Source organism: Pseudomonas corni (assembly GCF_057128765.1).
The window spans coordinates 1-57671 of sequence record NZ_JBSKHW010000002.1 but is presented as its reverse complement, the minus strand read 5'-3'; the positions used below and the strand labels follow the sequence as shown (position 1 = coordinate 57671).

Annotated in this window: 44 protein-coding genes (1 of these 44 running past the window's edge); 23 read left to right on the top strand and 21 right to left on the bottom strand. The window is 59.2% G+C overall.

From position 1 onward, the window contains the following. The 11 genes from ACWKV9_RS03870 to choX form a co-directional block, all read right to left on the bottom strand. Nucleotides 1-323 carry the beginning of a BaiN/RdsA family NAD(P)/FAD-dependent oxidoreductase gene (locus ACWKV9_RS03870; protein ID WP_483834780.1) on the bottom strand. It extends 856 nt beyond the left edge of the window, so 323 of the gene's 1179 nt are visible here — the first part of the coding sequence; its start codon is at nt 321-323; its stop codon lies beyond the left edge, outside the window. A 152-nt stretch (nt 324-475) separates the two neighbouring features. Further along, a complete protein-coding gene (gene dbpA / locus ACWKV9_RS03865; RefSeq protein ID WP_483834779.1) occupies nt 476-1855 on the bottom strand; it encodes an ATP-dependent RNA helicase DbpA in 1380 nt (459 codons plus the stop codon). Nucleotides 1856-2058: 203 nt separating this feature from the next. After that, nucleotides 2059-3501, bottom strand: coding sequence for a multidrug transporter subunit MdtD (gene mdtD, locus ACWKV9_RS03860; RefSeq protein ID WP_483834778.1), 1443 nt, complete (start codon nt 3499-3501; stop codon nt 2059-2061). Between the two features lie 134 nt (nt 3502-3635). After that, the gene (locus ACWKV9_RS03855) at nt 3636-4961 is read right to left on the bottom strand and encodes a TldD/PmbA family protein (RefSeq protein ID WP_483834777.1); all 1326 of its coding nucleotides are present in this window, start codon (nt 4959-4961) and stop codon (nt 3636-3638) included. Beyond that, nucleotides 4961-6403 (bottom strand): TldD/PmbA family protein, encoded by a 1443-nt coding sequence (locus ACWKV9_RS03850; RefSeq protein WP_483834776.1) that lies wholly within the window; start codon nt 6401-6403, stop codon nt 4961-4963. Before ACWKV9_RS03850 ends, ACWKV9_RS03855 begins: the two co-directional genes overlap by 1 nt. 247 nt (nt 6404-6650) lie before the next feature. Then, the gene (gene betA, locus ACWKV9_RS03845; protein WP_483834775.1) at nt 6651-8360 is read right to left on the bottom strand and encodes a choline dehydrogenase; all 1710 of its coding nucleotides are present in this window, start codon (nt 8358-8360) and stop codon (nt 6651-6653) included. 162 nt (nt 8361-8522) lie between these two features. Continuing rightward, the gene (gene betB, locus ACWKV9_RS03840; protein ID WP_483834774.1) at nt 8523-9995 is read right to left on the bottom strand and encodes a betaine-aldehyde dehydrogenase; all 1473 of its coding nucleotides are present in this window, start codon (nt 9993-9995) and stop codon (nt 8523-8525) included. Between the two features lie 80 nt (nt 9996-10075). After that, a complete protein-coding gene (betI, locus tag ACWKV9_RS03835; protein WP_483834773.1) occupies nt 10076-10669 on the bottom strand; it encodes a transcriptional regulator BetI in 594 nt (197 codons plus the stop codon). A gap of 269 nt (nt 10670-10938) precedes the next feature. Next, nucleotides 10939-12117 carry a choline ABC transporter ATP-binding protein gene (gene choV, locus ACWKV9_RS03830; protein ID WP_483834772.1) on the bottom strand — a complete coding sequence of 393 codons (1179 nt, stop codon included), beginning with the start codon at nt 12115-12117 and terminating at the stop codon, nt 10939-10941. Next, nucleotides 12114-12959 (bottom strand): choline ABC transporter permease subunit, encoded by an 846-nt coding sequence (gene choW / locus ACWKV9_RS03825; protein WP_483834771.1) that lies wholly within the window; start codon nt 12957-12959, stop codon nt 12114-12116. Before choW ends, choV begins: the two co-directional genes overlap by 4 nt. Nucleotides 12960-13027: 68 nt before the next feature. Next, nucleotides 13028-13975: a choline ABC transporter substrate-binding protein gene (choX, locus tag ACWKV9_RS03820; RefSeq protein ID WP_483834770.1), complete on the bottom strand. Its 948-nt coding sequence runs from the start codon at nt 13973-13975 to the stop codon at nt 13028-13030. 485 nt (nt 13976-14460) lie between these two features. Here choX and ACWKV9_RS03815 point away from each other — a divergent pair, with 485 nt between their 5' ends. After that, entirely contained in the window at nt 14461-15837 is a 1377-nt protein-coding gene (locus ACWKV9_RS03815; protein ID WP_483834769.1) for an L-serine ammonia-lyase, read from the top strand. A 522-nt stretch (nt 15838-16359) separates the two neighbouring features. Further along, entirely contained in the window at nt 16360-17463 is a 1104-nt protein-coding gene (gene gbdR / locus ACWKV9_RS03810; RefSeq protein WP_483834768.1) for a choline metabolism transcriptional regulator GbdR, read from the top strand. A 112-nt stretch (nt 17464-17575) separates the two neighbouring features. Here gbdR and ACWKV9_RS03805 read toward each other — a convergent pair whose 3' ends face one another. Further along, on the bottom strand, nt 17576-17839 hold the full coding sequence (locus tag ACWKV9_RS03805; protein ID WP_483834767.1) for a hypothetical protein: 264 nt from the start codon (nt 17837-17839) through the stop codon (nt 17576-17578). A gap of 196 nt (nt 17840-18035) precedes the next feature. Here ACWKV9_RS03805 and ACWKV9_RS03800 point away from each other — a divergent pair, with 196 nt between their 5' ends. Beyond that, nucleotides 18036-18878 (top strand): 23S rRNA (adenine(2030)-N(6))-methyltransferase RlmJ, encoded by an 843-nt coding sequence (locus tag ACWKV9_RS03800; RefSeq protein WP_483834766.1) that lies wholly within the window; start codon nt 18036-18038, stop codon nt 18876-18878. A gap of 204 nt (nt 18879-19082) precedes the next feature. Here the strand turns inward: ACWKV9_RS03800 and msrA are convergent, their stop codons facing one another. The 4 genes from msrA to aceE all read right to left on the bottom strand — a co-directional run bounded on the left by msrA (nt 19083) and on the right by aceE (nt 27495). Further along, complete coding sequence (gene msrA / locus ACWKV9_RS03795; protein ID WP_483834765.1) at nt 19083-19742, bottom strand: peptide-methionine (S)-S-oxide reductase MsrA; 660 nt, start codon at nt 19740-19742, stop codon at nt 19083-19085. Nucleotides 19743-19933: 191 nt separating this feature from the next. Continuing rightward, nucleotides 19934-22627, bottom strand: a complete 2694-nt coding sequence (locus ACWKV9_RS03790) for a putative bifunctional diguanylate cyclase/phosphodiesterase (RefSeq protein ID WP_483834764.1) — start codon at nt 22625-22627, stop codon at nt 19934-19936. A gap of 408 nt (nt 22628-23035) precedes the next feature. Further along, nucleotides 23036-24694 (bottom strand): dihydrolipoyllysine-residue acetyltransferase, encoded by a 1659-nt coding sequence (gene aceF / locus ACWKV9_RS03785; protein WP_483834763.1) that lies wholly within the window; start codon nt 24692-24694, stop codon nt 23036-23038. Nucleotides 24695-24849: 155 nt separating this feature from the next. Further along, nucleotides 24850-27495, bottom strand: a complete 2646-nt coding sequence (aceE, locus tag ACWKV9_RS03780) for a pyruvate dehydrogenase (acetyl-transferring), homodimeric type (protein WP_483834762.1) — start codon at nt 27493-27495, stop codon at nt 24850-24852. Nucleotides 27496-27877: 382 nt separating this feature from the next. Between aceE and glnE the strand changes: the two genes are divergently transcribed. From glnE to ACWKV9_RS03710, 14 genes are all read left to right on the top strand, one after another. Continuing rightward, entirely contained in the window at nt 27878-30826 is a 2949-nt protein-coding gene (gene glnE / locus ACWKV9_RS03775; protein WP_483834761.1) for a bifunctional [glutamate--ammonia ligase]-adenylyl-L-tyrosine phosphorylase/[glutamate--ammonia-ligase] adenylyltransferase, read from the top strand. 237 nt (nt 30827-31063) lie between these two features. Then, nucleotides 31064-32098 (top strand): lipopolysaccharide heptosyltransferase II, encoded by a 1035-nt coding sequence (gene waaF, locus ACWKV9_RS03770; RefSeq protein ID WP_483834760.1) that lies wholly within the window; start codon nt 31064-31066, stop codon nt 32096-32098. Between the two features lies 1 nt (nt 32099). Next, on the top strand, nt 32100-33164 hold the full coding sequence (gene waaC / locus ACWKV9_RS03765; RefSeq protein WP_483834759.1) for a lipopolysaccharide heptosyltransferase I: 1065 nt from the start codon (nt 32100-32102) through the stop codon (nt 33162-33164). Then, nucleotides 33164-34288 (top strand): glycosyltransferase family 4 protein, encoded by a 1125-nt coding sequence (locus ACWKV9_RS03760; protein WP_483834758.1) that lies wholly within the window; start codon nt 33164-33166, stop codon nt 34286-34288. The genes waaC and ACWKV9_RS03760 overlap by 1 nt, the downstream gene beginning before the upstream one ends. Further along, nucleotides 34285-35091, top strand: coding sequence for a lipopolysaccharide core heptose(I) kinase RfaP (gene rfaP, locus ACWKV9_RS03755; RefSeq protein ID WP_483834757.1), 807 nt, complete (start codon nt 34285-34287; stop codon nt 35089-35091). The genes ACWKV9_RS03760 and rfaP overlap by 4 nt, the downstream gene beginning before the upstream one ends. Further along, the gene (locus tag ACWKV9_RS03750; protein WP_483834756.1) at nt 35091-35825 is read left to right on the top strand and encodes a lipopolysaccharide kinase InaA family protein; all 735 of its coding nucleotides are present in this window, start codon (nt 35091-35093) and stop codon (nt 35823-35825) included. The genes rfaP and ACWKV9_RS03750 overlap by 1 nt, the downstream gene beginning before the upstream one ends. Continuing rightward, on the top strand, nt 35822-36577 hold the full coding sequence (locus ACWKV9_RS03745; protein ID WP_483834755.1) for a lipopolysaccharide kinase InaA family protein: 756 nt from the start codon (nt 35822-35824) through the stop codon (nt 36575-36577). The genes ACWKV9_RS03750 and ACWKV9_RS03745 overlap by 4 nt, the downstream gene beginning before the upstream one ends. 175 nt (nt 36578-36752) lie before the next feature. Then, nucleotides 36753-38204 carry a lipopolysaccharide kinase InaA family protein gene (locus ACWKV9_RS03740; RefSeq protein WP_483834754.1) on the top strand — a complete coding sequence of 484 codons (1452 nt, stop codon included), beginning with the start codon at nt 36753-36755 and terminating at the stop codon, nt 38202-38204. A gap of 386 nt (nt 38205-38590) precedes the next feature. Beyond that, nucleotides 38591-40348 carry a carbamoyltransferase family protein gene (locus tag ACWKV9_RS03735; protein WP_483834753.1) on the top strand — a complete coding sequence of 586 codons (1758 nt, stop codon included), beginning with the start codon at nt 38591-38593 and terminating at the stop codon, nt 40346-40348. Beyond that, nucleotides 40332-41462: a glycosyltransferase gene (locus tag ACWKV9_RS03730; protein ID WP_483834752.1), complete on the top strand. Its 1131-nt coding sequence runs from the start codon at nt 40332-40334 to the stop codon at nt 41460-41462. The genes ACWKV9_RS03735 and ACWKV9_RS03730 overlap by 17 nt, the downstream gene beginning before the upstream one ends. Beyond that, the gene (locus tag ACWKV9_RS03725) at nt 41462-42358 is read left to right on the top strand and encodes an antimicrobial resistance protein Mig-14 (RefSeq protein ID WP_483834751.1); all 897 of its coding nucleotides are present in this window, start codon (nt 41462-41464) and stop codon (nt 42356-42358) included. The genes ACWKV9_RS03730 and ACWKV9_RS03725 overlap by 1 nt, the downstream gene beginning before the upstream one ends. Continuing rightward, a complete protein-coding gene (locus tag ACWKV9_RS03720; RefSeq protein WP_483834750.1) occupies nt 42355-43764 on the top strand; it encodes a PIG-L deacetylase family protein in 1410 nt (469 codons plus the stop codon). The genes ACWKV9_RS03725 and ACWKV9_RS03720 overlap by 4 nt, the downstream gene beginning before the upstream one ends. Nucleotides 43765-43848: 84 nt before the next feature. Beyond that, entirely contained in the window at nt 43849-44805 is a 957-nt protein-coding gene (locus tag ACWKV9_RS03715) for a glycosyltransferase family protein (RefSeq protein ID WP_483834749.1), read from the top strand. Between the two features lie 186 nt (nt 44806-44991). Continuing rightward, entirely contained in the window at nt 44992-46095 is a 1104-nt protein-coding gene (locus ACWKV9_RS03710; protein WP_483834748.1) for a glycosyltransferase, read from the top strand. A 10-nt stretch (nt 46096-46105) separates the two neighbouring features. Here ACWKV9_RS03710 and ACWKV9_RS03705 read toward each other — a convergent pair whose 3' ends face one another. Further along, nucleotides 46106-46711 carry a BUD32 family EKC/KEOPS complex subunit gene (locus tag ACWKV9_RS03705; RefSeq protein WP_483835374.1) on the bottom strand — a complete coding sequence of 202 codons (606 nt, stop codon included), beginning with the start codon at nt 46709-46711 and terminating at the stop codon, nt 46106-46108. A 110-nt stretch (nt 46712-46821) separates the two neighbouring features. Between ACWKV9_RS03705 and ACWKV9_RS03700 the strand changes: the two genes are divergently transcribed. From ACWKV9_RS03700 to hldE, 3 genes are all read left to right on the top strand, one after another. After that, nucleotides 46822-48006, top strand: a complete 1185-nt coding sequence (locus ACWKV9_RS03700; RefSeq protein WP_483834747.1) for an O-antigen ligase family protein — start codon at nt 46822-46824, stop codon at nt 48004-48006. A gap of 8 nt (nt 48007-48014) precedes the next feature. Next, a complete protein-coding gene (gene msbA, locus ACWKV9_RS03695; RefSeq protein WP_483834746.1) occupies nt 48015-49823 on the top strand; it encodes a lipid A export permease/ATP-binding protein MsbA in 1809 nt (602 codons plus the stop codon). A 226-nt stretch (nt 49824-50049) separates the two neighbouring features. Then, nucleotides 50050-51471 (top strand): bifunctional D-glycero-beta-D-manno-heptose-7-phosphate kinase/D-glycero-beta-D-manno-heptose 1-phosphate adenylyltransferase HldE, encoded by a 1422-nt coding sequence (gene hldE, locus ACWKV9_RS03690; RefSeq protein ID WP_483834745.1) that lies wholly within the window; start codon nt 50050-50052, stop codon nt 51469-51471. A gap of 106 nt (nt 51472-51577) precedes the next feature. Here hldE and ACWKV9_RS03685 read toward each other — a convergent pair whose 3' ends face one another. The 4 genes from ACWKV9_RS03685 to ACWKV9_RS03670 are packed head-to-tail and all read right to left on the bottom strand — an operon-like array spanning nt 51578 to nt 54945. Next, on the bottom strand, nt 51578-52543 hold the full coding sequence (locus ACWKV9_RS03685) for a metal ABC transporter ATPase (RefSeq protein ID WP_483834744.1): 966 nt from the start codon (nt 52541-52543) through the stop codon (nt 51578-51580). 36 nt (nt 52544-52579) lie between these two features. Further along, entirely contained in the window at nt 52580-53389 is an 810-nt protein-coding gene (locus ACWKV9_RS03680; RefSeq protein WP_483834743.1) for an aldo/keto reductase, read from the bottom strand. Beyond that, complete coding sequence (locus ACWKV9_RS03675) at nt 53386-54561, bottom strand: NAD(P)/FAD-dependent oxidoreductase (protein WP_483834742.1); 1176 nt, start codon at nt 54559-54561, stop codon at nt 53386-53388. The genes ACWKV9_RS03680 and ACWKV9_RS03675 overlap by 4 nt, the downstream gene beginning before the upstream one ends. Before the next feature lie 51 nt (nt 54562-54612). Next, entirely contained in the window at nt 54613-54945 is a 333-nt protein-coding gene (locus tag ACWKV9_RS03670) for a DMT family transporter (RefSeq protein WP_483834741.1), read from the bottom strand. Nucleotides 54946-55049: 104 nt separating this feature from the next. On the opposite strand from ACWKV9_RS03670, the gene ACWKV9_RS03665 reads away from it, so the two are divergent. The 3 genes from ACWKV9_RS03665 to ACWKV9_RS03655 form a co-directional block, all read left to right on the top strand. Next, nucleotides 55050-55934, top strand: a complete 885-nt coding sequence (locus ACWKV9_RS03665) for a LysR family transcriptional regulator (protein WP_483834740.1) — start codon at nt 55050-55052, stop codon at nt 55932-55934. 14 nt (nt 55935-55948) lie between these two features. Continuing rightward, complete coding sequence (gene waaA, locus ACWKV9_RS03660; protein WP_483834739.1) at nt 55949-57223, top strand: lipid IV(A) 3-deoxy-D-manno-octulosonic acid transferase; 1275 nt, start codon at nt 55949-55951, stop codon at nt 57221-57223. 194 nt (nt 57224-57417) lie between these two features. Beyond that, on the top strand, nt 57418-57671 hold a 254-nt coding region (locus tag ACWKV9_RS03655; RefSeq protein WP_483834738.1), incomplete at its 3' end, for a hypothetical protein.

The window sequence follows — 57671 nt, the reverse complement described above, 5'->3', positions numbered from 1 at the left end:
CTGGACTTGTTGTCGCAGAACAGCTGTCCGAGCTTTTTCTCGTGGTATGGCACGCCGTGCTTGGCGACGAGCTCAATGAAATCCCACTGGGTGTAGCGCGCCAAGGCCGATTTACAGAAGTGCGGATTCTCGGAAAGGAAGTTACCGGGTTCGCTGTACATGTTGGTGAAGTTACAGCGCCCGCCGCCGGACATGAGGATCTTCTTGCCCGGCTTGTTCGCGTGATCGATCAACATCACCTTGCGCCCACGATTGGCGGCAGTGAAGGCGCACAACAAACCTGCGGCGCCAGCGCCGATGATCACAACGTCAGTAACGGGCAAAGCGGATTCCTCGGGGTGTAAACAAGCTAGGGGGCGGCGGTGAACCTGTAGGAGCGCGCTTGCCCGCGATTGCGGTGGTTCAGTAAGACATCTATGCCCTGACTCACCGCAATCGCGGGCAAGCGCGCTCCTACAAAGAGGCGTTGGAAACCTTACAAGATCCGCACGCGCAGCGACTTGCCTTTGATCTTGCCGTTGTTCAAGCGCTCCAGCGCCTGTTTGGCCATGCTGCGTTCGACGGCGACGTACGCCTGGAAATCAAAGATCGCGATCTTGCCAACCTGAGTCCCCGGAATGCCCGCTTCACCGGTCAATGCGCCGAGAATATCGCCCGGGCGCAATTTGTCCTTGCGGCCCGAACCGATGCACAACGTGGTCATCGGTGGCAGCAGCTTGCCGCCTTCACTGCGGGTCAGGTTGTCGTATTGCTGCCAGTTCAACGGCGCTTTTTGCAATTCTTCAACGGCGCGAGCACGCTGGCTTTCCGACGGGGCGACAAGGCTGACGGCGATGCCGGTCTCGCCCGCACGGCCGGTACGGCCAACGCGGTGGATGTGGATCTCCGAATCCCGCGCGAGCTCGACGTTGAGCACCATGTCCAGCCCATCGATATCCAGACCGCGAGCGGCGACGTCAGTCGCTACCAGCACCGAAGTACTGCGGTTGGCGAACATCGCCAGCACTTGATCGCGATCACGTTGTTCCAGATCGCCATGCAGACCGACCGCCGACATGCCCTTGGCGATCAGGTGATCGACCACTTCCTGAACCTGCTGCTTGGTGAAACAGAACGCGACACAGGACTGCGGACGGAAGTGATCCAGCACTTTCACCACTGCTTCGAGACGCTGTTCCGGGGAGATTTCGTAGAAGATCTGCTCAATCTGGCTGTCGGCGTGCAGCGCCTCGACCTTGACGGTCTGCGGGTCGCGCATGAACTTGGACGACAGCTGCTTGATGCCCACCGGGTAAGTGGCGGAGAACAGCAGGGTCTGACGGCGGGTCGGCGTCTGCTCGATGATGTCGGCGATGGAGTCGTAGAAACCCATGTCGAGCATGCGGTCGGCTTCGTCGAGGATCAGCGTGTTCAAACCGTCCAGCACCAGCGAACCCTTGCGCAGGTGCTGCTGGATGCGGCCCGGGGTGCCGACGATGATGTGTGCGCCGTGCTCCAGCGAGCCAATCTGCGGGCCGAACGACACGCCGCCGCACAGGGTCAGGACTTTGATGTTGTCTTCGGAACGCGCCAGACGGCGGATTTCCTTGGCGACCTGGTCAGCCAGTTCGCGCGTCGGGCAAAGCACCAGCGCCTGACAGCCGAAGAAGCGCGGATTGATGGGGTTGAGCAGGCCGATACCGAAGGCTGCGGTCTTACCGCTGCCGGTCTTGGCCTGAGCGATCAGGTCCATGCCCTTGAGAATCACCGGCAGGCTCTGCGCCTGAATCGGCGTCATCTGGGCATAACCGAGGGACTCCAGGTTAGCCAGCATGGCGGCGGAAAGGGGCAAGGTGTTGAACGCGGTGTTAGTCACAAGAGTGAGCCTGCAAAACAAAATGTCGCGCAGTGTATCAGGTCGCGACCCCTGCCTTGGGGGCGCTGGCGATAAATGGCAGTACTTGGGGACACAAACCCTGTAGGAGCGAATTTATTCGCGAGACGTCGGTACGGTCGATACAGATGCTTCGTCCGGCCCGGCCCCTCGCGAATGAATCCGCTCCTACAGGGGCGGATCGATCACGCCTCGATCTCGGGCTCCGGCTGCGGCTTGCGCGGCGGGTTCTCTGGCGTAATCCGGGGCGACAGCTGCAAGAAGATCGTCGCTGCCAGCATCGCCAGCACACCGACGCACAGGAACGTTAGCTGGAACGCGCCCAGCACGCTGCTGACTTCCCCAGTCGCCACGTCATCGGTAAATCCGCCCAGTAACGCAGCGGCGCAAGCCACGCCAAGGCTCAACGATAACTGCGCCACTACCGACAACAAACTGTTGCCGCTGGCCGCGTTGGCGTCGTCCAGATCAATCAGCGTGACGGCATTCATCGCGGAAAACTGTAGGGAATTGACGCCACCCAGCAACGCCAGATGAATCAACAGCACCCAGTAAGGCGTCTCGGCACTGATCAGCGCCATGCTCGCCAGCAAAATGCCCAGCAGCAGCGTGTTGCCCGTGAGCACGATCCGATAGCCCAGACGCTCGATGGCTTTGGTCGCCAGCGGCTTGGCGAACATGGCCGCCAATGCCAGCGGGATCATGCTCATCCCCGCGTGGGACGGCGAATAGCCCAGCGCGACTTGCAGCATCAGCGGCACCAGAAACGGCAGCGCACCGCTACCCAAACGGGCGAACAGATTGCCCATGATGCCCACGGCAAAGCTGCGGGTCTTGAACAGCGAAGCCGAGAACAACGGCGACTCCACATGACTGGCGCGCAACCAATACGCCGCCAGACACGCCATGCCGCCGAACAGAAGCATCACCACCCGCAGATGCGGCAAATGCAGCTCGCCCAAGCCCTCCAGTGCAATAGTGATCAGCACCATCGATGCGCCGAACAGCAGGAAACCGACCATGTCGAAGCGCGTGCGCCCGCCGCCCTGCAAATCCGGGATAAATTTGCGCACGGCAAAGCAGCCCAGAATCCCGACCGGGATATTGATCAGGAAGATCCAGTGCCAGCTCAGGTATTCCACCAGCCAGCCACCTACCGTCGGACCCATCAAGGGCCCGAGCAACGCAGGCATGGTGATGAAGCTTAGGGTCCGCACCAGCTCGGTTCTTGGGTAGGCGCGCAAGACGATCAGCCGTCCGACCGGCATCATCAGCGCGCCGCCCAGGCCCTGAATCACTCGCGCGCCCACCAGCATGCTCAGGGAATTCGCCAGCGCGCACAGCAGCGAGCCGAAGCTGAACAACAAAATAGCGCTGAAGAAGATGCGCTTGATGCCAAAGCGGTCAGAGATCCAGCCCGACGCCGGAATCAGCAGGGCGATGGTGAGCATGTAGGCGATGATCACCGACTGCATGCGCAGCGGGTCTTCGGATAACGAGCCGGCCATGGAGGGCAGGGCGGTGTTGAGAATCGTGCCGTCCAGGCTTTGCATGAAGAAAGCGATGGCAATGACCCAGGGCATCCAGCGCAGGGTTCTGGCGTCCAGCTGCGGGGTTGTGGTCGGCATGTGGGGCGTGGGTCCTGTGTTGTTATGGAGGACTATCGCTGTAGGAGCGCGCTTGCCCGCGATTGCGGTGTGTCATTCACATCTTCTGTGCCAGACAAATCGCTATCGCGGGCAAGCGCGCTCCTACAGTGTTCTTAGAGCGTAAGCGTCAGTTTGCTGATCAGCGCGCCCGGCAGCAGGTTCGAACTGGTGTCGCGCTGACTATAGGTACTCGTCGACAGAATCAGTTCCCTTTCCGTGGTCAGTGCTTCCAGTGCGCCGCCGAGCAGGCTGAACACGCTGTCGTCAAAACGCATGGTGCTGACCGGCGCGATGATCTTGCCGTCTTCGACCCAGAACGTCGCAAATCGCGTAAGACCCGTCATGCGTCCGGCGCTGCGGTCCGAGAAATTGAGGTACCACAAATTGCTGATGTACAGACCAGTACCCAGCGTTTTCAGCACGTCGTCCAGGCCAAGCGAGCCACCCTTCATGCTCAATGCACTGGGCGATTCACCCCAGCCCGCGCCGTTGGCCTTCAAACCGTATTCCGCCGCGCTGCGTGAACCGACCAGTTGGTCCCGAGCTGCGCCCTCAACCACCAACGACAGATCCGAACGTGGATACCCCTCGCCGGAAAATGCCGGGGACAACGAACCGCTGACCTGCTCATCCATGCTCACCAGCGGGCTCAGCGACAGGTCGCCGCTGTACAAACGTTGCAGCGGGCTGCTTTTGTCAGCCAGCGACTGAGCGGAAAACCCGCCCCAACCCAGCATGCCGATAATTTCTTCCACTGCCGCAGGGGCCAGATAAGCACGATATTGCCCCGGCGCCAGTGTTCGCGCCGGGTGTCCGAGAAACGCCAACTGCTCACGGGCCAGATTGAAGCGGCGTGCGAAACTTTCATCGCTCCAATTGTGCCCGGCGTAGTTGGCTTTGACTGCCTGACCGTTCTCGTGGAACAGGCTCCAGTCAAAATTGAAGCTGTTGGCTTGATGCCAGCCGAACGCGCCACTTGAGCTGGCAAAGCCACGATACAGCGGGCCCGCCGCGTAGATACCGACCAGGTCCAGTCCCTCGCCGAGTTGGGCGATCTGCTGTACCACATGGTCGCGATCGGGCAGCGGCTGGTCTTGCACATTGGTGCTCTGCCAGTCGTTTTCGTTGAGCAGCAGGTAAGGATCTTCCGGCAACAGCGTCAGGGTGTCGCGCAACTGATGCAGGGCGTCGGACAGCCGCTGACGATCCACATCGCCGTCGCCTGACAGGGTCAGGTTGAGGTTGGCGTGGCGGCCGTCGTCAATCAGTTTGAAATCCACGCTGGCCTGCTGCACATGACCGGCCTGGCGCACTTTGGCGTGATTGAAGCGGATGAAATCCGATTCCTCGGCGTTGTAGCTGAGGGTAAAACGTTCTTGATGGGTGATCGCGCCGTGCAGCGATTCGACCAGCGCCTTGAACTGAATGTGGTGAGACATCAGGCGTCACCTCCGAATACATCGACATTGGAGAACACGCAGGCGGGCGATGCATGCCCCACGCGTACCACCTGATTGGGTTCGCCCTTGCCGCAGTTCGGCGTGCCAAGGACCTTGAACGTGCTGGCGTCGCCGACGGCACTGAGGTTGCGCCAGAACTGCGCCGAGATCGCACGGTAGTTGGGGTTCTTCACCACACCCTTAAGTTCGCCGTTCTCGATCAGTTGACCCCACTCACAGCCAAACTGGAATTTGTTGCGCGCATCGTCGATGGACCACGAGCTGTTGGTGCTCATCAAAATGCCGTGCTCGATGCCGCCGATCAGCTGCGCCATCGACTTGTCGCCCGGCTCGATGTTGAGGTTGGCCATGCGGTCGATGGGCGCGCGATTCCAGCTGCACGCCCGACTGTTGGCGACGCCGTCCATCCCCGCACGAAATTGCGACAGCGCGCCGCCCAGGGGCCGGACCAGCACGCCGTCCTTGATCAGAAATTGCTTGGTCGCTTTGGTGCCGTCGTCGTCGTAGCCATAGCTTGCCAGCTGCTCGGGGATGTCCGGGTCGAAGGTCACGTTCAGCAGGTTCGAACCGTATTGCAGCGTGCCGAAGTCGCTCGCCTTGACGAAGCTGGTGCCGGCGTAATTGCGTTCATCGCCGAGGATGCGGTCCAGCTCCAGCGGGTGGCCGATGGATTCGTGGATTTGCAGAATCATCTGGTCAGGCGTCAGCAGCAGGTCGCGCGGACCGGAGGGCGTATTGGGCGCCATGATCAGTTGCAGCGCCTGATCGGCAATTTTTGTTGCGGCGCCCACAAGGCCGCAAGTGGCGATGACTTCAGCGCCGCCCTGTTGACCGAAGTTCTCACGGCCCAGGCTGCGGGACTGACTGTCGTGGCCGTCGAACGCGGTAACGCTCAGGTCCGGGAACACGTAGCGCTGGGCCTGACGAATCTCGGCGCCCGCGCTGTTGAGGTAGATCTGCTCGACGTTTTCCAGGCCCAGGCTGACTTGCCAATTCACCAGGCGATCGTCCTTGGGCACGGCGGCTGACTCAGCGCTAAGCAGGGCGTAGCAATCACTGAGCGACGGGAAAGCGCTGGACATGTTGGGCGATAGGTAGTCGGCGCGACTGCTGGAGACGCTCTGTTCGCTTAGATTGAGCAGCGCATGAGGCGCCAACAGCCGCGCCTGTGATTCGGCCTGCTCCAGCGCCGCTTGCAGGCCGCGTTGGGAAATGTCGTTGGTGGCTGCGTAGGTTTCGACGCCGTTGATGCGCACGGTCAGCATGGCGCCTTCGTCAGTGCTCAGATGCGGCGGCGCAGCGACGTTTTTGCGCACCGATAAGTGCTGGCTGGTTTGTTTGACGTAGCGCAGGGAGAAGAACTGGGCACTGCTCTGCAGCGCGGCAAACCGCTGCTTGAGTTGAGCGGAAAAATCGAACATGCAGAAAGGCTCCTTGGACGGCTTCAGGCTGAACAAGCACTCGAAGCAAAATGCGGGCCGTGGTGGCGGAGGGGTGGAGCGATAGCGCGGGCTCTAGATTAGGCCTGCGGGAGGGTAGCGGCAAGCGGGGGAATCTTGCGGGGTCGCCACAACTGTAGGAGCGCGCTTGCCCGCGATTGCAATCTGTCTGTACCTGATGAGGTGACTGACACGACGTTTTCGCGGGCAAGCGCGCTCCTACAGGGGGTTACGCTGAGCTGGCAGTGCGGCTCACTTCTCGAACGGGCTTGCTACGCGCCGGCTTGTCGCCCGCCACGAAGTAGTCCGCTGTGCTGCGCGGCAATGGCGCACGACCCCGGATCTTGTCGGCGATTTTCTCGGCGATCATGATCGTCGGCGCGTTAAGGTTGCCGGTAGTGATCAGCGGCATGATCGACGCATCCACTACGCGCAGACCCTGCATGCCGTGTACACGACCTTCGCCATCGACCACGGCCATTTCATCGGTGCCCATCTTGCAGGAGCAAGAAGGGTGATACGCGGTTTCGGCATGCTCGCGGACGAACTGATCCAGCTGCTCATCAGTCTGCACCTCGATGCCTGGGCTGATTTCCCGGCCACGGTACTTGTCCAGTGCCGGCTGCTGCATGATCTCGCGAGTCAGGCGGATGCCGTCGCGAAACTCCTGCCAATCTTGCTCGCTGGACATGTAGTTGAAAAGAATGCTTGGGTACTCGCGCGGGTTCTTCGATTTGACCTGCACACGACCACGGCTCGGAGAACGCATGGAGCCAACGTGCGCCTGGAAACCATGTTCCTGAACGCCCTTGCTGCCGTTGTAGTTAATCGCGACCGGCAGGAAGTGGTACTGAATGTTCGGCCACTCGAACTCTTCGCGCGAACGAATGAAACCACCGGCTTCGAACTGATTGCTGGCGCCGATGCCTTTGCCCAGGAACATCCATTCGGCGCCGATCTGCGGCTGGTTCCACCACAGCAGCGATGGATACAGCGAGACCGGCTCGGTGCATGCGTACTGCAGGTACATCTCCAGGTGATCCTGCAGGTTTTCACCCACACCCGGCAGATCATGAACCACCGGGATATCCAGTTTTTTCAGGACTTCGGCAGGACCCACGCCGGAGCGCTGCAGTATCTGCGGCGAGGCAATGGCGCCGCCGCACAGCAATACTTCTTTGCGCGCTGTGGCTTCGATGCGCGCATCACTGTCGCCGACCAGGTAAGCCACGCCGACGGCGCGCTTGCCGTCGAACACAATGCGGTCGGTCAGGGCGTGGGTGACGATAGTCAGCGTCGAGCGCTTCTTGGCGTCATCCAGATAACCGCGCGCCGTGCTGGCGCGACGACCGAACGGCGTGACGGTACGGTCCATCGGGCCGAAGCCTTCCTGCTGATAACCGTTGAGGTCATCGGTGCGCGGATAGCCGGCTTGCACGCCTGCTTCAACCATCGCGGCGAACAGCGGGTTGTTGCCGGCCTTGGGCGTGGTCACGCTGACCGGGCCGTCGCCGCCGTGGTAATCGTTGGCGCCGATGTCGCGTGTTTCCGCTTTGCGGAAGTACGGCAGGCAATCCAGATAGCTCCAGTCTTCGAGGCCCGGATTTTTCGCCCAGCCGTCGTAGTCCATCGCGTTGCCGCGGATGTAGCACATGCCGTTGATCAGCGACGAACCACCCAGGCCCTTGCCGCGACCGCATTCCATGCGGCGGTTGTTCATGTGTGGTTCTGGGTCGGTTTCATACGCCCAGTTGTAGCGACGGCCTTGCAGCGGGAACGCCAAGGCGGCGGGCATTTGCGTGCGGAAATCCGCGCGATAGTCCGGGCCGCCTGCTTCAAGCAACAGCACGGTGACGCCTGCGTCCTCGGTGAGACGGGCTGCCAATGTATTACCGGCCGAACCTGCGCCGATGATGATGTAGTCGAATTCTTGGGACATTAAATGTTCCCTCTTTGAAAGGTGATCGGGGTGATACGTAGAAGCGCGGACGAAACCTGTAGGAGCGCGCTTGCCCGCGATTGCGGTGTATCAGACGCCAACAGTGTTGGATGTGCCGACGTCATCGCGGGCAAGCGCGCTCCTAAAAAGAGAGGGCAGCCGTTAAAACACCGAAGCGTATTCACCCAACTCAACCTGCACGGATTTGATCCGGGTGTACTGCGCCAGCGAGCTGATGCCGTTTTCGCGACCAACGCCCGACTGCTTGTAGCCGCCGACCGGCATTTCTGCCGCCGATTCGCCCCAGGCATTGATCCAGCAAATGCCGGCTTCGAGCTGGTGAATCACCCGGTGGGCGCGGTTCAGGTCTTTGGTCACAACGCCCGCTGCCAGACCCATGTCGGTGTCGTTGGCGCGGCGGATCACCTCTTCTTCGCTGTCGTAGCTGAGGATGCTCATGACCGGGCCGAAGATTTCCTCTTTGACGATGGTCATCTCGTCGCTGCAATCGGTGAACACGGTCGGGGCCACGAACGCGCCTTTGCCGAACTCGCCATCGGTCAGGCGTTCACCACCGATCAACAGGCGGGCGCCTTCTTCCTTGCCCTTGGCGATGTAACCCAGCACGTTTTCCATGTGGGCGAAGCTCACCAGCGGGCCGAAGTTGGTGTTTTCGTCTTCCGGGTTGCCGGCGCGAATACGCTTCACACGCTCGACGATCTTGGCTTCGAAGGCTGCCTTCAAGGCGCGAGGAATGAACACGCGCGTGCCGTTGGTGCAGACCTGACCGGAGCTGTAGAAGTTGGCCATCATCGCGATGTCGGCGGCGCGATCCAGATCGGCGTCGTCGAAAATGATCAGCGGCGACTTGCCGCCCAGCTCCATCGTCACTTCTTTGAGTGAAGAACTCGACGCGCTGGCCATGACCTTCTTGCCGGTGCTGACGCCGCCGGTGAACGAGATCTTCTCGATGCGCGGGTGCTCGGTCAGCCAGCTGCCGACTTCGCTGCCAGCGCCGGTCAACACGTTGAACACGCCATCAGGCAAGCCGGCTTCGGTGTAGATTTCGGCCAGTTTCAGAGTTGTCAGCGACGTGACTTCACTCGGCTTGAAGATCATCGCGTTACCGGCAGCCAGTGCTGGCGCGGATTTCCACAGGGCGATCTGGATCGGGTAGTTCCACGCGCCGATGCCGACAGTGACGCCCAGCGGTTCGCGGCGGGTGTAGACGAAGGAGGAGGTGCGCAGCGGGATTTGCTCGCCTTCAATGGCTGGCACCAGACCTGCGTAGTACTCCAGCACATCGGCGCCGGTGACGATGTCCACGTACTTGGTTTCGGAAAATGCTTTGCCGGTGTCCAGGGTTTCCAGCGCGGCCAGCTCATCGTTGCGCTCACGCAGGATGTCGACGGCACGGCGCAGAATGCGTGAACGCTGCATGGCGGTCATCGCGGCCCAGACTTTCTGGCCTTTTTCGGCGCTGATCACGGCGCGCTCGACGTCTCCTTTGGTGGCGCGTTGAACGTGGGCGAGTACTTCGCCGTTGGCCGGGTTGATGGCTTCGAAGGTGGCATCGCTGCTGGCGTCGACGTAACCACCGTCAATGTAGAGTTTTTGCAGTTCGAAACGGGCCATAAAATCCTCAGTAATCTTTGTGTGAGCTGTGACCGGGCGCGGCTGGCGCGTCGATCATTTCAGCGGTGGGCGTGAGCGCTTCAGCGCGCTGCTTTCGCCAGTTGGAAATCCATATATTCGTAGGCGATCTGCTGCGCTTGTTCGGTATCGAAAGCGTCGCCAGACAGGGCGCCGCGCAACCACAAACCGTCAATCAACGCCGCCATGCCTCGGGCAGCATTACGCGCTTCGTCCAGCGAGAGCACGCGTCGGAACTGGCAGCACAGGTTCGAATACAGGCGGTGATCGTTGATGCGCTGCAATCGATGCAGCGAGGGTTGGTGCATGCTGGTGGCCCAAAAGGCCAGCCAGGTTTTCATGGCCGGGCCGTTGACCTGGCTGGCGTCGAAGTTGCCTTCGATGATGACTTTCAAGTGGGCTCGCGGGCTGTCATCGGTGAGCGCCTGTCGGCGTTCGGAAACGTTGATGATCAAGGCATTCATCAAGTGACGCATGGTCGCTGCGATCAGGCCGTTCTTGTCCTGGAAGTAGTGGCTGATGATGCCGTTCGACACACCTGCCAGTTTGGCAATCAGCGCAATACTGGCATCGCCCATGCCCACTTGATCGACCGCCTCGAGCGTGGCGTGGATCAGCTGTTGACGACGAATGGGTTGCATACCGACCTTGGGCATCGATGTGGCTCCTTGGGCTTGCCGGGGATGAGCGCAATGACTGAAAAGCGACATGCACCCTAACAATTTTTTATTGAACGTTCAATCAACAAAAAACAATGGGCGATGAACAGCAGCTGAAAGCTTCAAGCTTTGAGCTTCAAGAAATGGCGAAATATGTCCTGTAAATGAGTAACTGTAGGAGCGCGCTTGCCCGCGATTGCGGTGTGTCAGCCAGCGAATTTGTCACTGACCAATGGCAATCGCGGGCAGGCGCGGTCCTACAATCGTTACCCCAGGTTTTTGCCGAGAAGGGCGTGATACAACTCGCTGTCGCCGAGTATCCCGACCACGCGGTTGTCTTCCTGCAGCACCAGCTTGTGACCGGTTTGGTAGCGGATCTGCAGGGCATCGCGCATGCCGATGTCCGAATGCACGACGGTCGGGCGGCGATCAAGAGTGTCCATCGCCTGGCCCGGTGCCCAGTTCTGCAAATCGAACTGCGCGCCGTTCTGGCGGGCGCCGGTGATGGTGTTGCCCTCGGCCAGATCCAGCCAGGAATCACCGCCCGGATCGAGGCACACCGAACCGTTCACGCGGGTGCAATTGTCGACAGTGCGCATCAGGCTGCGCCCGCACAGTACGTTGAGCGGATTGGTGTGGGCGACGAAAGTCCGCACGTAGTCGTCGGCCGGGTTGAGCACGATCTCTTCCGGCACGCTGTACTGGATGATCCGGCCATCTTTCATGATCGCAATGCGGCTGCCCAGTTTGAGCGCTTCGTCCAGGTCGTGGCTTACGAATACGATGGTCTTTGCGAGCTTTTTCTGCAGGTCCAGCAGTTCGTCTTGCAGGCCTTGGCGGATCAGCGGATCGAGTGCGGAAAACGGTTCGTCCATCAGCAGGATGTCGGCATCCATCGCCAGCGCACGGGCCAGGCCGACACGCTGTTGCATGCCGCCGGACAGCTCGTCGGGCTTCTTGTTACGCCACTGCGTCAGGCCCACCAGCTCAAGTTTTTCGTCCACCAGCTTGCGCCGTTCTTTCTCGGGACGACCCTGCATTTCCAGGCCGAAACTGATGTTCTCGCGCACGGTCAGCCAAGGCATCAATGCGAACTTCTGGAACACCATGGCGATGCGTTTGGTGCGCATCATTTTCAGCTCGGCAGGGGTGCAGTTGGCGATGTTGATCTGCGAGCCTTCGTGCTCAACGAACAGCGAACCACGGCTGACGGTATTGAGGCCGTTGATGCAGCGCAGCAGGCTGGATTTGCCCGAACCGGACAAGCCCATCAAGACGCAGATTTCGCCCTTTTCAACGCTCAGCGAGGCTTTTTCGACACCAACAATCTGGCCGGTTTTTTTCAGAATCTGTTCGCGGTTCAGACCTTGATCCAGCAGCTTGAGCGCCTCGCGAGGGTCCTTGGAAAAGATAACGTCGACGTTTTCGAAATTGATGATGCTCATGCGTCCCCCTTGACCTGTGCGTCAGGTTGTTTGCAGATACGGTCGAGCATGATCGCAAGCAATACGATCGCCAGGCCCGCTTCGAAGCCCAAGGCGATATCAGCAGTGTTCAGTGCGTTGACCACGGGTTTGCCCAAGCCGTCTGCACCTACCAGTGCCGCGATCACAACCATCGATAGCGACAACATGATGCATTGGGTGATACCGGCCGCGATGCTCGGCATGGCGTGGGGCAGTTCGATGCGCGACAGCAGTTGGCCGCGCGAGCAACCGAACGCTTTGCCCGCGTCGAGCAGTTCATGGGGTACATCGCGGATGCCCAGGTACGTCAGGCGGATAGGCGCGGCAATCGCGAACACCACCGTTGAAATCAGACCCGGCACCACACCCAGACCGAACAGGGTCAGGGTAGGAATCAGGTAAACGAAAGTAGGAACGGTCTGCATCAAGTCCAGGACCGGACGCATGATCGTGTAGAACATCGGCTTGTGCGCGGCAACGATGCCCAGCGGCACGCCGATCACCACGCAGACGGCGGTAGCGAACAACACCTGCGCCAGCGTCTCCATGGTTTCAACCCAGTAGCCCAGGTTCAGGATCAGCAGAAAGGAAACAATGACGAATACCGTCAGGCCCCACTTGCGCTGGATGAAGTGAGCGAGCAGAGCAATCAGGCCGATCAATACAAAGGGGTTGAACCAGGTCAAGCCAGAGGTCAGGCCGTGAATCATGGTTTCCAGTGACGACGCGATTGCGTCGAACGTGCTGGCGCCGTGTTGGGTCAGCCATTCGACGAAGGCCGCGATGTACTGGCCCAGGGGGATTTTGTGATCAGTCAGCATGGTATCGATTGTCCGCATACGGGAGGAAATTTAGGACAACAGGCGGGACTCGCCCGCCTGCCTGCCGGTTACTTCGTCAACTGGGCTTTAGCGGCCTCCAGGCCTGGTTTACCGTCCACGGTGGTCACGCCAGCCAGCCAGGTGTCGAGCACCTGCGGGTTTTTCTTGATCCACGCCTTGGCGGCGACATCAGGCTTCATTTTGTCGTCCAGCACGTTTCCCATCAGCGAGCTTTCCATCGGCAGGGTGAATGCCAGGTTTTTCAGCAGCTGGCCGACGTTGCTGCACTCTTGGGTATAGCCCTTGCGGGTGTTGGTGTAGATCGTCGCTTGCCCGAAGTTCGGACCGAAATAGTCGTCGCCACCGGTGAGGTACTGGATCTTGAAGCGGGTGTTCATCGGGTGCGGTTCCCAGCCCAGGAACACCACGTCAGTGTTGCGGCGCGCGGCGCGATCAACCTGAGACAGCATGCCGGCTTCGCTTGACTCGACGACCTTGAAGCCTGCCTCTTTGAGGCCGAAGGCGTTCTTGTCGATCATGCTCTGGATCAGGCGGTTGCCATCGTTGCCCGGTTCGATACCGTAGATTTTGCCGTCCAGCTCTTTCTTGAATTTGACAATATCGGCGAAATCATGAAGACCTTTGTCGTACAGCGCTTGAGGAACGGCCAGGGTGTATTTGGCGTTTTCCAGGTTGGCGCGAACGGTTTCTACAGTGCCAGCGTCACGATAAGCCTTGATGTCGTTTTCCATGGTCGGCATCCAGTTGCCGAGGAAAACGTCCATGTTCTTGCCGTCGGCCAAGGACTTGTAGGTCACAGGCACGGAAATCATGGTGGTTTTGGTTTTGTAACCGAGGGACTGAAGAACGGCGCTGGTGACTGCGGTGGTGACAGTGATGTCGGTCCAGCCTACATCGGAAAAATTGACAGTCGCGCATTGGGCGGGTTCGGCCGCCTGAGCCAGCAATGGCAGACTCAGCGCAACGCCCAGCAACAACTTTTGTGAACCTTTCATGGTTGGACTCCTTAGGTATTTTTTTGGGTATCCGCTGCTCATTGTCAGCCAGGCGGACGCCTTTTTTGGTGTTGGCGAGTCAAGTTGCGCAACGCTCTATCACTGCGTGTGGCGATCGAGTCGGGACTGATCATGTAACAGGGAAAAACAAACGCCTACAGGGGGCGTCGTAACCAGTACATAGAGGGTCGCATCCAGTGTCAGTGACGTCGCTTACAGATTTTTTCTCTCCTGTGGACGCGCTTTTTGGCTGCGGGTGCGGCCAAAAGCGGCCAAAAGTGTCACGAAACCGCAAGCAAAGTGCGCTGCGCGAGTCGGCTCGCCAAAGCGACGTTAGTGGGCATGAGTGAGTCGGTGTGAGACGTCGTCCTCCGAGGTAAAAGGCTGATGATGCGGCCATCTAGACGGACAGCAGCTTGAGCGTAGCAGCTCCGTCACCGGCCGTTTGGCGCGCCGGAAGTCTTGCTTTCGGAGGTGTGCGGTTCATGGCTATCAGCGTGTTCGACCTGTTCAAGATCGGTATCGGCCCCTCAAGTTCTCACACCGTTGGTCCCATGCGCGCTGCGGCGCTGTTCGTGCAAGGTTTGCGCGAACGCGGTCAGTTGGAACAGATAACACGCCTGGAAGTTCGTCTGTACGGCTCGCTCTCGGCAACCGGCATCGGCCATGGCAGCGATAACGCCGTAATCATGGGCCTGATGGGGGAGTGGCCGGACGCGATTGATCCTTCAGTGATCGGCCTGCGCATTGCCGAGCTGAAAGAAACCGACATTCTTCAACTGAACGGCAATCGTGCGATTCCATTCGTGTGGCAGCGCGACATGCAGCTAATCGACGAAAACCTGCCGTTTCACCCGAACGCCATGACGATCGTTGCTCACGATGTAACCGGGGAGTTTCATCGCGACACTTACTACTCGGTCGGTGGCGGCTTCGTCGTCGATCAGGCGCAAGCGGCGAGCGGCGTGCTGGACATGGACAGCACCGTGCTGCCTTACGACTTCTCCAGTGCTGATGAATTACTGATGTTGTGCGAAAAGCATGGGCTGCGGGTTTCCGAATTGATGCTCGCCAATGAAAAGATATGGCGCAGCGAGGAAGAAATCCGCGCCGGGCTCATGACACTGTGGCGCGCGATGCAGGATTGCGTCGAGCAGGGCTTGAAGCACGAAGGTATTTTGCCGGGCGGCCTGAATGTGCGTCGCCGGGCGGCGCGTTTGCATCGAAGCTTGCAGGAGCTGGGCAAGCCCAACGTCATCGGCTCGACCTTGAGCGCGATGGAGTGGGTCAACCTGTTTGCCCTTGCCGTCAACGAAGAAAACGCAGCGGGCGGGCGCATGGTCACGGCCCCCACCAACGGCGCGGCGGGGATTATTCCTGCCGTGTTGCATTACTTCGTCAAGTTCAGCGACGAGGTGAGCGAAGCCAATGTCGTCGATTATTTTCTGGCGGCGGCTGCCATTGGGATTCTATGCAAAAAGAACGCGTCGATCTCCGGCGCTGAAGTCGGTTGCCAGGGTGAAGTCGGATCGGCCTGCGCGATGGCGGCGGCGGGGCTGGCGGACATTCTTGGCGCCACGCCTGCGCAGTTGTGCAACGCGGCGGAAATCGGGCTTGAACACAATCTGGGTCTGACCTGCGATCCGGTCGGCGGGCTGGTTCAGGTGCCGTGTATCGAACGCAATGCGATTGCTGCCGTGAAAGCGATCAACGCGGCGCAGATGGCCTTGCGTGGGGATGGTCAGCACTTTATCTCGCTGGACCGCGTCATCCGCACCATGCGCGACACTGGCGCTGACATGCACGACAAGTACAAAGAAACCTCGCGCGGTGGTTTGGCCGTTAGTGCCGTTGAATGCTGAACGATATATCCGCTGTAGGAGCGCGCTTGCCCGCGATAGCGGTCTGTCTGTGACTGGAATATTGGCTGACGCAACTTAATCGCGGGCAAGCGCGCTCCTACAGATTGAGTTACGCCTGCTCGCTTTTCGATCATATCCCGACCGCGCCGCAACTTTTTAGCGCGCCGCACCGCCCACATGGCGCAACGCCATGTAAATCGGGCGTTACACCGCTAACCGTCGGTCACCTGTGCTTGTGGTGACACGATGTTTCTAAGGGCTATTCAGGCCGACCCTCAAGTGCTACCGAATTGCTCACCTCTCCTTTATCGGCGTGGCTTGGCGGGCCAAACGTCGCTAATCGAATGGTCGTGTCGCTACCGAATAGACGCATCACGACGTCGCAATCAGGGTTTATTGAATGCTCATTCAAGTTTAGGCATGGCATTTGCGTTGCAATGCCTAAGCTCTCTACGCAAATGAGAGCAAACAACAAGAGCCTCGTGTGGGGGCCATCAATCGCTTTCGTGAGGAGATACCGTGATGACTTCGTTCAACTCAGGGGCCCAACCCCAGAACCGTGCGCCGCAATCCATCGGCTTTTTGCTGCTGGACAATTTCACGCTCATTTCCCTCGCGTCGGCGGTCGAGCCACTGCGCATGGCCAACCAGCTCTCAGGTCGTGAGCTGTATCGCTGGACCACGTTAACTGCCGATGGCGGTCAGGTCTGGGCCAGCGACGGTCTGCAAATCACCCCTGATGCCTCCATGCACAAAGCGCCGGTGCTGGACACCGTCATCGTCTGCGGCGGCGTCGGCATCCAACGCACGGTGACTCGTGAACATGTGAGCTGGCTGCAAAGCCAGGCGCGTCAGTCTCGTCGTCTCGGTGCTGTGTGTACGGGTAGTTGGGCCTTGGCCTGCGCCGGTTTGCTCGACGGTTTTGATTGCAGCGTGCATTGGGAATGTCTGGCCGCGATGCAGGAAGCTTTCCCACGCGTAGCCATGAGCACGCGCCTGTTTACGCTGGACCGTAACCGTTTCACAAGCTCTGGTGGCACTGCGCCGCTGGACATGATGCTGCACTTGATCAGCCGCGATCATGGGCGTGAACTGTCCGCCGCGATCTCGGAAATGTTCGTCTACGAGCGCATTCGTAACGAGCAGGATCACCAGCGCGTGCCGCTCAAGCACATGCTAGGCACCAATCAGCCGAAGCTGCAGGAAATCGTCGCGCTGATGGAAGCCAATCTTGAAGAGCCAATCGATCTGGACGAACTGGCGGTGTATGTCGCCGTGTCCCGCCGTCAGCTGGAAAGACTGTTCCAGAAGTATCTGCACTGCTCGCCCTCGCGCTACTACCTCAAGCTGCGCCTGATTCGGGCGCGGCAGTTGCTCAAGCAGACGCCGATGTCGATCATCGAAGTGGCGTCGGTATGCGGCTTTGTCTCTACGCCGCACTTTTCCAAGTGCTACCGCGAATACTTCGGCATCCCGCCGCGTGACGAACGCGTGGGTTCCAATACGGCGCAACAAGTGGCGATGATGCCGATTCCGCAAGCGATGGTGCTGGCGCCGTTGTCAGGCCCGTTGTCAGCGTTGAGCCAGGCCCGCAACGAATCGACGTTCGCAAGCGTGCGGTTGTAGATCGTTACTTGTAGGAGCGCGGTTGCCCGCGATAGAAGCATGTCAGTCATCTGACTGGTGACTGACACACCGCAATCGCGGGCCTGCGCGTTCCTACAGCTCGCACCATGATCTACGCGCTACGGTTTTGCTTATACGCCGCCAGCGCAGGCAACAACTGTTGATCAATCGCCTGGCGCACGGCTGGCAGAATCGTTGCACTACCGGTCAGCATTTTCTCCACCAATTGTCGCAACGCGCGGGCGCGGTCGTCATTCAGGCCGCACACGGCCTGGGCGCAGGCTTGTTCTGCGGTGGCGCTGGACGACGTCTCGAACCCTATTGCTCTCAGTTGGCTGATCAAGTCTTCCTGGTCGATCAGGTCCGCATGCATCATGACGTTCGCTCCTTAATTGGCTTTGGCCTGATTCTGGTATCGCCCATCGGCGTCGGCAAGCGCTCTTGTCGCCAATGACTGGGATACCTATGAACACGTCGTTTTCGGTTAAGTAGCCTTGGGTTCCGCCCAGCCTATGAGCGGTCTGCCAAAGACCGTCCGTTTTGCTAAACTGCGCGGCCTTCCAGGAGCTGCCATGAATTACCGTCACGCCTTCCACGCCGGCAACCACGCCGATGTCTTCAAGCATATCGTCCTGACTCGCATCCTCGCCCTGATGTCGCGCAAAGAGCAGCCGTTCGCCTACCTCGACACGCATGCTGGCATTGGTTTGTACGACCTGCAGGGCGATCAGGCCACGCGCACCGGTGAATGGATCGAAGGGATCGGCCGTTTGTGGGATGCCACCGACTTGCCCGAGCTGGCGTCAGACTACATGGACGTCATCAAGCACATGAACCGCAAGACCGGTGAGCTGCGTTATTACCCTGGCTCCCCGGAGTTGGCACGCCGCTCTACCCGCGAACGAGACCGCGTGCTGCTCAACGAGAAACACCCGGAAGACGGCGCACTGCTCAAAGACAACATGAAATTCGACCGTCGCGTCGCTGTGCATCTGGGCGAAGGTTGGCACGTTCCCCGGGCCTTGCTGCCGGTGCATGAAAAGCGCGCGGTCATGTTGATCGACCCGCCGTTCGAACAGCTCGACGAGATGAAACGCTGCTCGGTCGCCCTCAAAGAAGCCGTCAGCCGCATGCGCCAGACCGTCGCCGCCATTTGGTACCCGGTCAAGGACCAGCGCGCGCTCAAGCGTTTCTATCAGGATCTGGCCGAAACCGGTGCGCCCAAATTGCTGCGCGTCGAATTGCTGGTACACCCGCTGGACACGCCGAACAGCCTCAACGGCTCAGGCCTGGCCATCGCCAACCCGCCCTGGGGGCTGGAAGCCGAACTGCGCCAGTTGCTGCCCTGGCTGGCGAAGACGCTGGGGCAGACCCAAGGCGACTGGAAGATGGATTGGTTGATTGCTGAATCCTGATTGATCCTTGCAAGGCCGGGTCGTGTAGGCGGTGTGTCAGGAAGGCCGCTTCGCAGCCTCGCGTTGCTCGTTAGCTCCTACCGGTTTTGTGAAAACACGCCGATGCTGTAGGAGCGCGGTTGCCCGCGATAGCAGTCCGACAGTGACAAGGATGTTGGATGACACAACGCCATCGCGGGCAAGCGCGCTCCTACAGTGGGATCATTAACCGGCCAGACTCGGCGGCATGCACACCCCGGTCCCGGCAATCCCGCAATACCCTTCAGGATTTTTCGCCAGATACTGCTGGTGATACGCCTCGGCGAAGTACACCGTGGGCGCTTGTTCGATCTCGGTGGTGATTTCCCCCATGCCAGCTTTGGTCAGTTCGGCCTGGAAGACTTGACCGCTGGCTTTGGCGGCTTCCAGTTGCGCGGGCGATGTGGCGTAAATCACCGAGCGGTACTGGGTGCCGATGTCGTTGCCCTGACGCATGCCTTGCGTCGGGTTGTGCAGTTCCCAAAACATGGCCAGCAGCTCTTCGTAGCTGACTTTCTCGGGTTCAAACACGACCAGCACCACTTCGCTGTGCCCCGTCAGACCTGAACAGACTTCTTCGTAGGTTGGGTTTGGCGTGAAACCGCCCGCGTATCCAACAACCGTGCTGACCACGCCTTCTTTCTGCCAGAAACGCCGCTCGGCACCCCAGAAACAACCCAATCCGAAGATCGCGAAATCAACGTTAGTGACGAACGGGCCCAGCAATGGATTGCCGTTGACGAAGTGGTGCTCAGGCAATTGCACATGGGCTTCACGTCCTGGCAATGCCTGTTCGGCGGTGGGCAATACGTTTTTGTTCACAAGAATTTCCGAGCGCAAGACCATGAGGTCAATCCTCTCTAGGTTCGGGACAACGGAGGGGTGTTGTCAGTTAGAAGGGGTATATGGGGTCAGAAGTGGCTGATGCAAATGTAAGTTGGTGAGTTTGAGGCTGGACGATACACATCAAACTCAGCTGTGCGGGCAAGCCTCGCTCCAACAAAGAATCCCAAGGTTTGTTGGCGGCGGGGAAGGGGTCAGGCGACGGGCCCGCGTGGGTAGCGACGCAATTTTTCGATCAGCTCTTCGCCCGGGATAGGCTTGTCGAACAGATAACCCTGGCCGACATCACAGCGGTGACGTCGCAGGAACGCCAGCTGCGCTGCGGTCTCTATGCCTTCGGCGACCACTGTGAGCTTGAGGTTGTGGGCCATCGCGATGACGGCCGAGGTGATTTCCATATCGTCCTGGTCATCCGGAATGTCCCGGATGAAACTGCGGTCGATCTTGATCACGTCGATGGGGAATTTTTTGAGATAACTGAACGATGAATAGCCTGTGCCGAAGTCGTCCATTGCCAGAGTCAGGCCCAGGGTTTTCAGCGATTCGAGCTGCAATCGCGTGTCTTCCGTGGCTTCGAGCAGCAAACCTTCGGTTAGCTCAAGCTCCAGCAGCGAGGCATCGAGCTCTTCTTCCTTGAGGATGTTGGCGATGGAGGCTACCAGCTCAGGATCGGAAAACTGCTTGGGCGAAACGTTGATCGCAACGTGCAGCTTACCGTAGCCCGCAGCGGTCAGTTGCTTGCTCATGCGGCACGACTGACGCGCAACCCATTTGCCAATCGGGATTATCAGGCCGGTTTCTTCGGCCACGCTGATGAACTGGTCAGGGCGAATCATGCCTTTTTCAGGGTGATTCCAGCGCAGCAGCGCCTCCATCCCCAGCAGGCGGCCGGTGCGCAGGCACAGCTTGGGCTGATAGAAGACTTCCAGTTCGTTCTGCGTCAACGCACGACGCAGGTTGTTCTCCACGAACAGCTTGTAACTGGCTTCGGCGTTGAGCGCTTCAGTGAACACCTGTACCTGATGCTTGCCGTTGGCCTTGGCTTTGTGCAGCGCCAGGCCTGCGTTTTTCATCAACGTCTGCGGGTCGCGACCGTGCAGCGGCGCGCAGGCCAGGCCCACGGAGCCCGTTACGCTGATCAACTGGTTGTCGACAAACATCGGCTTGTCCAGCGTCGTGAGAACCTGGCTGGCGATGCGTTGGCCCTCTTCGGGGCCTGTGTCATCGAGCAACACCGCGAACTCGTTACTGGCAAAGCGCGCCAGAATGCCACTTGGGCTCAGGCTATTGCGCAAACGCCGGGCCAGACTGATCAGCAGTTTGTCACCGGTCTGGTGGCCGAGGCTGTCGTTGATCCGCTTGAAGTTGTCGATGTCTACCAGCAGCAGGCTGATTGGCGTTTCAACGTCCCGGGCGAAGTGCTCATCAAGGGTGCGAATAAAGGCCGGTCGGTTGCCCAGGTTGGTCAGGTTGTCGGTGTACGCCAGTCGCTCAATACGCTGCTGGGACAGTTTGGCCTGGGTGATGTCTTCGTAAATGCCGATGTAATGGGTCAGTTCGCGGTCGTCACCAAAGACTTTCGAGATCGACAATTGGCCCCAATACGGTTCGAGATTCTTGCGACGGCTCTTGAATTCGCCTTGCCAGCTGTTGCCGCTGACCAAGCCGGAATTAGCATCGAGCAGCAGTGCATTGAGGTTTTCCAGCGCCGGCAGTTCGGACAGCTTATGGCCGTGAACTTCATCGGCGGAGTACTGGGTGATCTCGGTGAAGCTTGGATTGACGTACTCGACCACGCCGTTGCAGTTGACCAGCAAGAACGCATTTGCGCTTTGCTCCACGGCGCGCTGAAACAAATGCAGCGCATGGGTGGCCGTGCGACGGTTGTGGTTATTGATCGCCTGCGCGAACTGATCGGCCAATTCACCGGCAAAGGCGATTTCGTCGGACTGCCACTCGCGTGCAGTGCCGGTTTGCTCGAGGCACAGGACGCCAACGACCTGGCCGTCGATCCTTACGCTGGCGTCGAGAATGGCATTGATATCACGCGGGCGCAGACTTTCGGCAAGTTCGCGGGTGCGCGGATCATGTTCGACATCGCTGGCATCGATCGCACGGCTGGTGTGCAGTGCTTCGAGATAACTGGGGAACCGACTGATGTCGATGGGGCCAGGCTTGCGGTGCGCGTTGGCGCCACGGCGGTATTCGGCAATCGGCTCCAGAACCTGACCGTTCAGATTCCAGATGCTGGCACAGGATATGTCGTATATCTCGCAGGCGCTCTGGGTGATGAGTTCCGCCGCTTCCTGCAAAGAATTGCTTGAGCTGTAGCGGTGGCGAGCGAGACGTAAGATCAGGCTTTGCTGGGCGCGGACGCGTTCCAGGTGCTGGAGCTGCTCGTGCTGGGCGCGCTGATTCAGTTCAAGGGCGATCTGCAGCCGCGTGTTCTGAGTTTCCAGATCGGGACTCAGGGTTAGGTTGCTGTCTTCGAGAATGTCGTCGACGACCATCAAGTACCCGCGCAGAAGATGGCGATTGTGCTGTTTGTAACCCTCGCCCAGCTCCATTATTCCCAGCGCACCACGACTGGTATGCAGGGTATAGCGGATCAGATAATACGGAGCGCTGGCCAATTGCATCTGCACGGCGTCGTGCAGCTGATAGCGGGCCTCGGGCTCCATGAGGCTGGCATAGGGCGAAGCGACCAGAGCGCAAAGCTCGACTGCTGGCATGCCAAACTGTTTTTCACAATTGGGGTCCAGGTACAGCAGCGCCCAATTGGCTTCATTTAGCCGCTCGAAACGCAGCATGCCGAGCCGCGAAGGCACCGGCAATTGCGTTACTACCTCGGCCGCCGGTCTACCGGCAGCATCAGGCTGGCTTTTCATGAAGGACTCACTTCCAGAGTACTAGGCGCGCACGGGCAAAGAGCCCGTCGTTAAGTCGCGTGTGGCAAGGTTGCATCATGCAGCGCGGACTGACAAGTGAGCGCGATGGCTTAGTGCTATAAATCTGTCGGCAAATGAGGCAGTAACTGGAGGTTGTTGGTCGGATTTATTGGGAGTGTGCGCTAAGTGGTTGTTATCACATCAGTTGGCCCCCTGTTTGGATCCAAATTGACATTTTTTGCTGTAATTGATGCCGAGACAAAGTGCGGACAAAAAAAGCCCCGCCAGCAGCGGGGTTGAGGTACGAGCGTGGCAGCTCGAGAAAACAGGGCCAGCTTAAAGTGAAAGGGGACAGATCCATTTACGGTGAATCGTCGTAAACAAGATCAGTCCCCTTTTTAAAGCGGCTTACAGCAGGATCGTACGGATATCCGCCAGCAGATCGCTCAAACGCTTGGTAAAGCGGGCGGCAGCGGCGCCGTTGATCACGCGGTGATCGTAGGACAGCGACAGCGGCAGCATCAGTTTTGGCTGGAACGCTTTGCCATCCCAAACCGGCTGCATGGTCGCCTTGGAGACACCCAGGATTGCCACTTCCGGCGCGTTGACGATCGGCGTGAAGCCGGTGCCGCCAATGTGGCCGAGGCTGGAAATAGTGAAGCAAGCACCCTGCATCTCGTTGGCCGACAGCTTCTTGGTGCGTGCTTTCTCGGCCAGTACAGCGGCCTCGGCAGCGAGTTGCAGCAAGCTTTTCTTGTCGACGTCCTTGATCACAGGGACCAGCAGACCGTCCGGCGTGTCCACGGCGAAACCGATGTTCACGTACTTCTTGCGGATGATCGCTTTGCCGCTTGGCGCCAAGGATGCGTTGAAGTCCGGCAGTTCCTTGAGCAGGAAAGCGCAGGACTTGAGCAGCAGCGGCAGGATGGTCAGCTTCACGCCAGCCTTCTCGGCAACGGCTTTCTGCGCGACGCGGAAAGCTTCCAGGTCGGTGATGTCGGCCTGGTCGAATTGCGTGACGTGCGGAATGTTCAGCCAGCTGCGGTGCAGGCCGGTGGCGCCCAGTTGCATGAGGCGGGTCATCGGTACTTCTTCGATTTCACCGAAACGGCTGAAATCGACTTCCGGAATCGGCTGAATGCCCATGCCGCCAGTCGCGCCGTTAGCTGCTGGCGCTTCCTTGGCCTTGTTCATCATGGCTTTGACGTAAACCTGCACGTCTTCCTTGAGCACGCGGCCGTGTGGGCCGGTGGCAGCAACCGCGCTCAGCTCAACGCCGAACTCGCGAGCCAGCTGACGAACCGCCGGGCCTGCGTGAACCTTGGCGCCGTCTTTGGCCGGAGCGGCTGCAGGGGCTGGTGCCGCTTCAGCTTTAGCAGCTGGAGCCGACTCTGCTTTTGCAGCAGGCGCAGCAGGTGCGGCTGCAGGTGCATCCGCCTTGGTTGGCGCCGGAGCAGCAGCAGGCGCAGCGCCCGCCACTTTCAGCTTCAGGATCAGGTCGCCGGTGCCGACTTCGTCGTCCAGCTTGACGCTGACGCTTTCGACGACGCCTGCGGCTGGCGAAGGGATTTCCATGCTGGCTTTGTCGGACTCAAGGGTGATCAACGATTGATCAGCCTCGACGGTATCGCCGACTTTAACCAGCAGCTCGATGATCTTGGCTTTGCCTGACGAACCAATGTCCGGAACGTGGATGTCTTGGGAAGTCTCGGCAGCAGGTGCGGCGGGTGCAGCGGCTGGAGCAGGAGCAGCTTCAGCAGCAGGCTTCTCGGCAGCGGGCTTTTCAGCGGCGGCAGGTGCCGCAGCCGGAGCGGCTTCAGCAGCAGGCGCATCGCCCTCGACTTCCAGCTCAAACAGTTCGTCGCCTTCTTTCAGGCGGTCGCCCAGTTTGACCTTCATGCTTTTGATGACGCCAGCCTTGGGAGCAGGGATTTCCATGCTCGCCTTGTCGGATTCCAGCGTCAGGATGCTCTGGTCGGCTTCGATGCGATCGCCTTCCTTGACCATCAACTCAATGACTTCACCTTCACCGTTGCCGATGTCGGGTACGCGAATTAGCTCACTCACAATGTCTCTCCTTCGGAGAACCTGTTCTTTCTCGATTGCGCTGGCGTCAGTTGCGACGAAAACAACGTCGGATGCTCATTTACAGACGTAAATTCCGCATCCTCGGCTGTTTTCGCGCAATCCGTCAGCGCTCTAAACGATCTTGAAGCAGACTCTTAACAGTCCAGTGGGTTGCGTTTTTCAGGGTCGATACCGAACTTGACGATGGCCTCGGCCACCACTTTAGGTTCGATATCGCCGCGATCGGCCAAGGCTTCCAGCGCCGCCAGCACGACGAAGTGACGATCCACCTCGAAGAAGTGACGCAGCTTCTTACGGCTGTCACTGCGGCCGAAACCGTCAGTGCCCAGCACCTTGTATTCCTTGGTCGGAACCCACTGACGAATCTGGTCAGCGAACAGTTTCATGTAGTCGGTCGAAGCGATGACCGGACCTTTACGGCCGCCCAGGCACTCTTCAACGTAGCTCAATTGTGGCTTCTGGCCCGGCTTCATGCGGTTGCTGCGCTCGACGGCCAAGCCGTCGCGACGCAGTTCGTTGAAGCTGGTAACGCTCCAGACGTCAGCGCCGATGTTGAACTCTTCGCGCAGGATCTTGGCTGCTTCGCGGACTTCACGCAGGATGGTGCCCGAACCCAGGAGCTGCACGTGATGGGCGGCTTCCTTGGTGTCTTCTTCCAGCAGGTACATGCCCTTGATGATGCCTTCCTCGGAACCGGCCGGCATGGCTGGCTGGACGTAGGATTCGTTCATCACGGTCAGGTAGTAGAAAACGTCCTGCTGTTCTTCAAACATGCGGCGCATGCCGTCCTGAATGATCACAGCCAGTTCGTAACCGTAAGTCGGGTCGAACGTGCGGCAGTTCGGGATGGTCGAGGCCAGGATGTGGCTGTGACCGTCTTCGTGCTGCAGACCTTCGCCGTTGAGCGTGGTACGACCGGCGGTGCCACCGATCAGGAAGCCACGGGTGCGGCTGTCGCCTGCGGCCCAGGCCAGATCGCCAATGCGCTGGAAACCGAACATCGAGTAGAAGATGTAGAACGGAATCATCGGCTGGTTGTGGCTGCTGTACGAAGTACCGGCAGCGATGAAGGAGGACATGGCGCCTGCTTCGTTGATGCCTTCCTCGAGGATCTGACCTTTCTTGTCCTCGCGGTAGAACATCACTTGTTCTTTATCGACTGGCTCGTAGAGCTGGCCGACGGACGAGTAGATGCCCAGCTGGCGGAACATGCCTTCCATACCGAAGGTACGTGCTTCGTCCGGGATGATCGGAACGATGCGCTGACCGACTTCTTTATCCTTGACCAACTGCGCCAGGATGCGCACGAAAGCCATGGTGGTGGAAATTTCGCGATCACCGGAGCCGTCGAGGATGGCCTTGAGGGTTTCCAGTGGTGGGGTCGGCAGGCTGAAGCTCTGTGCGCGACGCTGAGGGACGAAGCCGCCCAATGCTGCGCGGCGCTCGGCCAGATAACGGGCTTCGGCGCTACCTTCTTCGGGTTTGAAGAACGGCAGGTTTTCGAGCTGGTCGTCTTTGACCGGAATGTCGAAGCGGTCGCGGAAGTGACGCAGGCTGTCGACATCGACTTTCTTGGTGTTGTGCGCGGTGTTTTTCGCTTCACCGGCGCCAGTGCCATAACCTTTGATGGTCTTGGCCAGAACCACGGTCGGCTGACCTTTGTGGTTAACCGCGTGGTGGTAGGCCGCGTACATTTTGTACGGGTCATGGCCGCCACGGTTGAGTTTCCAGATCTCGTCGTCGGACAGATCAGCAACCATCGCCTTGAGTTCTGGCGAGTTGAAGAAGTGTTCACGCACGAACGCGCCGTCTTTGGCTTTGTAGTTCTGGTACTCGCCGTCGATGACTTCGTCCATACGACGTTGCAGGATACCGTCGACGTCTTTGGCCAGCAGTGGGTCCCAGAAACGGCCCCAGATGACTTTGGTCACGTTCCATTGAGCGCCGCGGAATACGCCTTCGAGTTCCTGGATGATCTTGGCGTTGCCACGAACCGGACCGTCGAGACGTTGCAGGTTGCAGTTGACCACGAAGATCAGGTTGTCCAGCTTCTCGCGACCGGCCAGGGCGATGGCGCCCAGGGATTCCGGCTCGTCGGTCTCGCCGTCGCCCAGGAAGCACCAGACTTTCTGCTTGCCTTCCGGGATGTAGCCGCGATGTTCCAGGTACTTCATGAAGCGCGCCTGGTAGATCGCCTGGATTGGACCCAGACCCATCGAAACGGTCGGGAACTGCCAGAAGTCTTTCATCAGCCACGGGTGTGGATAAGAGGACAGGCCTTTGCCGTCGACTTCCTGACGGAAGTTGTTCATTTGCTCTTCGGTGATGCGGCCTTCCATGAACGCACGGGCATAAACGCCTGGCGATGCGTGACCCTGGAAGTAGATCAGGTCGCCGCCGTGTTCTTCGGTCGGGGCCTGGAAGAAGTAGTTGAAGCCGATGTCGTACAAAGTCGCACTGGAAGCGAAGCTGGAGATGTGACCGCCCAGATCCGGATCGCCGATGTTGGTTTTGACAACCATTGCCAAGGCGTTCCAACGCACCAACGAGCGAATGCGGCGTTCCATGAACAGGTCGCCAGGCATGCGTGCTTCGTGGGTGACGGGGATGGTGTTGCGGTAAGGCGTGGTGATGGCGTAAGGCAGTTGCGAACCACTTCTTGTGGCCAGCTCACCCATACGGGTCATCAGGTAGTGAGCACGGTCTTCGCCTTCTTTGTCGAGAACCGATTCCAGGGCGTCCAGCCATTCCTGGGTTTCGACGGGATCGAGGTCTTGCATGGCTTGCTCCAGGGCGGAAAGGCTTCCAGAATCGGTTGCCTGAGTTTGTTGCGACTGGCCTTGTGGGCAGACGACGTAAATTCTTGGATGACCGGTGTTGTACCCGGTCGTGTAGTTTTACTACAAATCGTGAGCCATTTCAGCTTTTCAACTTGTATATACAGTAGTAAAACTACAGTTTTGCGAGCTTTTAGCTCATGTCGGGTTGTGAGATAAAACGTTAAATTTGGTTAGGAATTAAACGGATCACCCATATATGCCAGGCTGGCTGCCAACAAATATAGATCGCCAGCAATTTTTTACCTTTGTTCGACAGTTCTTGCCGCTGCGAGTCTCAAGCTTTCACGGCGGGTAGTCTTTTGAACGCCGATCAGGATAGACCATGAGCCTACCGTTGCTGGCTGAACTGCCGGCCATCCTTCTGCCGTTGGTCACTCGCGCACAACAATCGTTTCGCGCATCCCTTTCTTCGCTGCCGAACGGCCAAGAGGCCACTTTCGATGCCTGGCCTGCTGCGCGTTTAAGCGCTTTTGATCGGGTGTGCGCCGCCAGCGACTTTGTCGCCCTGCAGGTAGCCCGTGATCCTCAAATGCTTTTGGAGCTTGCCGAAAGCGGCGAGCTGGAGCGTAGTTTCAAGGCGGGAGAGCTGCGCGAGCAGATTGCTGTGGCGGTGTCCGCTGCGACCAGTGAAGACGAACTGGGGCGTAATCTACGTCGTCAACGTACGCGCCAGCAAGTGCGAATTGTCTGGCGCGACCTGAGCCGCCAAGCCGATCTGGTGGAAACCTGTCGTGACCTTTCCGACATGGCAGATGGCTGTATTGACCTGGCTTACCAGTGGTTATATGAGCGTCATTGCCAGCAATTCGGTACACCGATTGGCCGTCGCAGCGGCGAACCGCAGCAAATGGTCATTCTCGGTATGGGCAAGCTGGGGGCAGTAGAGCTCAATCTTTCATCTGACATCGACCTGATCTTCGCCTACCCCGAAGGCGGCGAAACCCAAGGGGTGAAACGTGCGCTGGATAATCAGGAATTCTTCATCCGGCTGGGCCAGCGCCTGATCAAAGCACTGGATCCTGTGACCGTAGACGGCTTCGTCTTTCGCGTCGACATGCGCCTGCGGCCCTACGGTTCATCCGGGGCGTTGGTGCTCAGCTTCAATGCGCTGGAGCAGTATTACCAGGATCAGGGCCGCGACTGGGAGCGCTACGCCATGATTAAGGCGCGTGTAGTCGGCGGTGATCAGCGTCAGGGCGAGGAGCTGCTGGAAATGTTGCGTCCGTTCGTTTATCGCCGATATCTGGACTTCTCGGCCATCGAAGCGTTGCGCACGATGAAGCAGTTGATCCAGCAGGAGGTCCGGCGCAAGGGCATGGCCGAGAATATCAAATTGGGCTCCGGCGGGATTCGGGAGGTGGAATTCATTGCCCAGGCGTTTCAGCTGATTCATGGTGGTCGCGATCTCAGCTTGCAGCAACGGCCATTGCTCAAAGTCCTCGGCACGCTGGAAGGGCAGGGTTATCTTCCGGCAGCGGTGACCGATGAACTGCGCGAAGGCTATGAGTTTCTGCGCTACACCGAACACGCCATCCAGGCCATTGCCGACCGTCAGACGCAAATGTTGCCCGATGGCGATCAGGATCAAGCGCGCATCGCATTCATGATGGGTTTCCCGGACTGGGCCAGCTTTCATGAAAAGCTAATGTACTGGCGCGGGCGGGTGGACTGGCATTTCCGTCAGGTCATCGCTGACCCGGATGAAGAGCCGGGTCAGGAAGAAAGCGATGTGCCTGTGGGCGGTGAGTGGTTGCCCTTGTGGGAAGAGTCCCAAAATGAAGAAAGCGCCTGCCGCCAGTTACTGGAGGGTGGATTTGCCGATGCCGGCAAAGCGCTGAAGCATCTGGCTGATCTGCGTAACAGTTCCCAGCTGCGCTCCATGCAACGTCTTGGACGCGAGCGGCTCGATGCTTTCATTCCGCGTCTGCTGGCCCAGGCGGTGGAGCACGAAAATCCAGATCTGGTGCTGGAACGCGTGCTGCCGTTGGTGGAAGCGGTCGCCCGGCGTTCGGCTTATCTGGTCTTGCTCACGGAGAATCCTGATGCGCTGCGGCGGCTGCTGACGTTGTGTGCGGCCAGCCCCTGGATCGCTGAGCAGATTGCGAAATTCCCGCTGTTGCTCGACGAACTGCTCAATGAAGGCCGTCTGTTCAGTCCGCCTCAAGCGCCAGAGCTGGCGGCAGAGTTGCGTCAGCGGCTCACGCGTATTCCCGAGGACGATCTTGAGCAGCAAATGGAAGCGCTGCGGCATTTCAAACTGGCCCATCGGCTGCGTGTCGCGGCCTCGGAAATCACCGGCAGCCTGCCGTTAATGAAGGTCAGCGATTACCTGACCTGGCTGGCCGAGGCGATTCTTGAACAGGTATTGACGCTGGCCTGGCGCCACACCGTCGCGCGGCATGGCGCACCGCGGCGCCCGGATGGCACGTTGTGCGATCCCGGATTTGTCATCGTCGGTTATGGGAAAGTGGGCGGCATCGAGTTGGGGCATGGGTCGGATCTTGACTTGGTTTTCATCCACGACGGCGATCCGCAGGCGGAAACTGATGGACCGAAGCCCATCGATGGCGCGCAGTTTTTTACACGTCTGGGTCAGCGCATCATTCATCTGCTGACCACTCAAACCAATTCCGGCCAACTGTACGAAGTCGATATGCGTCTGCGTCCGTCCGGTGCGTCGGGCTTGCTCGTCAGTTCGTTGGGCGCGTTTTCCCGGTACCAGGAGAACGAAGCCTGGACCTGGGAGCATCAGGCGCTGGTGCGAGCGCGGGTGCTGGTGGGCAGTCGCGATGTGGGGGCCGGTTTCGAGGGCGTGCGCGCATCGGTGCTGGCCAAAGACCGCGATCTGGTGGTGTTGCGCCAAGAGGTCAGCGAGATGCGCGCCAAGATGCGCGACAACCTCGGGACCCGGATCACTACCGCCGGAAAAGGCGCCAACGCCTTCGAAGCCACTGCGCCCTTTGACCTCAAGCAGGACGCCGGAGGTATCGTCGATATTGAATTTATGGTGCAATACGCGACCTTGGCGTGGTCCAGGAAGCATTCTGAATTGCTGCGTTACACCGATAACATCCGGATTCTTGAAGGCCTGGAGCTGGTCGGATTGATTCCTGCCGCTGATGCCAGTTTGCTGCGTGAGGTCTACAAGGCTTACCGCTCAGCAGCTCACCGTCAGGCCCTGCAGAAGGATCCCGGCGTGGTTCGCGGTGATCAGTTTCAGGTTGAACGGCGCGAAGTGATGCGGATTTGGGGTGAGTTGGGGTTGAGTTGATCTGCCGCAAGAATGACGGCGCCCACTATGGCCTCTTCGCGGACAGGTCTGCTCCCACGGTCTTGCATCGTACCCGTGGGAGCGGACCTGTCCGCGAATGCATCCGGTGAAGATCATGGATTTGGTCGCGGTAGCCGCTCTTATATAAAGCTATGACAGGGAGGCGTCAGGTTGTGTGCAAGCTTCACGCAGCCTGATAAGCCTCCCTGCTAGTTTCTGGTCGTTTTTGGATTGAGCATGAGAATTCTGATCGTTGGGCCCAGCTGGGTCGGTGACATGGTGATGGCGCAAACGCTGTTCCAGTGCCTGAAACAGCGCCACCCGCAATGCGAAATCGATGTACTGGCGCCCGAGTGGAGCCGACCGATCCTTGAGCGCATGCCCGAGGTGCGCAAGGCGTTGAGCTTCCCGCTCGGCCACGGCGCACTTGAACTGGCAACCCGCAGGCGTATCGGCAAATCCCTCAAGGGCCAGTATGACCAGGCCATTTTGCTGCCCAACTCCTTGAAGTCGGCGCTGGTGCCATTCTTTGCCAGCATTCCCAAGCGTACCGGCTGGCGTGGCGAATTTCGCTACGGCCTGCTCAATGACGTGCGCACCCTCGACAAACAACGCTACCCGTTGATGATCGAGCGCTTCATGGCGCTGGCCTTCGATAAATATGTCGAGCTACCGCGCCCCTATCCAAAACCCAGCCTGCAAATCGAAACCGCCAGCCGTGATGCTGCGTTGGCCAAGTTCGGTCTGGCGCTGGATCGCCCGGTGCTGGCGCTGTGCCCTGGTGCGGAGTTCGGCGAATCCAAGCGCTGGCCTGCCGAACACTACGCCAAAGTCGCGGAGACCAAGATTCGCGAAGGCTGGCAGGTGTGGTTGTTTGGCTCCAAAAACGATCATCCAGTGGGCGAAAGCATTCGTGAGCGATTGATCCCCGGACTGCGTGAAGAGTCGGTCAACCTCAGTGGCGAAACCTCGCTGGCTGAGGCGATTGATCTTCTGTCCTGCGCAGATTCGGTGGTCTCCAACGATTCCGGCCTGATGCACGTTGCCGCCGCTTTGAATCGCCCGCTGGTGGCGGTTTACGGTTCGACTTCGCCGGGCTTCACACCGCCGCTGGCTGACCACGTGGAGATTGTCCGGCTGGGCATCGAGTGCAGCCCGTGTTTCGAGCGCACGTGTCGTTTCGGCCATTACAACTGCTTGCGCCTGCTTGAGCCCGCCCCGGTGGTCGAGGCGTTGAGCCGTCTGGGCAGCACCCCGGTCGAGGTCGCCTGACTTGCGGGTATTGCTGATCAAAACTTCGTCCCTTGGCGACGTGATTCATACCTTGCCAGCGTTGACCGACGCCGCGCGGGCGTTGCCCGGCATCCAGTTCGACTGGGTGGTGGAAGAGGGCTTCGCCGAGATTCCAACCTGGCATCCAGCGGTCTCGAAGGTGATCCCGGTGGCGATTCGCCGCTGGCGCAAAAACCTTTGGCAAACCTTCAAGAGTGGCGAGTGGCGCGGCTTCAAACAGCGTTTGCGTGACACGCCTTACGATCTGGTCATCGACGCTCAGGGGCTGCTGAAAAGCGCCTGGCTCACCCGTTACGTGAAAGCGCCGATTATCGGGCTGGACAAGGACTCTGCCCGTGAGCCGTTGGCCGCCCGCTTCTATGATCGGTCCTATCCTGTGGCGCGTGGGCAACATGCGGTCGAGCGCCTTCGCCAATTGTTCGCACAAGCGCTGGGCTATGAAGTCCCGGCGGGGCTAGGCGATTACGGCCTGGACCGCAGCCGCTTGCTCGACGCTACAAGCGGCGCGCCGTTCGTGCTGTTTCTGCACGGCACGACATGGGCGACCAAGCACTGGCCCGAGCTGTACTGGCGCCAATTGGCCGAGCGCATGATCGGGCAGGGGCTACAGGTTCAACTCCCTTGGGGCAATCCGGCGGAAAAAGCCCGCGCCGAACGCATCGCTCAAGGGCTGGAAAACGCCATCGTGCTGCCCAAACTGAATCTGGCAGGCGTCGCCAAAGTGCTGGCCAGCGCCCAAGCGTGCGTTGCCGTCGATACCGGCCTTGGGCATCTGGCGGCAGCGCTGGATGTGCCGACAGTGTCGCTTTTCGGCCCGACCAATCCGGGTCTGACCGGCGCCTATGGCAAATCGCAAGTTCACCTGGCGGGCGACTATCCGGCCTGCGCGCCGTGCCTGCAGAAAAAATGCACCTATCGACCGACGCCTGAAGATCAGCGTCAATTCGATCTCGAACGCGAGTGGCCCCTGTGCTTCACTCGCCTGAATCCCGAGCGGGTGGCGGGCCAACTGGTCACGCTTGCGCTGGCAAAGGAACACGACTGATGCAACTGGCCTTTGTGCTGTACAAATATTTCCCGTTCGGCGGCTTGCAGCGCGACTTCATGCGCATTGCGCTCGAATGTCAGCAGCGCGGCCACACTATTCGCGTCTACACCCTGATCTGGGAAGGCGACGTGCCACCCGGTTTTGAGGTGCTGGTGGCCCCGGTCAAGGCGATCTTCAATCATCGTCGCAACGAGAAACTCACGGACTGGATGAATGCGGACCTTGCCAAGCGTCCGGTGGATCGGCTGATCGGTTTCAATAAGATGCCCGGCCTCGACGTCTATTACGCTGCCGATGGCTGCTATGAGGATAAGGCGCAGAACCTGCGTCACTCGCTATATAAGCACTGGGGCCGCTACCGCCACTTCGCCGAATACGAGCGTGCGGTGTTCGCCAAGGACGCGAAAACCGAGGTGCTGATGATCTCCGAAGTGCAGCAGCCGCTGTTCATCAAGCACTACCACACGCCACTTGAGCGCTTTCATCTGCTGCCGCCGGGGATCTCCCAAGACCGTCGCGCGCCGGACAACGCCGCCGAGATTCGTGCCGAATTCCGCCGCGAGTTCAAGCTTGCGGACGACGATCTGTTGCTGGTGCAGATCGGCTCGGGCTTCAAGACCAAAGGCGTGGACCGCAGCCTCAAGGCGCTGGCCGCTTTGCCTCCTGACGTGAAAAAACGCACCCGACTGTTTGTAATCGGCCAGGACGACCCCAAAGTATTCCAGCTGCAAAGCAGTGCGCTGGGCTTGGGCGATCACGTCACGTTCATGAAGGGCCGCAGCGATATCCCGCGTTTTCTGCTGGGCGCTGACCTGTTGATCCACCCGGCGTACAACGAAAACACCGGTACTGTCTTGCTCGAAGCGCTGGTGGCAGGGCTGCCGGTGTTGGTCAGCGCGGTGTGCGGTTACGCCCATTACATCGCCGAGGCCGACAGCGGTCTGGTGCTGGACGAGCCTTTCGAACAGGCTCAGCTCAACGAATACCTGACTCGCATGCTCAAGGACGATGCTGCACGCAGCATTTGGGGCCGAAACGGGTTGGCGTTTGCCGACACGGCCGATCTTTACAGCATGCCGCAGCACGCTGCGGATGTGATTCTGGCGGAGCACCACGGATGAAATTGATCCTCGCTGAACCGTTCAAAACCCTCTGGGCTGGCCGCGATGCGTTCGAGGCCGTCGAGGCGCTGGACGGTCAGGTCTATCGCGAACTCGAAGGCCGGCGCACCCTGCGCACGGAAGTCGACGGACGCGGTTATTTCGTCAAGATCCATCGCGGCATCGGTTGGGGAGAGGTGGCAAAAAACCTGCTCACCGCCAAACTACCGGTGCTTGGAGCCGGGCAAGAATGGGAGGCGATCAACCGTCTGCATGAGGTTGGCGTCGCCACCATGACCGCCGTGGCCTATGGCGAGCGGGGCAGCAACCCCGCCGCCCAGCACTCCTTCATCATCACCGAAGAGCTGGCACCGACCGAAAGCCTGGAAGACGTCAGCATCAACTGGCGCACTGAACCGCCTGAGCCACGCCTAAAGCGCGCCTTCATTGCCGAAGTAGCGAAGATGGTCGGGACCATGCACCGCGCAGGCGTCAATCATCGCGATTGCTACATCTGCCACTTCCTGCTGCACACCGACACGCCTGTAACGCCCGACGATTTCAGGCTCTCGGTGATTGACCTGCATCGCGCCCAGGTGCGTCCGGCCATTACTCAGCGCTGGCGCAACAAGGATCTGGCCGCGCTGTACTTTTCCGCGCTGGACATCGGCCTGACACAGCGCGACAAGTTGCGTTTCCTCCAGGACTATTTCCACCAACCGCTGCGTCAGATCATTGCACAGGAGTCCGCGTTGCTCAGTTGGCTGGATGCACGTGCCGAGAAGTTGTATCAGCGCAAAGTGCGCTACGGGGATGCGCTCTGATGCCGGGTTGGAAGCTTGAACCGGCTTATGCTTCGCTGGCTGACGACTTCGGCACTCTGGAGGCGGTTTTCAAACTTGAAGGCGAGCAACTGACGCGCGACCCGTTGTCCGAAGTGATTCGCGTGCAGCGCGACGGTGTGAACTACTACGTCAAACGCTACGTGGGCGCCGGTAAAGGCCTGCGTCGCTATCTGGGTCGGCCCCGCGTGAAGTCCGAATGGCAAAACCTCAAGCGCTTCGCCAAATGGGGTATTCCCACTGCCGAAGTGGTCGCCTGGGGCCTGGAACGCAATGGCGCTGCCTACGACCGTGGCGCGCTGATCACCCGCGAGCTGCCGCGCACCGAAGATTTGTCGGCGTTGGCACTGACTCACGACGCGCGTTTGACCGACCGTTCCTGGGTCGACAACGTCAGCCGTCAAGTCGCGCGCTACACCCGCACGATGCACGATCACCACTTCACCCATAACGATTTGAAGTGGCGCAACCTGTTGGTCGACGATCAAGCGAAGTTGTTCTTCATCGACTGCCCCAATGGTGCGTTCTGGGTCAGTTTCATGCTGCGTTATCGGATCACCAAGGATCTGGCGTGCCTGGATAAGGTCGCCAAATATCACCTGTCCGCGACCCAGCGACTGCGGTTTTACCTGCAATACCGCGGGCGCGAACGCTTGAATGATTCAGATAAAAAACGCATCCGTCACATCGTCAGCTTTTTCGAGGGGCGCGAATGAGTGTCTTCATCGCAGACGCCGACCGGGCTTTGCTTGAGCGCCACGGTCTGGCTGATTTCGATTCGTTGTGGGAGGTCGAGCTTGATGCTGTCGACGAGCCCAACACCGGCCGGGGCGGCTGGAGCAGCGTGTTTCGTCTGGAGCTTGAAGGCTCGGGCTATTACCTCAAGCGCCAAAGCAATTACTTGACCCGCACCTTGCACCATCCGCTGGGCGAGCCCTCGTTCTCGCGGGAGTTTCGCAATATCAGTCTGTATCAGAAGCTCGGCATTCCGGCGCTGCACGCGGTGTTTTACGGGGACAAAAAGGTCGATGGCGAACGCCGGGCGATCCTGATGACCCGTGCGCTGGACGGCTGGACCGATCTGGACACGCTGTTGCAGGGATGGGCCGAGCTGTCGGCAAAGCAGCGTCTGGCGATTCTGCAGGCTTGCGGCGAATTGGCCCGCACGCTTCACCAGGCCGGGCAGGTGCATGGCTGCTTCTATCCCAAGCATATTTTCCTGCGTGCGCGGGCTGATGTGTATCTGGCGCAGCTGATCGACCTGGAAAAGACCCGCAAATCGCTGTTCGGTCAGCGTGATCGGGTCAAGGATCTGGAGCCATTGCTGCGTCGGGCGCCGGTCTGGAATGAGGCTGAAATCCGCGAAATGCTCGGTGCCTATCTGCAAGCCGACAGCAATGGCCCGCAGGTCGATGCCTGGTGGCAGCGTTTGGCCCAGCGCGGCAGTCATAAGCGCGACGGTCGATAATCGTTTTTGCAAACACGAGCCCGTGGGAGGGAGCTTGCTCGCGAAGAGGCCATTACATCCGACAAATATCTGTCTGCTGTTCCGGCTTGATCGCGAGCAAGCTCCCTCCCACAAATAACTCATTGCGGGTTGGGTCAACGGTCTAATTCAAGATTGATGGAGGAAGAGGGCGCCAATGCGTTTGTCTGAACTGAAAGACGCCGGGCGTACACCGACGTTACCGCTGAATATTGCCCTGGCCGATGCTGCTGGCTCAGCTGAATTGCAGCTGCTGAGCCTGTTGCGTGTGTTGCCGGGCCAACGTTATGTCGGCGCCGGTATCTGGCGCGGTCGTCCGGTGCTGGCAAAACTGCTGGTTGGACAAAAAGCGGCGCGGCACTTTCAGCGCGAGTTGGCCGGTGTACGTTTGCTCGCCGAACAAGGCCTGACCACGCCGCTGCTGTTGGCCGATGGCTTGCAGGAAGTCGAGGGCGGCTGGTTACTGTTTGAACTGCTGGAAAACGCGCAAAGCCTCGGTGATGCCTGGGCGGATGTAGCTGATTTGCCGCCGCTCGCCGACGAGCAGCAAGCGGTGCTGGGCGAGGCGCTGGCCGCCATCGGCCAGTTGCACAGCAAGGGGTTGTGGCAGGAAGACCTGCACCTGGACAACCTTCTGCGCCATGGCGGCAAGTTGTACTTGATCGACGGCGCAGGCATTCGCGCCGAGCAACCAGGCAAGTCGCTGTCACGGCAGAAAGTTCTGGAAAACCTCGGCGTGTTCTTCGCCCAGTTGCCGAAAAACCTTGAGCCGTTCACTGAAGAGCTTTCGGTGCATTACCTGCTGAGCAATGGCGAACACGGCTTGCCTATGGAGGCGTTGCAAAAGCAGATCGACAAAGTACGCGCCTGGCGCCTGAAGGATTTCCTGATCAAGGTCGGGCGCGACTGTAGCCTGTTCAGCGTCAAGGACAGCGCCAATGAGTTGCGGGCGGTTCGTCGTGAAGAAGAATCCGCCATGAATCCTGTGCTTGAACGTGCCGACGCATTGGTTGATCAGGGGCATCTGTACAAGACTGGCGGCGCAGCCAGCGTGGCCAAAGTTGAGGTGGCAGGTCGTGCGCTGGTGATCAAGCGCTACAACGTCAAAAGCTTTGCTCATTGGCTCAAGCGCTTCTGGCGCCCTAGCCGCGCCTGGCATTCCTGGTGCGAAGGCAATCGTCTGGCGTTTCTCGGGATCGCTACGCCCAAGCCGCTGGCGATGCTGGAACAACGGATTCTCGGTATGCGGCGCAAGGCTTATCTGGTGACGGAGTATCTGCCTGGGCCTGACATCATCGAGCGCTTCGCTGCGTATGTGGAATCAGCCGAAGTGCCTGAAACGGAGCTGCAAGCGCTTGACCTGTTGTTCTCGCAGTTGATTCGCGAGCGTATCAGTCACGGCGATCTGAAAGGTCATAACGTGTTCTGGCAGGAGGGTCGCTGGGCGCTGATCGATCTGGACGCCATGTGCCAGCACAGCTCACAGGCCTCGTTTGCCGAGGCATTCGCCAAGGATCGAGCGCGGTTCATGCGTAACTGGCCCGCTGATACGGCCCTACACCGAGTGCTGAATGAGCGAATTCCGAGGGTGTCTCGTAACGCAGAATGAATCGGTAGTCGTTTCTACCGCGTGGAAACGATCATATCCGTGAGCGGGCGCAGACCCGTGGGAGCGGACCTGTCCGCGAATGGGTCGATATGGCCAAGACATCTCTGGCGCCTGACGCTTAGTCTTCGCGGACAGGTCCGCTCCCACCTTCGGCAGAGGCGGATCGCGAAAACGGCACATACCCTGTGGCAGAAGCAGATCCTCGGTGTGTTCGAGATTCGGCTTTATTCCTCGGAATATCTGTTTTACCCCTTCATTTCCACCCGACCAAATCCAGCCGCATTACGCTATAATCCCGCCCTTTAGCTGCCCGCCGCCCCGGCGCGAGGCACACTTTTTTATCAGGCGCACGCCGCCTGCATGCAGACTAAAGAGGCTAGACCCTAGTGGCATTGACGATCCTTGGCCTGTCCGGCGCCCTTAGCCATGATCCTTCCGCGGCCCTGTACATCGACGGCAAACTCGTCGCCGCCGCCGAAGAAGAGCGTTTCGTTCGCGACAAGCATGCAAAGAACCGCATGCCCTACGAGTCGGCAAAATTCTGTCTTGAGCAAGCTGGCATCAAGCCATCCGACGTCGATGTCGTCGCCATTCCCTTTGCTCCCATCAGCCTGTTCGGCGAAGCCCGCTGGAAATACGCCAAGCGTTACTGGTACGCCCCGGACCGCGCACTCGACGCGATCCTGATGGGCAACCGTCGCTACAAACGCTATCGCAACAAGATCGTCTGGTGCCTTGAGCAACTGGGTTTCGACCCGAAAAAAATCAAGATCGAACCGGTCGAGCATCACCTGGCTCACGCCTCCAGCGCTTATCACTGCTCCGGTTTCCAAGAGAAAACGGCCATTCTGGGTATCGATGGCAAAGGCGAATACGCCACCACGTTCTTCGGCTACGGCGAGAACGGCAAGATCCACAAGATCAAAGAATTCTTCGATCCTGACTCCCTTGGCGGCTTGTACGGCGCGATCACCGAGTTTCTCGGTTTCGAAATGCTAGATGGCGAATTCAAAGTCATGGGCATGGCGCCTTATGGCGATGCCAGTAAGTACGACTTCTCGCGTCTGGCCAGTTTCGAAAATGGCGAACTGGTGATCAACACCGAGTACGCCAACGTGATCGGCATGCGCCGCTATAAAGAGAAGGGCAAGGGTTTCTACTTCTCGCCCAAGCTGATCGAGTGGCTAGGGCCCAAGCGCGAAGGCGACATCGCCGACGAGCCGTACATCCACTACGCCGCCAGCATGCAAGCGCTGTTTGAAAAGCTGGCGCTGCAAATGATGGATTACTACCTGGGTGACATCCTCAAGGAAACCGGCAAGATCGCGTTTGCCGGTGGTTGTGCGCTGAACGTCAAACTGAACCAGAAGATCATTGCCCGTCCGGAAGTCAAAGAGTTGTTCGTGCAACCTGCGTCGGGTGATGCTGGCACAGCGGTTGGCGCTGCAGCGTATGTGTCCCACGCCCGCGGCGTGCCGGTCGAGAAGATGGAACACGTCTACCTCGGCCCTTCGTACAGCAACGAAGACGTGATCGCCGCCTGCGCCCGTCACCCCAGCAAGCCGGTGTGGCGCCAGATCGAGAACACCCCGCAGCAGATCGCCAAAATCATGGTCGATGGTAACCCTGTGGCCTGGTTCCAGGGCCGCATGGAGTTTGGTCCGCGTGCGCTGGGTGGTCGGTCGATTATCGGTTGCCCGAGCATCGCCGGGGTGGCTGATCGCATCAACCACCAGATCAAGTTCCGCGAGCGCTGGAGGCCTTTCTGCCCGTCGATGCTTGATACCGTTGCCTCGCAAATGATCAAGATCGATCACCCGGCCCCCTTCATGACCTTCACCTTTGAAGTGGCCGAAGAGTGGAAAACCCGCGTGCCGGAGGTCGTTCACGAAGACGGCACTTCCCGTGCCCAGGTGCTCAAGCGTGAATACAACCCGCGTTACTACGACATGATGAAAGCGCTCGAAGACCTGACCGGCAACGGCGTGTCGCTGAACACTTCCCTCAACCGTCGTGGCGAGCCGATGATCTGCTCGCCGACCGATGCGCTTAACATGTTCTTCGGTTCGGACCTGCAATACCTGATCATGGAAGACATCCTGGTGGTCAAAGACGGCGCGGAAACCTATGACACGCTCGGCTGAGCGTCATGTGCTGCAGTTTTGCCACGGTTATGACGGGCCGTTTCTGGACTGCGCCCGTCAATATGCCAGCCTGTTTGCGGGCAAGGGATATCGGGTCACAACGGTATTTCTGACTGGCGTGGCCGACAAGGAAGTGGCCGCAGGCTGTGCGTCTGATGAAGTGCTGTTCATGGAGTACAGCTCTAAGGCCATTCGTGGACTCAAGCTGGGTGCGATCTTTGAATTGCGTAAGATCGCGGCCTCCCGTGATTTCACTTTCTGCATCGCCCATCGGTTTAAACCGGTTTACATCGCCCTGCTGGCAACCCGCTTGCCTGTGATCGGCGTACATCATGCCTTCGGCGATTATCAACGTCGCAGCCGCAAACTGTTTGCCCATCTGGCCCGCTGGCGGTTGAGCCTGTTGGGGGTGTCCGACGCAGTGCGCGACGACATGCGCAAGAGCCTGCCCAAGTGGCCAACGGGTCGTATTCAAACGTTGTACAACCGCATCGATGTTGATCAGCTCCAGGCCAGTCTTCTGTCTCGTGAACAAGCCCGTGAAGAGCTTGGGCTGTCGCCGGATGCCTGGATTGTCGGCAACGTCGGTCGTCTGCATCCGGACAAGGACCAGGCGACTTTGCTGCGTGGTTTTGCACAGGCGTTACCCGATCTACCTGAGAACAGCCAATTGGTGATTCTCGGTAAAGGGAGGCTGGAGCAGGATCTCAAAGAGCTCGCTATGGAGCTGGGCATTGGCGGTCAAGTGCTCTTGCTGGGACAAATTCCCCAGGCCAGTCGCTACTTCAAGGCGTTCGACGTGTTCGCCCTTAGCTCCGACCATGAACCCTTCGGGATGGTCCTGCTTGAGGCCATGGCTGCGGGCGTTCCTTTGGCTGCTACATCCTGCGGCGGTGCGAAGGAAGTGGTCGAAGGCATCGGCGTTCTGTTTCCGTTGGGAGACCAGGCTCGTCTTGCCCAAGGCCTGACGCACCTGTCGACGCTCGATGGTGAACAGCGCCAAGCGTGCGCTGAGCTGATGCTGCAACGCCTGCGCGAAAGGTTCTCCGACGCGGCGGTGCAAGACGTGTTCTGGCGTTTGCCGCAGGTCACCGACCTGACTGCGGAGTCTTGATGCTCAATCGATTTCAAAGCGTTCGTGAACGCGGCTGGACGCAAATCGATGCGCAAACCTACGAGCACACTTGGCAGCGTTATGGCGGCAGTGTTGCCACCCACCCGCAAGTGGTTGAGCGCCTGGCCGCGTTTGCCGACATTCCGGTGCGTTATCTGGCGTGGGAACAAGGCAGCGATGTCAAAGCCGCCATTGCCACCTGGGGTCGTTCGCTTGCGTTGTCCAAGGACGTGCTCAAACAACATGGCAAGAGAGGGCTGTTCGATCTGGGTAACGCCGAGTTGATTTTGCCGATTGCTGCCGACGCTCAGGTGCCGTTGCGTCATCGAGGGCGTTATCTGTCTGCGCTCAACCAAGGGCGTGTTTCGACCTTGAAGCCGCAGACCGAATCTCTGGCGATGGCGCGCACCCCTGAAGAGCTGTCCAAGAAGTTTCGCTACAACCAGCGCCGCGAACTGCGACTGCTGGAGGAGGCGGGCGGCGTCGTGCGTCCGGTCAGCGATTTCTCCAGTGCCGAGCTAGCAGCGATGTACTGCGATCTTTTCCAGCGGCGGTGGGGATTCCCAGCGACAGGGGCCGAGCGTATGACCGAAGTTGTCGAGCTGCTGCGCGACCTGTTGATCGGCTCGGCGATCTTCCTCAATGACGCGGCGATCGCGATCCAATTGGTGTACCGCGTCGAGGCGCCGGAGTGGGTCAGCGTGGAGTACGTCAACGGTGGCGTCGATCCGCAGACCCGCGACTTCAGCCCCGGCAGCGTGTTGAGCTTTCTCAACACCCAGAGTGCTTGGGAGCACGCTCGGGCACAGGGCAAGCCGCTGCGGTTTTCCTTCGGTCGCGCGGATCGTGAGTATAAAGATCGTTGGTGCAATCCTGTTCCGGTGTTCCAGATTTGAGCCGCAAGCAGGAGCTGCTCAAGCGCCATCGTCGCAACAAGCGGATGGTGTTGCTGATCGGCCTGTTGCTGCTGATCGTCGTTGGCGTGCTGATCGCCTGGTGGTTGCCGTTCCTGCTGGCAGTGCTGGCCTGGATCGCCCATGAAGCCTGGTTCTCAGATCATCTGTTTTATTCGCCTTCTGACGACTATCAGTACCGATTCCCTGGCGGCAGCCAAATTGGCGGCGTAAGGCTGGAAAGTGGCACGCTGACCCTGGAACAACCGATGTCGCTGTCTGGCGATGAAACGTTGGTTCTGTCGTTAGGCATCAAAAGCACCTGGCTTGGCCGGTTTCTTGATCCTGCCATCGAGCTGATCGGTCTGGAAGTGAGTGACCAGCAGGCTTTCGAGCGCGGGGTGAATGGTTTGCGCTATTTGAATCTGACCGGACTGGGCGAATCCCTGGTGACAGGCAATTTGCGCATACGTACTCGATTTTGCCGTGTGACTGGGGCGCCTGAGTTGTGTTCGTTCAGCCACTCCGACGTGCGAAGCCAGCGAGTGATGGTGATTGCTCCCCACGCCGATGATGCCGAACTTGCGGCGTTCGGCCTGTATTCTCAAGCGGATGAAAGCTGGATTGTCACTCTCACCGCAGGCGAGATTGAAGCCGAGCATTACCAGCAAATGGGCATGACCCGGCCAGACGCTGCGCGCATCAAAGGGCGTTTGCGCGCTTGGGATAGCATCGCTGTGCCGCGCTGGGGCGGTGTGCCGGAGTCTCGGTGTTTCCAGTTAGGGTATTTCTGCCTGCAGTTGCCAGCGATGCAGGCAGCCCCCGATCAGCCGATCGCTTCGCGCGAGGCTGAGCTGAGCGATATCCGGATGTTCCGCCAATTCAACCCGATGAGTCTGCCGGGAGATGCTGACGGCGCGCCGACCTGGAACAATCTGATCGCTGATTTGCGCGCGTTGTTGCTTCAGGCGCGACCGCAAGTGCTGGTCATGCCACACCCCACCATCGATCCCCACCCGGATCACATCTGCTCCCAGGCGGCGGTGTTAGAGGCGCTGGAAGGCTTGGCCTGGCAGCCAAAAGTGATTCTGGGCTACGCCAATCATCTGCATGACAATGACCGCTGGCCCATGGGCTGCGCTTACAGTGGCGTCGCTTTGCCTCCGGTGTTTGACCAGGCCCACGAGTTGATCCCTTATTGCATCCAATTGTCGCCCAACGTGCAGCGGGACAAAGCCATGGCTTTGGGTATGATGCACGACCTGCAACCTCCTGCACCGCTCAAACGTCGTGTGCGACGCTGGCTGCAGAAGCTGCTCGCAGGTCGACGTTGGCCGGCAGAAGGCGAAAACGAATTTTTCAGAAAGTCAGTGCGTCGGCACGAGTTGTTCTGGCGCCAGGACCGTTGAGCCCAAAATAGATTGAGCAAGCCGTCCCACGTCGCGGTGCTTTGCGGGTGACTGGGGCAAATATCGGTGGTGCCAAGGAAATCGATGAAAGTTCTATTCCTGGTCCAGAAAGAGCAACGTGCCATTCTGGACCGCCTGTACGAAGGCGTTACAGCGAGCTGCGAGTGTGACTTGCGCTGGCTGACCTCTGAAGAACAGCGAAACCTGCGTGGCTATTTCCGTCGTGAAGTTGACGTGACGCGCTACGACCGCATCGTCTTTTTCCTGCGCTTTAAGCAGGAGCTGCGTCAGGCCAGCTTTATTCGCACGATCCCCAATCTGGTGATCCTCGAACACGACGCCTATCAGAACTATATTCCTTGCAAATACACCGGGAAATTCAGCCTTCACTATCGCAAACTGCCTTGGGTGCGCGTGATCAGCTCGGGCTTCATGGTCAGTGAGCGCCTGCGTGAAGAAGGCTTCGACGCGGTCTTCGTGCCCAAGGGTTACGATCAAACCTTGCTCGCCGATCAGGGGCGTGAGCGCGATATCGAGCTGGCGTTTGTCGGCAGCACCAACAGCGTGGCCTACAGCGGTCGCAAGCAATTGCTCGATGAACTGGGCCGTGTCGAAACGCTGATCGTGACGCGCACCAAGTCCGGCGAAGAGTATTGCGACACCCTCAACCGTATCCGTTTTTTCGTCAGCGCTGACGTCGGTATGGGCGAGTACATGATCAAGAACTTCGAGGCCATGGCCTGTGGCTGTGTGTTGCTGACGTTCGACCAGGGCGAAGCCGAAAATGCCGCGCTGGGTTTTGAAGACATGCGCAACGTAGTGCTCTACAGGGATATCCCCCAATTGCAGCAAAAGCTGGCGGTTTTGCGCGATGATCCTGAATTAGCGTCGCGTATTGCCGTAGAGGGTAGAAATCTGGCAACGTCACAGTTCTCTTTCGCCGCGATCGGCGAGCGGATAGTGCAGGCTCTGGAACCCGACCTGCGTGAGCATGCGCCGCTCAGTTTAATTGAGCGGTTGCGCGCTGCGACAGGCTTCTGATGGAACAGATATTGGCCGGACTGTGGATTCAGGCGGTATGGCAGAGTGTGAATTGAACACAAGGACAGCGCCCTACGAGGGCGACAGGGTTCTACGGTTTTCTCTTTCGGGGTGTGCATTGGCTTTACCACTGATAAACCCTGCCCATATGAGTGTCGTGACGTTGACGTCAAGGCAAGGCGTGCGATGAGCATCATTAATGTGATGTGGTCCAGCGGTGCGCCCTTTTCCTCGGTTCACAAGGTCCATCAGCAAATTATTTCGCAGCTCGACCCTGCCACCGATATCAAGACGTGGTTCCTGCAGGGCGAAGCCAGCGGCTGCGCTGAGCCGGTGCCCCAGGTACGGGAGTGGAAACTGTCTTCGCGTTTGCTCAAAGAGCGTCACGTCTGGCGCCTGTTGAAGCCGGTGCTGCAATTTCGCATGCGCAAGGCATTGATCGAGAGTCAGGCCAAAGTTGTATTGCTCGACGGGCTGGGCGTTGCCAGGGTGCTGTTGCCAGTCCTCAAGGACATGCCCGATATCCGGGTTGTCGTGGTATTTCACGGTGCCACGAAAATGCGGGACCATCAGCGGCTGATGTTTCAGCAGTTTCCTGCCGAGCGCATGACATTGGCAGCGGTATCGCAAACGCTGGCGGCTTCGCTGCAGAAAACCCTGCAAATCCCCGTCATTGGCCTGCGCAGTGCGTTGGAGCCCGAATCCTTCTGCCTGCGGCTTTTGGCCCGAAAGCAGGCTCGGCGCGTACTCGATCTGCCCGCCGAAAACATGCGTATCCTCGGCGCCGTCGGGCGTCTGGTGACAGACAAGGGTTTTGATTACCTGCTGGACGCGTTCTCACAGTCGTTGGTGCGCCATCCCGATCTGAATCTGGTCATCATCGGCGAAGGTCCTGACCGTGGGGTTCTTGAGCGCAAGATCAAGCAGCTCAAGCTTGGCGATAAAGTCTTCCTGCCAGGGCACAAACCTGGGTTGGCGAGGCTTTACCGCGGTTTTGACTGGGTGGTGATTCCATCGCGTGAGGAAGGACTCGGGCTGGTGTTACAGGAAGCGGTTATTGCCGGCGTTCCAGTGCTGGTCAGCGATCTGGATGTATTTCGCGAGCAACTGGGCGACGCCGGGCATTATGTGCCTGTTGCAGACGTTCCGGCATGGGTTGCGGCGATTGAGCAGTTCACCGCCCAAGAGGGCGACGATGTTTCGGCGTCCCAGCACCGGGCGCTGGCTCCTGAAAAAGCCTGGGAGCAATTTCGCAATGACTCGCGTGCGCTGCTCACCTCTCATCCTTGAGAAGGGGTGCTCAAGATGCCAACAAGGCCTTCTCCAGGTCTTGCAGCGGAAATTCCTGACCAAGATTTTCCCGCTCGATATACCGCGCGAAATGCTGAACGTTACGCTTCTTCAGACGCTCTGAAAGGGGCGCCTTGAAAAAGCGCATGTCGGCAACGTCGATCAGCCCGAGCTTGTCCTCGGGCGTGACGACAATGTTGCCCAAGTGCAGCGAGCGGAAATAAATACCTGAACGGTGCAGGCTGCGGATCAACTCGATCAGCGCCGGAAGCGCTTGTGACCAGGAAAAACCCGGCTTGGCAGCGATTTGACGCAGAGTCTCACCCGGTAGCGGGCGATAGAGCACAGCGGTCATTCCCTGCTGCTCAAGGGTGTAGAAGTGCGTGACATTCAACGTCGGCACGCCGAGCTTTTTCAGCTGGGTGGCGTTGTCGATGAAGCGTCTGGAGTAGGGGCGCAGCAACGCTGATGAAAACCAGCGCTTGCGACGAAATAGTTTAAGGATTTTGCCGTCCTGCAGCATGTACACTTTCGCGCCATAGCTGTCGGCCTCCAGCACTTTGGCGCCGACGATCATTTGATTTAAAGCGGCTTTTGAAAGCCGGAAACATTGCATCAGTAGAAAGCCTTGTGAAAAGTTACGAGCTGTTTGACGGGCAATGATGCCCAAAAGTTAACGCTTTCACCATGCCGGGCAAGACTGGTCCTAAATTTTAGGGAGACAGGATGTACTCGAAACGCTGGGCACAGGTCCTGCTATCTGCAGGATTATTATGGTTTCTGCTCGCCATCGCATTCGCTCCGGCCAACAAGATCTATCAGCAGGGCCTCGTCGCGTTGCTTTGGGTACCTTGCATCGCGCTGGCCTGGTCGGCGCGGGCGCGTCTCGGTGAAGCATGGCGCGGGCAGCGGATATTGTTCTTGCTGCTGTCATTGCTGGCGATATGGGCGACGGTCAGCCTGGCCTGGAGTCACGCCGAAGAGCCTTCGCGTGAGCTCAAGCGAATCCTGTATATCGCGTTTTTCGTTCTGTTTTTCCCCATCCTGGCCGACGCCGAACCTGAGCGGGTCATACGCCTGATGCGCTGGGCCGGGTTGGGGCTGGGCATCGTCGCACTGGTGTCGATCATCAAGTTCTTCGGTATTGAGCACAACGCGTGGCAGGCACGCGTAAAAGGCATCGGTGAGCTCAGTCATCCGATTTTGGGTGCGTATGTGATCGGCGTATCGGTCATCTGGACCCTGCTTTGGCCGCCGCGCTCGCGCCCGTTGCAGGCGGTATGGGTGCTGGTTTTGATGGTCAGTTCGGCGTTCGTGGTGATGTCGCAAAGTCGCGGCGCCGTGCTCGCGCTTTTCTTCACGGTCGTGGCGCTGCCTGTCTGGTGGCGGCACCGACGTGCGTTTTACCTGTCGGCCGCCGCAGTCATGGTGGCGGTCATCGGCTTCATCGTGCTGGAACCATTGATGATGGCGCGTGGTTCGTCTTACCGTCCCGAGATATTCACCGCCGCATTAAATATGATCGAGCTGCATCCGTTCGCCGGTTTAGGGTTGGGCTCGGAATACAAGGTCGTCGTAGCCGACGGTTTCCGTTTCGATCACTCGCACAATCTGTTCACTCATATCGCCATCGAACTTGGCGTGCCTGGCATGCTGTTGTGGGTGGCGATCTGGCTGACTGTGCTCTGGCAAGCCTGGCGGGTTCGCGAGACTGATCTGGGTCGTGGTCTGATCGGTATCTGGCTGTTCTCGACACTTGCCATGCAATTCGACGCCGCGAGTCTTACCGGTTCCCCTCGCGCTGAATGGTTCATCAGCTGGTTGCCGATTGGCCTGGCGAGTCTGCTGGTATGGGCGCGAAGGGAAGTTGGCCCGGCTGTGATAAAATCCCGCGTTCCACTCAATCAGTGAGCTTTACGATGAGCGATACACCGTCCATTAGCGGACAAAGCTCCAGCATGACAATCTATTTTCGACTGCTGAACTACGTGAAACCCTACGTCGGGATTTTCATTCTCAGCATCGTCGGCTTCGTGATCTTCGCTTCTACCCAGCCGATGCTGGCCGGGATTCTCAAGTACTTCGTCGATGGCTTGAGTAACCCCGAAGCCGTCCTGTTTCCCAATGTGCCCTACCTGCGCGACTTGCAACTGCTGCAGGCCGTGCCGCTGCTGATCATATTGATCGCGGCGTGGCAGGGGTTGGGCTCGTATTTGGGTAACTATTTCCTGGCCAAGGTTTCGCTGGGGCTGGTTCATGACCTGCGCATAGAACTGTTCAACAAGTTGTTGGTGTTGCCCAACCGCTATTTCGATACCCACAGCTCCGGGCACTTGATTTCGCGTATCACCTTCAACGTGACGATGGTCACCGGCGCGGCCACGGACGCTATCAAAGTTGTCATCCGCGAAGGCCTGACGGTTGTTTTCCTGTTTATCTATCTGCTGTGGATGAACTGGCAGCTGACACTGGTCATGCTCGCCATCCTGCCGGTGATCGCCGTGATGGTCGGCAGTGCCAGCAAGAAATTCCGCAAACAGAGCAAGAAGATCCAGGTGGCGATGGGCGACGTGACGCATGTGGCGTCCGAGACCATTCAGGGCTATCGCGTTGTACGCAGCTTCGGCGGCGAAACCTACGAGCAAGAGCGTTTCGCCAAGGCCAGTACCCACAACACCGACAAGCAACTGCAGATGACCAAGACTGGCGCGGTTTATACGCCGATGTTGCAGTTGGTGATCTATACCGCCATGGCGGCTTTGATGTTTCTGGTCCTGTATCTGCGCGGTGATTCGACGGCGGGCGATCTGGTTGCGTACATCACTGCGGCAGGTCTTCTGCCCAAGCCAATCCGTCAGTTGTCCGAAGTCAGCTCGACCATCCAGAAGGGCGTGGCCGGCGCTGAAAGCATCTTCGAGCAGCTGGACGTTGCGCCTGAGCTGGACGAGGGCACTGTTGAGCTGGATCGAGTGTCCGGTACGCTGGAGGTGCGCAACCTCAGCTTCACTTATCCGGGCACTGAGCGTCAGGTATTGAACGACATCAGCTTCAGTGCGGCCCCTGGGCAGATGATTGCCCTGGTCGGGCGCTCAGGTAGCGGCAAGTCGACGCTGGCGAATCTGATTCCCCGCTTCTATCACCACGAGACCGGCAATGTCCTGCTCGACGGCGTAGACATCGAGGATTACCGCCTGCGCAACCTGCGCAAGCACATTGCTCAAGTGAATCAAAACGTTACGCTGTTTAACGACAGTGTTGCCAACAACATCGCTTATGGCGACCTGGCGGGCGCGCCGCGTGCGGACATCGAAGCGGCAGCGGCTGACGCTTACGCCAAGGAGTTCATCGAGCAGTTGCCTGAAGGCTTTGACACTCAGGTGGGTGAGAACGGTGTGTTGTTGTCAGGCGGCCAGCGTCAGCGGCTGGCAATCGCTCGGGCGCTGCTCAAGAACGCTCCGCTACTGATCCTAGACGAAGCGACCTCAGCGCTGGACACCGAGTCGGAGCGTCACATTCAGGCGGCGCTGGACCATGTCATGAAAGGCCGTACCACGCTGGTGATTGCTCACCGTCTGTCGACCATCGAGCGTGCCGATCTGATTCTGGTGATGGATCAGGGACGCATTGTCGAGCGTGGCACGCACAGCGAGCTCCTCGCGCAGAACGGCTATTACTCGCGTCTGCACGCAATGGGGCTGGACGAACCGGCGCCTGTCGGAGCGATCTGACCCGGCGCCCGGTGGCTGGAACGCTCAAATCTGTAGGAGCGAATTCATTCGCGAGACGGTACAGCAGGCAATAAAACTATGTCGGCTGTCGGGACCCTCGCGAATGGATTCGCTCCTACAGATAGCGTCCATCCTTGAACCCCCCTTCGACTTCCCCTCAGTACCTCAAGCCCCCCAAACCCTGTGCTAAGATTCCGCCCCTGTTCATTTAGTTACGGGTTGTTCGATGAAGTTGTCCATGCCGCGTTTCGATCAGGCACAGGTTTTGGTGGTGGGCGATGTCATGCTCGACCGCTATTGGCATGGCGGTACCTCACGTATCTCGCCTGAGGCCCCGGTGCCGGTGGTCAAGGTCGACCAGATCGAAGACCGTCCAGGCGGCGCTGCCAACGTTGCGTTGAACATCGCAGCCCTCGGCGCCAAAGCGTCGCTAGTGGGTGTGACCGGCGAAGACGAGGCCGCCGAAAGCCTAAGCAACAGCTTGAAGGCTGCGGGTGTCACGGCACGCTTCCAGCGCGTTGCGCACCAGCCCACCATCGTCAAGCTGCGCGTCATGAGTCGCCACCAACAGCTGTTGCGTATCGACTTCGAAGAGCCTTTTGCCACCGATGCTGAGGCGCTGAGCAAAGAAGTCGATGCGCTGCTCGATGGCGTCAAAGTGCTGGTGCTCTCCGACTACGGCAAGGGCGCCCTGAAAAACCACCAAGTGCTGATCAAATCTGCCCGTGATCGCGGGATTCCGGTTCTGGCCGATCCTAAAGGCAAAGACTTCGCGATCTATCGGGGGGCAACTGTCATTACCCCGAACCTGAGCGAATTCGAGGCCATCGTCGGCCACTGCGTGGATGAGGCAGAGTTGGTTTCCAAAGGGGCCGAGTTGATGAGCTCGCTCGAACTCGGCGCCTTGTTGGTAACGCGCGGCGAGCACGGCATGACCTTGTTGCGCCCTGACCAACCGGCGCTGCACCTGCCAGCCCGTGCCCGTGAAGTGTTCGACGTGACCGGCGCTGGCGATACGGTGATTTCCACGTTGGCTGCGGCCTTGGCGGCTGGCGAAGAGTTACCGCACGCGGTAGCGCTGGCCAATCTGGCTGCTGGCATAGTTGTCGGCAAGCTGGGGACTGCTGCGATCAGCGCGCCGGAACTTCGCCGCGCCATCCAGCGCGCCGAAGGTTCGGAGCGTGGCGTGCTGACGCTTGATCAGTTGGTGCTGGCCATCGACGATGCGCGCGCCCACAACGAAAAAATCGTCTTCACCAATGGCTGCTTCGACATCCTGCACGCCGGACACGTGACCTACCTCGAACAGGCCCGTGCGCAAGGCGATCGTTTGATCGTCGCCGTTAACGATGACGCCTCCGTCAGCCGCCTGAAAGGTCCTGGTCGCCCGATCAACAGCGTTGACCGACGCATGGCTGTGTTGGCAGGGTTGGGGGCAGTGGATTGGGTCATCAGCTTCCCCGAAGGCACACCGGAAAACCTGCTGACCCACGTCAAGCCTGATGTGCTGGTCAAAGGTGGCGATTACGGGATTGATCAAGTGGTTGGCGCCAGCATCGTGCAGGCGTACGGCGGCGAGGTGAAGGTATTGGGGCTGGTAGCCAACAGCTCGACCACCGCCATCGTCGAGAAAATCCGCGGGCAGTAAGCAGGACCCTCTTTACGAGCGAACTTGTTCGCGAGACCTTAAGGCTGACACACCCAGTCAGCCGACTCGCCAACCAGTTGGCTCCAACAGAGAGGCGCATCGGTGATTACGACTTATGCAGCGTCTTGCGCGCTATCCGCAGCAATTGCTTGGCGCCCACCTTCAAACGACGCTTGATGCTTGGCTTCTTCTTGGGAGTCAGGCCCTGCTGGGCGAGCCAATCTTTCCAGCGGATGCGCTCTTCATGCACCACCCAGCCTTCCTGGGCAGCAAAGCTTTCGGCTAAATACAGCCCGCGTGTGCTGGCGGGTGTCAGCTTGTCCTGTTTGAGCGTGTACAGCTCTGGCAGCGGGAGGCCGTTTTCAAGTGGCATCAAGTAGAGGTCAGGCTTGCTGCGATTGAGCCGGGCCACCAACTCGTCCTTTTCCAGGCTTTCATCAACGTGAAACAAGCTCAGCGGACGAGCTTCCTTCGGCACTTCCAGGCGCATGTCGTAGATCAACTGCAACGAGGCGGTGGGCAAATGCACGTAGGCACGGGGGCGTTCGATCAGGGTCATGCTGCCGCAGCGCACCGGACGTGCCGCCCCGGAAAGCGGGCTCAGGCGAAACGGCAGCGCCTCGCGGTAATGCAGCGCAGCGGCGTAGGGCGCTGGCAGCCAGGTATCTTTGAAGCGCCCACTCAACCAGCCTTGCGGCGTTTCGATCAGGCATTCTTCGGCCACTTCCTGAATGGCCGTGTGCAACGGCAAATTCAATTCATGGGCCGGGACGTATCCGGAAATCAGCTTGAGCACCACATCGCCTCGGTCTTGCCGACGCTGACGCACCAACACCCAGTAATCGCGGTTCTGCCAATTGAGCGTCAGGCGCACGGACACCCCAAGATTCGCAAGCTCCGTGGAGAAGCGCTCAGGGTCCTCGACTTCAATCTTGCGACGACGTTGCAGGGTCTGGGAAAAATTGAGCGGCATCCCTACGCTCTGGTAACTCAGGCTCTCGGGAGTGGCTTCTACAAACAGGGGCAGGGTCTTGAAATTACTGGGATTTTTTCGAATCAGCGTTCGCGGCATATCGGCTCCTTCTTACGTTGGGGTCGGCCGCCTGCATCAGGTCTGGCGACGAATCACGGCAGCGGCAGTCGCTACGTTATGGGCCAGATGCAGCGGATTAATGGTGCCGACGATAGCACCGGTGACGCCTGGGTGTTTGAAAAGCAATTCGAAGCTCGCTTGTACAGGATCGACACCAGGGCTTAAGCAAACGTGCCCGCTGGCGAGGGCCTTTTTTATCAGAATGGCTTTGCCGTGAGCAGCAGCGTAGTCCAGGACCGGTTTTTCACCTTGCTCATTGAGGTTGTACGTCACCATCGCGCAATCGCCATCGTGCAAGGCCAGAAGTCCGCCCTCGACCGTTTTGCCGGAGAAGCCGTAACCGCGAATTTTACCCTCGCGCTTGAGGTCGGCCAAAGCTTGGTACACCTCAAATTGCTTTAGGATCGCCAAGTCGTTGCCGTCGGAATGCACCAGTACTAAATCGATAAAATCGGTCTCCAGCCGTTTAAGGCTTCGCTCGACCGACAAGCGCGTGTGGGCAGCGCTGAAGTCATGACTGGACTGCCCACTCTCAAACTCCTCACCCACTTTGCTCACGATCACCCAATCCTGACGCTGCCCACGCAGCAACGGGCCCAGGCGCGTCTCGCTTGTGCCATAGGCGGGCGCTGTGTCGATCAGGTTAATGCCTAGATCGCGCGCCAGCTTGAGCAGTTGCTGTGCTTCAAAATCATCAGGGATCTTGAAGCCGTTGGGGTATTTCACGCCCTGATCGCGGCCCAGCTTGACTGTGCCGAGACCCAGCGGAGAAACGTCGATGCCGAGGCTGCCCAATGGGCGATGCAGATCATGCAGGGTCTTCATGGCAGCAATTGATCCCAGATCGGACGGGCGATCGGCGGCTTCGGAAAGTCTGGAAGTGCTGGCAGCGGCGTTGGGTGAATATCGTCACGGGACAGTGACGCCAACACGCGATCGGCGAAGTCTGGTGCCAGGGCGAGTTTGGTTGGCCAGCCAATCATCAACCGACCTTGCACGTCGAGAAACGCGTTGTCCGGGCGCGTAAGACCCGATTGCGCAGGCTCGGCGCGGTCAACACGAACGGTGGCCCACTGCGCCTGACTCAAATCGATCCAGGGCAACAAATGCGCGAGTTCTTTTTTCACCACGGCAATCTGTTCGGCAGGGTCGCGAGCGACACCTTCGGCTTCGGCAACGTCGCCACCCAGGTACCACACCCATTGCCCATCCGCTGCGGGATGTGTCGTTACCGTGATTCTAGGTTTGGGCCCGCCACCCAGGCAGTGGGCGTAGAGCGGTTTGAGCATCGGGCCTTTGACCAGCACCATGTGCAGCGCACGCCGTTGCATGGTCGGGCGGGTGACGTTCAGTGCGTTGAGCAGGTCGCCATTGCCGCCGCCTGCGCTGAGCACGATGCGTTGTGCATAAATATCGCGACCGTCGACCCGCAGACCAACAAGTGCATCGCCGTCACGCAGCGGCTCGATAATTTCCCCGGCCAGCAGACTGTCTCCCGCAAGCTCAGCGAGCTTGTCGATCAGGCTCGGCACGTCGATGACCAGCTCGGCCAAGCGATAGACTTTGCCTTTGAAGCGCGGATCTTGCAGCGCTGGCGGTAAATCAGTGCCTTTGACCTGATCGACACGACCGCGCACGGCCTTGCTGGCGAAGAAGCTGGTGAGATTGCCGGCGAGGGTGCCGGGGGACCAGAGATAGTGGGCTTCGGAGAGCAACCGCACGCCGGAAAGATTCAACTCGCCCTTGCCAGCCAGCGCCTCACGCCAGCGACGGGGCATGTCGGCGATGGCTTCCGAAGCGCCGGACAACGCACCGTGCAGCGCATATTTGGCGCCGCCGTGGATGATGCCTTGGGATTTCACGGTTTGCCCGCCGCCCAGCGTTGCGCTTTCTACCACCACCGTCGAGAACCCTTGTCGACGCAGCCGCGCGTTGAGCCAGAGACCGGCGACGCCCGCGCCGACAATCAGAACGTCAGTGGAAATAGCGGATGGCATGAACACCTCAGATGGCGAAACGAATGGCGCCATTATAGGGGAACACGCTTTTCAATGACCGGCGGTTTTCGAGAACAGTTGAATGACCACGACGCCCGCGACGATCATGCCCATACCGAGCATCGCCGGGACGTCGAGCTTTTGCCCGTAGATGAATAGCGCGGCGATGCTCACCATCACGATGCCCATCCCCGCCCACACGGCGTAGGCCACCCCCACCGGAATGCTGCGCACCACCAGGGTTAGCATCCAGAACGCCACGCCGTAACCGACGATCACCAACAGCAGCGGCAGCGGCGTGCTCAGGCCTTTAACGGCCTTCATTGAAACGGTGGCGATGACCTCGGCGCAGATGGCGATAGCCAGCAAGTAGTAAGCAGACATGGCAATACTCCCTTCAAATGCTCTCTTCAATGGCGAGCATTCTAGAGATAACCAAGATGGGGTAAAGTCGTTACCTATCGTTTTGGCTGATAGGTTGTGTAGTGATGCAATGGAATCTTGAGCAGATTCGGCTGTTCGTCAGTGTGGCTGAGCAGCGTTCCTTTTCGGCGGTGGCGCGGCAATCACAGCGTGCGCAGTCGGCGGTGAGTCAGGCAATTGCGTTGCTGGAAGCGGATCTGGGCGTCAGTCTTTTTGACCGTAGCAGCGGCCGTCAACCGCAATTGACGGGGGCCGGCAGTGCGTTGCTGGAAGAAGCGCGAGAGCTGTTGCGCCAGTGCGAACGGCTCGACGGCCGTGCGCTGGCCTTGATGCGCGGCGAAGAAGCGCGTTTGCGGGTGGCCCATGACGAAGCCATGCCCTATCAGCCGGTGCTCGACAGTCTCGAAGCGCTGGATGAGCGATTTCCCAGTGTGGAAGTACAGCTGGCGAGCAGTGCTCAGGGTGATGTGGCGCGCAAACTCGTCGAGCGCCGCGCCGACCTCGGTTTGCTATTTCATCATGAACAGATGCCCGAGGCTTTGGAGCGGCGGGCGTTGGGCAGCGTGGAAATGGTGACGGTGTGCTCGGTGAATCATCCGCTGGTCCATGAAGCCAGCGTCACGAGGCAGCATTTGGCGCGGCATCGGCAATTGTTGATCGCACCGCTGCAAAGCGATTACCCCGGCGGCGAGCAGTTAAGTCCGCAGGTCTGGCGTGCTGACAGCTTTTATGTGATGGCCGAGCTGTTGATGCGCGGCTTGGGCTGGGCTTGGCTGCCGCGTCATGTGGTGCAATACCCGGCTTACCACGGCCAGATGGTCGAGTTGACCAGCGAATGGACGCCGCCTGCGCTGGTGGTGGAAATGGTCTGGCGACGCGACGAGCCGCTCGGTCCTGCCGCGCGCTGGCTGGCTGAGTGCTTCACCCATCATTTGAAGGCTATTGGCTGATAAACTCCGCGCCCATGAATAGAACCCTCTATACCTTCCTGTTTCATCTTGGTCTGCCCTTCATCGCGCTGCGTCTGTGGCTTCGATCGCGCAAGGCGCCTGCTTACGCTCAACGTATTGGCGAACGGTTCGCAATGGGTCTGCCGCCCATGCAGCGGGGCGGGATCTGGGTCCATGCCGTGTCGGTGGGCGAAAGCATTGCCGCCGCGCCGATGGTTCGCGCACTGCTGGCGCAATATCCTCAGTTGCCTATCACCATCACCAGCATGACTCCGACCGGTTCCGAGCGTATCCGCTCGATGTTCGCCAACGAGCCACGCATTCAGCATTGTTATCTGCCCTATGACTTCCCATGGGCTGCGGCGCGTTTCTTGAATCATGTCCAGCCAACAGTCGGCGTGATTATGGAGACCGAGCTTTGGCCCAACCACATCCATCAATGTGCGAAACGAGGCATTTCCACGGTGCTGGCTAACGCGCGTCTGTCGGAGCGTTCGGCGCGGGGCTACGGCCGATTCGCCAGGCTCACCCGGCCGATGCTGGCTGAAGTCAGCCTTTTTGCGGTACAGACTCAAGCCGAGGCCCAGCGTTTTCTTGATCTGGGTGCGCGCCCCGAATGCGTGGTAGTGACCGGTTCGATCAAATTCGACCTGACTGTCGACCCAGCGTTGCTGGAACGCGCCACCCAGTTGCGTACCGAGTGGCAGGCGCTTGATCGCCCGGTGTGGATCGCCGCCAGTACCCACGAGGGCGAAGATGAGATTGTGTTGGCGGCCCATCGTCAGTTGTTGGTCACCCATCCGGACGCACTGCTGATTCTGGTGCCGCGTCATCTCGAACGCTTCGACAGCGTTTTTGAGATGTCCCGGCAGCAGGGTTTTTCCACTGTCCGCCGCTCGACGGCATCGCCTGTGACCGCATCCGATTCGGTGCTGGTGGGCGACACCATGGGTGAATTGCTGTTTCTTTACGCGCTGGCCGATATCGCATTTGTTGGCGGCAGTCTGGTGCCTACCGGCGGGCATAACTTGCTGGAGCCGGCAGCGCTGGCGAAACCGTTGTTGAGCGGCCCGCACCTGTTTAATTTTCTGCAAATTGCGGCGTTATTGCGCAGCGCCGGAGCGTTGGAGGAAGTGAACGATGCCTCCAGTCTTGCGGGGGCCGTCCAGCGATTGATTGAGCAGCCACGGCTGGCCCGTGAAATGGCGGACGCAGGTCTGAACGTGATGAAGGCCAATCAGGGCGCATTGCAGCGATTGCTGGGGGGGATCGCTCGTCTGATCGAGTAGATGGTTTTTAGGTCCAATCGGGCGATTTCGTTCGATGCTGTCAGTTATTTTTAGGTGTTTTGTAGGAAGCAATATCTCCGGATAGTAGTCCGCTTCCGAAAACTCAGTAGCCCTCTATTTTTGTGTTTCAGCGCTCAGACACGGGCGCTTGAGCTCTCTACATTCCGGCGCTTTCTTGGCGCGAATTACACGGAATGTCAGACGCTCGTTGGGCCGCCCGCCAGGGCGATGCCCTTTCCCACACCTCGGTCATGGCCGACCTCCTCGGCGGCGTGCTCGAAGTCGCGGCGTTCGTGGCCATTGGCGCGCTGGCGACGGCGGCCGTGGTTGCCGCCACAGGTTTGACCATCGCAACTGGCGGATTGGGTGCCTGCGTGCTTGGCGCCGTGGTGGGCGTGGCGGTGGGCGTCGCCATGGGGGCAACCGGTCTGGATGCCGGGCTGAGCAG

Bases quoted from the DNA above. Each gene is read 5' to 3' on its own strand.
- mdtD (WP_483834778.1), bottom strand. From the start codon at position 3,501: ATGCCGACCACAACCCCGCAGCTGGACGCCAGAACCCTGCGCTGGATG.
- ACWKV9_RS03855 (WP_483834777.1), bottom strand. From the start codon at position 4,961: ATGTCTCACCACATTCAGTTCAAGGCGCTGGTCGAATCGCTGCACGGC.
- ACWKV9_RS03850 (WP_483834776.1), bottom strand. From the start codon at position 6,403: ATGTTCGATTTTTCCGCTCAACTCAAGCAGCGGTTTGCCGCGCTGCAG.
- betA (WP_483834775.1), bottom strand. From the start codon at position 8,360: ATGTCCCAAGAATTCGACTACATCATCATCGGCGCAGGTTCGGCCGGT.
- betB (WP_483834774.1), bottom strand. From the start codon at position 9,995: ATGGCCCGTTTCGAACTGCAAAAACTCTACATTGACGGTGGTTACGTC.
- betI (WP_483834773.1), bottom strand. From the start codon at position 10,669: ATGCCCAAGGTCGGTATGCAACCCATTCGTCGTCAACAGCTGATCCAC.
- choV (WP_483834772.1), bottom strand. From the start codon at position 12,117: ATGAGCATCATCAATTTCGAAAACGTCGACGTTATCTTTTCCAAGGAC.
- choW (WP_483834771.1), bottom strand. From the start codon at position 12,959: ATGCTGACTGATCACAAAATCCCCCTGGGCCAGTACATCGCGGCCTTC.
- choX (WP_483834770.1), bottom strand. From the start codon at position 13,975: ATGAAAGGTTCACAAAAGTTGTTGCTGGGCGTTGCGCTGAGTCTGCCA.
- ACWKV9_RS03815 (WP_483834769.1), top strand. From the start codon at position 14,461: ATGGCTATCAGCGTGTTCGACCTGTTCAAGATCGGTATCGGCCCCTCA.
- gbdR (WP_483834768.1), top strand. From the start codon at position 16,360: ATGACTTCGTTCAACTCAGGGGCCCAACCCCAGAACCGTGCGCCGCAA.
- ACWKV9_RS03805 (WP_483834767.1), bottom strand. From the start codon at position 17,839: ATGATGCATGCGGACCTGATCGACCAGGAAGACTTGATCAGCCAACTG.
- ACWKV9_RS03800 (WP_483834766.1), top strand. From the start codon at position 18,036: ATGAATTACCGTCACGCCTTCCACGCCGGCAACCACGCCGATGTCTTC.
- msrA (WP_483834765.1), bottom strand. From the start codon at position 19,742: ATGGTCTTGCGCTCGGAAATTCTTGTGAACAAAAACGTATTGCCCACC.
- ACWKV9_RS03790 (WP_483834764.1), bottom strand. From the start codon at position 22,627: ATGAAAAGCCAGCCTGATGCTGCCGGTAGACCGGCGGCCGAGGTAGTA.
- aceE (WP_483834762.1), bottom strand. From the start codon at position 27,495: ATGCAAGACCTCGATCCCGTCGAAACCCAGGAATGGCTGGACGCCCTG.
- glnE (WP_483834761.1), top strand. From the start codon at position 27,878: ATGAGCCTACCGTTGCTGGCTGAACTGCCGGCCATCCTTCTGCCGTTG.
- waaF (WP_483834760.1), top strand. From the start codon at position 31,064: ATGAGAATTCTGATCGTTGGGCCCAGCTGGGTCGGTGACATGGTGATG.
- ACWKV9_RS03760 (WP_483834758.1), top strand. From the start codon at position 33,164: ATGCAACTGGCCTTTGTGCTGTACAAATATTTCCCGTTCGGCGGCTTG.
- rfaP (WP_483834757.1), top strand. From the start codon at position 34,285: ATGAAATTGATCCTCGCTGAACCGTTCAAAACCCTCTGGGCTGGCCGC.
- ACWKV9_RS03750 (WP_483834756.1), top strand. From the start codon at position 35,091: ATGCCGGGTTGGAAGCTTGAACCGGCTTATGCTTCGCTGGCTGACGAC.
- ACWKV9_RS03745 (WP_483834755.1), top strand. From the start codon at position 35,822: ATGAGTGTCTTCATCGCAGACGCCGACCGGGCTTTGCTTGAGCGCCAC.
- ACWKV9_RS03740 (WP_483834754.1), top strand. From the start codon at position 36,753: ATGCGTTTGTCTGAACTGAAAGACGCCGGGCGTACACCGACGTTACCG.
- ACWKV9_RS03730 (WP_483834752.1), top strand. From the start codon at position 40,332: ATGACACGCTCGGCTGAGCGTCATGTGCTGCAGTTTTGCCACGGTTAT.
- ACWKV9_RS03725 (WP_483834751.1), top strand. From the start codon at position 41,462: ATGCTCAATCGATTTCAAAGCGTTCGTGAACGCGGCTGGACGCAAATC.
- ACWKV9_RS03715 (WP_483834749.1), top strand. From the start codon at position 43,849: ATGAAAGTTCTATTCCTGGTCCAGAAAGAGCAACGTGCCATTCTGGAC.
- ACWKV9_RS03710 (WP_483834748.1), top strand. From the start codon at position 44,992: ATGAGCATCATTAATGTGATGTGGTCCAGCGGTGCGCCCTTTTCCTCG.
- ACWKV9_RS03705 (WP_483835374.1), bottom strand. From the start codon at position 46,711: ATGCAATGTTTCCGGCTTTCAAAAGCCGCTTTAAATCAAATGATCGTC.
- ACWKV9_RS03700 (WP_483834747.1), top strand. From the start codon at position 46,822: ATGTACTCGAAACGCTGGGCACAGGTCCTGCTATCTGCAGGATTATTA.
- msbA (WP_483834746.1), top strand. From the start codon at position 48,015: ATGAGCGATACACCGTCCATTAGCGGACAAAGCTCCAGCATGACAATC.
- hldE (WP_483834745.1), top strand. From the start codon at position 50,050: ATGAAGTTGTCCATGCCGCGTTTCGATCAGGCACAGGTTTTGGTGGTG.
- ACWKV9_RS03685 (WP_483834744.1), bottom strand. From the start codon at position 52,543: ATGCCGCGAACGCTGATTCGAAAAAATCCCAGTAATTTCAAGACCCTG.
- ACWKV9_RS03680 (WP_483834743.1), bottom strand. From the start codon at position 53,389: ATGAAGACCCTGCATGATCTGCATCGCCCATTGGGCAGCCTCGGCATC.
- ACWKV9_RS03675 (WP_483834742.1), bottom strand. From the start codon at position 54,561: ATGCCATCCGCTATTTCCACTGACGTTCTGATTGTCGGCGCGGGCGTC.
- ACWKV9_RS03670 (WP_483834741.1), bottom strand. From the start codon at position 54,945: ATGTCTGCTTACTACTTGCTGGCTATCGCCATCTGCGCCGAGGTCATC.
- ACWKV9_RS03665 (WP_483834740.1), top strand. From the start codon at position 55,050: ATGCAATGGAATCTTGAGCAGATTCGGCTGTTCGTCAGTGTGGCTGAG.
- waaA (WP_483834739.1), top strand. From the start codon at position 55,949: ATGAATAGAACCCTCTATACCTTCCTGTTTCATCTTGGTCTGCCCTTC.